Annotated in this window: 56 protein-coding genes and 2 pseudogenes (1 of these 58 cut by a window edge); 21 read left to right on the top strand and 37 right to left on the bottom strand. The window is 67.3% G+C overall.

From position 1 onward, the window contains the following. Positions 1–255, top strand: a pseudogene (locus AC1DDO_RS20625) (gfo/Idh/MocA family oxidoreductase); the annotation flags it as partial. Positions 256–366: 111 nt separating this feature from the next. Here AC1DDO_RS20625 and AC1DDO_RS20630 read toward each other — a convergent pair. The 3 genes from AC1DDO_RS20630 to xylA are packed head-to-tail and all read right to left on the bottom strand — an operon-like array spanning position 367 to position 4190. Then, positions 367–1446, bottom strand: coding sequence for a Gfo/Idh/MocA family protein (locus AC1DDO_RS20630; RefSeq protein ID WP_476972642.1), 1080 nt, complete (start codon positions 1444–1446; stop codon positions 367–369). After that, a complete protein-coding gene (locus tag AC1DDO_RS20635) occupies positions 1430–2980 on the bottom strand; it encodes a xylulokinase (RefSeq protein WP_476972643.1) in 1551 nt (516 codons plus the stop codon). The genes AC1DDO_RS20630 and AC1DDO_RS20635 overlap by 17 nt, the downstream gene beginning before the upstream one ends. Positions 2981–2999: 19 nt before the next feature. After that, the gene (xylA, locus tag AC1DDO_RS20640; RefSeq protein ID WP_476972644.1) at positions 3000–4190 is read right to left on the bottom strand and encodes a xylose isomerase; all 1191 of its coding nucleotides are present in this window, start codon (positions 4188–4190) and stop codon (positions 3000–3002) included. A gap of 327 nt (positions 4191–4517) precedes the next feature. On the opposite strand from xylA, the gene AC1DDO_RS20645 reads away from it, so the two are divergent. Genes AC1DDO_RS20645 through AC1DDO_RS20655 form a run of 3 tightly spaced genes read left to right on the top strand, consistent with a single transcriptional unit; the run spans position 4518 to position 7940 of the window. Next, positions 4518–5726, top strand: coding sequence for an FAD-binding protein (locus tag AC1DDO_RS20645; protein WP_476972708.1), 1209 nt, complete (start codon positions 4518–4520; stop codon positions 5724–5726). A gap of 10 nt (positions 5727–5736) precedes the next feature. After that, the gene (locus tag AC1DDO_RS20650; RefSeq protein ID WP_476972645.1) at positions 5737–6975 is read left to right on the top strand and encodes an ROK family protein; all 1239 of its coding nucleotides are present in this window, start codon (positions 5737–5739) and stop codon (positions 6973–6975) included. A 2-nt stretch (positions 6976–6977) separates the two neighbouring features. Continuing rightward, a complete protein-coding gene (locus AC1DDO_RS20655; protein WP_476972646.1) occupies positions 6978–7940 on the top strand; it encodes an aldose 1-epimerase family protein in 963 nt (320 codons plus the stop codon). Positions 7941–8017: 77 nt separating this feature from the next. On the opposite strand, the gene AC1DDO_RS20660 is transcribed toward AC1DDO_RS20655, so the two are convergent. Then, positions 8018–8776 (bottom strand): DUF4386 family protein, encoded by a 759-nt coding sequence (locus AC1DDO_RS20660; RefSeq protein WP_476972647.1) that lies wholly within the window; start codon positions 8774–8776, stop codon positions 8018–8020. A gap of 241 nt (positions 8777–9017) precedes the next feature. Between AC1DDO_RS20660 and arfB the strand changes: the two genes are divergently transcribed. Beyond that, on the top strand, positions 9018–9440 hold the full coding sequence (arfB, locus tag AC1DDO_RS20665; RefSeq protein WP_476972648.1) for an alternative ribosome rescue aminoacyl-tRNA hydrolase ArfB: 423 nt from the start codon (positions 9018–9020) through the stop codon (positions 9438–9440). A gap of 146 nt (positions 9441–9586) precedes the next feature. Here the strand turns inward: arfB and AC1DDO_RS20670 are convergent, their stop codons facing one another. The 3 genes from AC1DDO_RS20670 to AC1DDO_RS20680 form a co-directional block, all read right to left on the bottom strand. Continuing rightward, positions 9587–10483 carry an SDR family oxidoreductase gene (locus AC1DDO_RS20670; RefSeq protein WP_476972649.1) on the bottom strand — a complete coding sequence of 299 codons (897 nt, stop codon included), beginning with the start codon at positions 10481–10483 and terminating at the stop codon, positions 9587–9589. A 155-nt stretch (positions 10484–10638) separates the two neighbouring features. Continuing rightward, the gene (locus AC1DDO_RS20675) at positions 10639–11634 is read right to left on the bottom strand and encodes a Gfo/Idh/MocA family oxidoreductase (protein WP_476972650.1); all 996 of its coding nucleotides are present in this window, start codon (positions 11632–11634) and stop codon (positions 10639–10641) included. 1 nt (position 11635) lies between these two features. Further along, positions 11636–12829, bottom strand: coding sequence for a Gfo/Idh/MocA family protein (locus tag AC1DDO_RS20680; RefSeq protein ID WP_476972651.1), 1194 nt, complete (start codon positions 12827–12829; stop codon positions 11636–11638). A gap of 130 nt (positions 12830–12959) precedes the next feature. Here AC1DDO_RS20680 and AC1DDO_RS20685 point away from each other — a divergent pair, with 130 nt between their 5' ends. Then, positions 12960–13991: a LacI family DNA-binding transcriptional regulator gene (locus AC1DDO_RS20685; RefSeq protein ID WP_476972652.1), complete on the top strand. Its 1032-nt coding sequence runs from the start codon at positions 12960–12962 to the stop codon at positions 13989–13991. Between the two features lie 11 nt (positions 13992–14002). Here AC1DDO_RS20685 and AC1DDO_RS20690 read toward each other — a convergent pair whose 3' ends face one another. The 6 genes from AC1DDO_RS20690 to AC1DDO_RS20715 all read right to left on the bottom strand — a co-directional run bounded on the left by AC1DDO_RS20690 (position 14003) and on the right by AC1DDO_RS20715 (position 20062). Further along, a complete protein-coding gene (locus AC1DDO_RS20690; protein ID WP_476972653.1) occupies positions 14003–14608 on the bottom strand; it encodes a DnaJ family domain-containing protein in 606 nt (201 codons plus the stop codon). A 141-nt stretch (positions 14609–14749) separates the two neighbouring features. Then, a complete protein-coding gene (locus AC1DDO_RS20695) occupies positions 14750–15982 on the bottom strand; it encodes an ADP-dependent glucokinase/phosphofructokinase (protein ID WP_476972654.1) in 1233 nt (410 codons plus the stop codon). A gap of 8 nt (positions 15983–15990) precedes the next feature. Next, positions 15991–16851: a ketose-bisphosphate aldolase gene (locus AC1DDO_RS20700; protein WP_476972655.1), complete on the bottom strand. Its 861-nt coding sequence runs from the start codon at positions 16849–16851 to the stop codon at positions 15991–15993. Between the two features lie 54 nt (positions 16852–16905). Continuing rightward, positions 16906–17748 (bottom strand): carbohydrate ABC transporter permease, encoded by an 843-nt coding sequence (locus AC1DDO_RS20705; protein ID WP_476972656.1) that lies wholly within the window; start codon positions 17746–17748, stop codon positions 16906–16908. Between the two features lies 1 nt (position 17749). After that, positions 17750–18697, bottom strand: coding sequence for a carbohydrate ABC transporter permease (locus tag AC1DDO_RS20710; RefSeq protein WP_476972657.1), 948 nt, complete (start codon positions 18695–18697; stop codon positions 17750–17752). 72 nt (positions 18698–18769) lie between these two features. Beyond that, entirely contained in the window at positions 18770–20062 is a 1293-nt protein-coding gene (locus tag AC1DDO_RS20715) for an ABC transporter substrate-binding protein (protein ID WP_476972658.1), read from the bottom strand. Positions 20063–20286: 224 nt separating this feature from the next. Here AC1DDO_RS20715 and AC1DDO_RS20720 point away from each other — a divergent pair, with 224 nt between their 5' ends. Both AC1DDO_RS20720 and AC1DDO_RS20725 read left to right on the top strand, forming a co-directional pair. After that, positions 20287–21117, top strand: a complete 831-nt coding sequence (locus AC1DDO_RS20720) for a DeoR/GlpR family DNA-binding transcription regulator (protein ID WP_476972659.1) — start codon at positions 20287–20289, stop codon at positions 21115–21117. A 175-nt stretch (positions 21118–21292) separates the two neighbouring features. Continuing rightward, positions 21293–21526: a hypothetical protein gene (locus tag AC1DDO_RS20725; protein WP_476972660.1), complete on the top strand. Its 234-nt coding sequence runs from the start codon at positions 21293–21295 to the stop codon at positions 21524–21526. Between the two features lie 166 nt (positions 21527–21692). Here AC1DDO_RS20725 and AC1DDO_RS20730 read toward each other — a convergent pair whose 3' ends face one another. The 3 genes and pseudogenes from AC1DDO_RS20730 to AC1DDO_RS20740 all read right to left on the bottom strand — a co-directional run bounded on the left by AC1DDO_RS20730 (position 21693) and on the right by AC1DDO_RS20740 (position 24932). Further along, complete coding sequence (locus AC1DDO_RS20730) at positions 21693–22610, bottom strand: MBL fold metallo-hydrolase (protein WP_476972661.1); 918 nt, start codon at positions 22608–22610, stop codon at positions 21693–21695. A gap of 139 nt (positions 22611–22749) precedes the next feature. Continuing rightward, positions 22750–23632: pseudogene (locus tag AC1DDO_RS20735) on the bottom strand (IS5 family transposase). Positions 23633–23678: 46 nt separating this feature from the next. Further along, positions 23679–24932 (bottom strand): MFS transporter, encoded by a 1254-nt coding sequence (locus AC1DDO_RS20740; RefSeq protein ID WP_476972662.1) that lies wholly within the window; start codon positions 24930–24932, stop codon positions 23679–23681. 361 nt (positions 24933–25293) lie between these two features. On the opposite strand from AC1DDO_RS20740, the gene AC1DDO_RS20745 reads away from it, so the two are divergent. Further along, positions 25294–26163 (top strand): hypothetical protein, encoded by an 870-nt coding sequence (locus AC1DDO_RS20745; RefSeq protein WP_476972663.1) that lies wholly within the window; start codon positions 25294–25296, stop codon positions 26161–26163. A 60-nt stretch (positions 26164–26223) separates the two neighbouring features. On the opposite strand, the gene AC1DDO_RS20750 is transcribed toward AC1DDO_RS20745, so the two are convergent. Beyond that, a complete protein-coding gene (locus AC1DDO_RS20750) occupies positions 26224–26406 on the bottom strand; it encodes a hypothetical protein (protein WP_476972664.1) in 183 nt (60 codons plus the stop codon). Between the two features lie 80 nt (positions 26407–26486). Between AC1DDO_RS20750 and AC1DDO_RS20755 the strand changes: the two genes are divergently transcribed. Beyond that, the gene (locus AC1DDO_RS20755) at positions 26487–28106 is read left to right on the top strand and encodes a PucR family transcriptional regulator (protein WP_476972665.1); all 1620 of its coding nucleotides are present in this window, start codon (positions 26487–26489) and stop codon (positions 28104–28106) included. 227 nt (positions 28107–28333) lie between these two features. After that, on the top strand, positions 28334–30052 hold the full coding sequence (locus tag AC1DDO_RS20760; RefSeq protein WP_476972666.1) for a thiamine pyrophosphate-dependent enzyme: 1719 nt from the start codon (positions 28334–28336) through the stop codon (positions 30050–30052). Between the two features lie 224 nt (positions 30053–30276). Here the strand turns inward: AC1DDO_RS20760 and AC1DDO_RS20765 are convergent, their stop codons facing one another. Together AC1DDO_RS20765 and AC1DDO_RS20770 are read right to left on the bottom strand one after the other, a co-directional pair. After that, positions 30277–30816 carry a DinB family protein gene (locus tag AC1DDO_RS20765; RefSeq protein WP_476972667.1) on the bottom strand — a complete coding sequence of 180 codons (540 nt, stop codon included), beginning with the start codon at positions 30814–30816 and terminating at the stop codon, positions 30277–30279. Between the two features lie 242 nt (positions 30817–31058). Continuing rightward, entirely contained in the window at positions 31059–31775 is a 717-nt protein-coding gene (locus AC1DDO_RS20770; RefSeq protein WP_476972668.1) for a DUF2306 domain-containing protein, read from the bottom strand. Between the two features lie 132 nt (positions 31776–31907). On the opposite strand from AC1DDO_RS20770, the gene AC1DDO_RS20775 reads away from it, so the two are divergent. Then, a complete protein-coding gene (locus AC1DDO_RS20775; RefSeq protein ID WP_476972669.1) occupies positions 31908–32621 on the top strand; it encodes a TetR/AcrR family transcriptional regulator in 714 nt (237 codons plus the stop codon). A 31-nt stretch (positions 32622–32652) separates the two neighbouring features. On the opposite strand, the gene AC1DDO_RS20780 is transcribed toward AC1DDO_RS20775, so the two are convergent. From AC1DDO_RS20780 to AC1DDO_RS20790, 3 genes are all read right to left on the bottom strand, one after another. Beyond that, positions 32653–33441 carry an alpha/beta fold hydrolase gene (locus tag AC1DDO_RS20780; RefSeq protein WP_476972670.1) on the bottom strand — a complete coding sequence of 263 codons (789 nt, stop codon included), beginning with the start codon at positions 33439–33441 and terminating at the stop codon, positions 32653–32655. An 89-nt stretch (positions 33442–33530) separates the two neighbouring features. Next, entirely contained in the window at positions 33531–34028 is a 498-nt protein-coding gene (locus AC1DDO_RS20785) for an SRPBCC family protein (protein ID WP_441411228.1), read from the bottom strand. A gap of 32 nt (positions 34029–34060) precedes the next feature. Next, complete coding sequence (locus AC1DDO_RS20790) at positions 34061–34459, bottom strand: ArsR/SmtB family transcription factor (protein ID WP_476972671.1); 399 nt, start codon at positions 34457–34459, stop codon at positions 34061–34063. 240 nt (positions 34460–34699) lie between these two features. Here AC1DDO_RS20790 and AC1DDO_RS20795 point away from each other — a divergent pair, with 240 nt between their 5' ends. From AC1DDO_RS20795 to AC1DDO_RS20805, 3 genes are all read left to right on the top strand, one after another. Then, complete coding sequence (locus AC1DDO_RS20795; protein WP_476972672.1) at positions 34700–35053, top strand: alcohol dehydrogenase catalytic domain-containing protein; 354 nt, start codon at positions 34700–34702, stop codon at positions 35051–35053. Next, on the top strand, positions 35020–35712 hold the full coding sequence (locus tag AC1DDO_RS20800) for a zinc-binding dehydrogenase (protein WP_476972673.1): 693 nt from the start codon (positions 35020–35022) through the stop codon (positions 35710–35712). The genes AC1DDO_RS20795 and AC1DDO_RS20800 overlap by 34 nt, the downstream gene beginning before the upstream one ends. 146 nt (positions 35713–35858) lie before the next feature. After that, a complete protein-coding gene (locus AC1DDO_RS20805) occupies positions 35859–36431 on the top strand; it encodes an MOSC domain-containing protein (RefSeq protein WP_476972674.1) in 573 nt (190 codons plus the stop codon). Positions 36432–36492: 61 nt separating this feature from the next. On the opposite strand, the gene AC1DDO_RS20810 is transcribed toward AC1DDO_RS20805, so the two are convergent. From AC1DDO_RS20810 to AC1DDO_RS20840, 7 genes are all read right to left on the bottom strand, one after another. Next, positions 36493–36924 (bottom strand): SRPBCC domain-containing protein, encoded by a 432-nt coding sequence (locus AC1DDO_RS20810; protein WP_476972675.1) that lies wholly within the window; start codon positions 36922–36924, stop codon positions 36493–36495. A 163-nt stretch (positions 36925–37087) separates the two neighbouring features. Further along, positions 37088–38137, bottom strand: a complete 1050-nt coding sequence (locus tag AC1DDO_RS20815; RefSeq protein WP_476972676.1) for a sulfate/molybdate ABC transporter ATP-binding protein — start codon at positions 38135–38137, stop codon at positions 37088–37090. Continuing rightward, positions 38134–38955 (bottom strand): ABC transporter permease, encoded by an 822-nt coding sequence (locus AC1DDO_RS20820; protein WP_476972677.1) that lies wholly within the window; start codon positions 38953–38955, stop codon positions 38134–38136. The genes AC1DDO_RS20815 and AC1DDO_RS20820 overlap by 4 nt, the downstream gene beginning before the upstream one ends. An 8-nt stretch (positions 38956–38963) precedes the next feature. Further along, complete coding sequence (gene modA, locus AC1DDO_RS20825) at positions 38964–39779, bottom strand: molybdate ABC transporter substrate-binding protein (RefSeq protein WP_476972678.1); 816 nt, start codon at positions 39777–39779, stop codon at positions 38964–38966. Next, entirely contained in the window at positions 39776–40186 is a 411-nt protein-coding gene (locus AC1DDO_RS20830) for a TOBE domain-containing protein (RefSeq protein ID WP_390203796.1), read from the bottom strand. The genes modA and AC1DDO_RS20830 overlap by 4 nt, the downstream gene beginning before the upstream one ends. A gap of 172 nt (positions 40187–40358) precedes the next feature. Further along, positions 40359–40826, bottom strand: a complete 468-nt coding sequence (locus AC1DDO_RS20835; RefSeq protein WP_476972679.1) for an SRPBCC family protein — start codon at positions 40824–40826, stop codon at positions 40359–40361. Continuing rightward, positions 40801–41172 (bottom strand): ArsR/SmtB family transcription factor, encoded by a 372-nt coding sequence (locus AC1DDO_RS20840; RefSeq protein ID WP_476972680.1) that lies wholly within the window; start codon positions 41170–41172, stop codon positions 40801–40803. Before AC1DDO_RS20840 ends, AC1DDO_RS20835 begins: the two co-directional genes overlap by 26 nt. 183 nt (positions 41173–41355) lie before the next feature. Between AC1DDO_RS20840 and AC1DDO_RS20845 the strand changes: the two genes are divergently transcribed. After that, positions 41356–41949 carry a hypothetical protein gene (locus AC1DDO_RS20845; RefSeq protein ID WP_476972681.1) on the top strand — a complete coding sequence of 198 codons (594 nt, stop codon included), beginning with the start codon at positions 41356–41358 and terminating at the stop codon, positions 41947–41949. Positions 41950–42005: 56 nt separating this feature from the next. Here AC1DDO_RS20845 and AC1DDO_RS20850 read toward each other — a convergent pair whose 3' ends face one another. The 5 genes from AC1DDO_RS20850 to AC1DDO_RS20870 form a co-directional block, all read right to left on the bottom strand. Continuing rightward, entirely contained in the window at positions 42006–42386 is a 381-nt protein-coding gene (locus AC1DDO_RS20850; protein ID WP_476972682.1) for a RidA family protein, read from the bottom strand. An 84-nt stretch (positions 42387–42470) separates the two neighbouring features. Further along, positions 42471–43235, bottom strand: a complete 765-nt coding sequence (locus AC1DDO_RS20855; protein ID WP_476972683.1) for an amino acid ABC transporter ATP-binding protein — start codon at positions 43233–43235, stop codon at positions 42471–42473. Beyond that, complete coding sequence (locus tag AC1DDO_RS20860; RefSeq protein WP_476972684.1) at positions 43232–44179, bottom strand: amino acid ABC transporter permease; 948 nt, start codon at positions 44177–44179, stop codon at positions 43232–43234. Before AC1DDO_RS20860 ends, AC1DDO_RS20855 begins: the two co-directional genes overlap by 4 nt. Before the next feature lie 12 nt (positions 44180–44191). Beyond that, entirely contained in the window at positions 44192–45145 is a 954-nt protein-coding gene (locus tag AC1DDO_RS20865) for an ABC transporter substrate-binding protein (protein ID WP_476972685.1), read from the bottom strand. Continuing rightward, the gene (locus tag AC1DDO_RS20870) at positions 45145–46458 is read right to left on the bottom strand and encodes an alpha-hydroxy acid oxidase (RefSeq protein ID WP_476972686.1); all 1314 of its coding nucleotides are present in this window, start codon (positions 46456–46458) and stop codon (positions 45145–45147) included. Before AC1DDO_RS20870 ends, AC1DDO_RS20865 begins: the two co-directional genes overlap by 1 nt. 141 nt (positions 46459–46599) lie before the next feature. On the opposite strand from AC1DDO_RS20870, the gene AC1DDO_RS20875 reads away from it, so the two are divergent. From AC1DDO_RS20875 to AC1DDO_RS20885, 3 genes are all read left to right on the top strand, one after another. After that, the gene (locus AC1DDO_RS20875) at positions 46600–48276 is read left to right on the top strand and encodes a PucR family transcriptional regulator (protein WP_476972687.1); all 1677 of its coding nucleotides are present in this window, start codon (positions 46600–46602) and stop codon (positions 48274–48276) included. Positions 48277–48487: 211 nt separating this feature from the next. Further along, positions 48488–49768 (top strand): cation:proton antiporter domain-containing protein, encoded by a 1281-nt coding sequence (locus tag AC1DDO_RS20880; protein WP_476972688.1) that lies wholly within the window; start codon positions 48488–48490, stop codon positions 49766–49768. A gap of 289 nt (positions 49769–50057) precedes the next feature. Further along, the gene (locus tag AC1DDO_RS20885; protein WP_476972689.1) at positions 50058–50261 is read left to right on the top strand and encodes a hypothetical protein; all 204 of its coding nucleotides are present in this window, start codon (positions 50058–50060) and stop codon (positions 50259–50261) included. Between the two features lie 75 nt (positions 50262–50336). Here AC1DDO_RS20885 and AC1DDO_RS20890 read toward each other — a convergent pair whose 3' ends face one another. The 3 genes from AC1DDO_RS20890 to AC1DDO_RS20900 form a co-directional block, all read right to left on the bottom strand. Next, the gene (locus AC1DDO_RS20890; protein ID WP_476972690.1) at positions 50337–51308 is read right to left on the bottom strand and encodes a diguanylate cyclase domain-containing protein; all 972 of its coding nucleotides are present in this window, start codon (positions 51306–51308) and stop codon (positions 50337–50339) included. Further along, the gene (locus tag AC1DDO_RS20895; protein WP_476972691.1) at positions 51305–52117 is read right to left on the bottom strand and encodes an alpha/beta fold hydrolase; all 813 of its coding nucleotides are present in this window, start codon (positions 52115–52117) and stop codon (positions 51305–51307) included. The genes AC1DDO_RS20890 and AC1DDO_RS20895 overlap by 4 nt, the downstream gene beginning before the upstream one ends. A 275-nt stretch (positions 52118–52392) precedes the next feature. Continuing rightward, positions 52393–52995, bottom strand: a complete 603-nt coding sequence (locus AC1DDO_RS20900; RefSeq protein WP_476972692.1) for a TetR family transcriptional regulator — start codon at positions 52993–52995, stop codon at positions 52393–52395. A gap of 99 nt (positions 52996–53094) precedes the next feature. On the opposite strand from AC1DDO_RS20900, the gene AC1DDO_RS20905 reads away from it, so the two are divergent. Beyond that, positions 53095–54054, top strand: a complete 960-nt coding sequence (locus AC1DDO_RS20905) for an aldo/keto reductase (protein WP_476972693.1) — start codon at positions 53095–53097, stop codon at positions 54052–54054. A 297-nt stretch (positions 54055–54351) separates the two neighbouring features. Beyond that, positions 54352–54796 carry the 5' portion of a cation:dicarboxylate symporter family transporter gene (locus AC1DDO_RS20910; RefSeq protein WP_476972694.1) on the top strand. It continues 1073 nt past the right edge of the window, so only the first 445 of its 1518 coding nucleotides appear in the window; its start codon is at positions 54352–54354; its stop codon lies off the right edge, out of view.

Below are 54796 nucleotides of genomic sequence, written 5' to 3' on the forward strand. Positions count from 1 at the left end.
GCCGACGGCCCCGACGCCGGGTTCCGCAAGATCCTCGTCACCGAACCCGAACACCCCTACACCGGGAACTGGTGGCCCACCGGCCACGGCCTGGGCTACGAACACCTCTTCACCCACCAGGCCGTCGACCTCATCCACGCCATCGCCGACAACCGGCCGCCCTCACCCTCCTTCGCCGACGCCCTCCAGGTCCAAAAAGTCCTCGCCGCCATCGAAACCAGCGCCGGCAACAACAGCCACTGGCACACCCTCTGAGAACCACGGGTGTCCCTTCCCGACAAGACAACAGCGCATGCGGGCGTGAACCACGCCCGCATGCGCTGTTGTCTTGTGGCGCCGGAGGCGCTGATCTGAACTGGTCCCGGGCTAGTCGGAGGGGTACGTGATTCCGGCCTGCCGGCGGACTTCATCGAGCAGCGACATGGCCATCAGCGAGTCGTCCAGCGGCATGGTGGGGCTCTCCGTCAGTCCGAGTTGAAGGCAGCGGATCACCTCGCGCAGCTGGTAGGTGTACCCGTGTCCCGCGGGCACAAAGGTCTCCAGCCGGGTCTCTCCCGAGCCGAACGTGAGGGCCAGCTCCGTCGGGTTGAACAGCGGCGCGTTGCACCGCAGCATGCCGTTCGTGCCGGACACCGTGGCTGTCTGAGTCGACACGGTGGTCAGCGAGACGAGGAACTGGGCGAAGGCCCCCGAGGAATAGGAGAGGATAACGGCGGTTTCGGCATCCACGCCGTCGCCGTTGACGTGGGCCGCGGCCGTCAGGGACTGAGGCGCCCCCAACGCAATGAGTGCCCAGGTCAGCGGATAGACGCCGACGTCCAGCAGCGCGCCGCCGCCTGCCGCCCGCTGCCACAGCCGGGCCCCCGGAAACCGGGGCGCGGGGAAGCCAAGATCCGCCTGGACCGACCGGACCTCACCCAGTTCACCGGAGGCGATGATTTCCGCCGCACGCTGCATGCTGGGAAGGAATCGGGTCCAGACGGCCTCCATCAGGAACAGCCCCTTGCGTCGGGCCAGCTCGGCCAGGACAGCTGCGTCCCGCGCGTTGAGGGTGATCGGCTTCTCGCACAGSACGTGCTTGCCGGCCTCGAGCGCCGCCTTGGCCACGGCGAAGTGGCTGGCGTGCGGCGTGGCGACGTACACGATGTCGACGTCGGGATCCTGGATCAGCTGGACGTATCCCGGAAGGCCGCCGTCGTCGTCTGAGTAGGCGCGGCGGAAACCGTGCCGGGCGGCGAACTCCTCCGCGCCAGCACGGGACCTGGAACTGACAGCATGCAGGACCGCGTCCGGCAACAGGGCGAGATCGCTGGTGACAATGGACGCGATCCTGCCGGTGGCGACCACGCCCCAGTGGACAGGATTGCCGGAGTCGCGGAGGGGATCCTGATGGCTGGAGGCAAGCAGCGGCGTTCCGGCCAGCAGCGGCTCAGTTGCCGGAGTCAATGTGGCCGCACGCCCTCAGGTAATTCTGCCGAATGAACGGCTGGAAGTCCGGGGCCGGCGCGGCGTCCACCGCGACCGGCCACTCCGGACGGTTGCCGTGGTGGGCCCACGCGGCCTGGACAGCAGCACCCCGCGCCACGTACTCCCCCGGACTGGGGACCACTACGGGCAGGTCGAAGACCTGGGCCGCGATGGCCTGCACCGCCGGGTTCTGCACGGCACCGCCGATCAACAGGAGGCGTGTTGCGGCGCCGCCTTGCGCCCGCAGGGAGTCCAGCCCGCCGGACAGGCCGCACAGCATGCCTTCAATCGCTGCCCGGGCAAGGTTGCTCCGCGTGCTGGAGGCAATGCTGAGCCCGTGGAAGCTGGCCTTGGCGTGGGGCAGGTTGGGCGTGCGCTCACCTTCGAAATACGGCACCAGCACCACGCCCCCGGCGCCGGGTTCGGCGTCCAGGGCAAGGCGCGAAAGTTCGTCGAAGTCCACACCCAGGATGCCTGCCACGGAGCTGAGCACCCGTGCGGCGTTGAGCGTGACGGCGATGGGCAGGTACTCGCCGCTGGCGTCCGCGAATCCCGCCACCGTTCCGCTGGGATCGGCGACGGCGCGGGACGCCACCGAGAACACCGTGCCGCTGGTGCCCACGGACACCACCACGTCCCCCGGCTGCGCTCCCAGTCCCAGAGCGGCGGCCGCGTTGTCCCCGGCACCGGCGCCCAGCAGGATCCGGTGCCCGGACGCTGCCGTGCCGGATCCCGCTGCCGTGCCGGGCAGGTCCGCCGTGCCCGGCAGGTCCGCCGCTTCGCGTCCGAAGCAGCCGGGGTGGATCGATCCGGCGGAGTCGCCGGGGCCAAGAACCCGGGGCAGGACTACGGTTCCCGGTTCCCCGGGCCCGGCGTTCCCGGCTGCTTCCCTGGCGTCCCGGCCGAAGGCCAGCTTGAACAGGTCAAGGTCGTACTCCCCGGCCGAGGGGCTCCAATAGCCCGTTCCGCTAGCATCCGAGCGGTCCGTCGTGAGCTGCTCCAGGTCCGGGCCCAGCGGGCTGGAGGCTGCCGGGCCGTAACCGCGGAGCCGCCAGGTCAGCCAGTCATGGGGCAGCGCGACGGCCGCCACCCGGTCCGCCAGGTCCGGCTCGTGCTCCCGGACCCAGCGGACCTTCGTGATGGTGAAAGAGGCCACCGGGACCAGCCCGGTCCTCCGAGCAAAGTCCTCCGCCCCCACTTCGCTGGTAAGCGCGGCCGCGGCCCCGGCCGATCGGGTGTCGTTCCACAGCAGCGCCGGCCGCACCACCTCGCCGGCGTGATCCAGCAGCACCATGCCGTGCTGCTGGCCCCCCACCGAGAGCGCGCTGACGTCCGCCAGCCTGCCGGCGTCGTCAAACGCTTCTGACAAAGCCCGCCACCAGTGGTCGGGGTGCACTTCGGTGCCGTCCGGGTGGGCGGCACGGCCTTCGCGGACCAGCGTGCCCGTGCCGGCGTCCAGGACCACCACCTTGCAGCTTTGGGTGGAGGAGTCGACGCCGGCAACGAGTGTCATGGGAGCAGCCGTCACGAGATCAGCGGGCGCCGAGCAGGTGCTCGATGAAGAGCTGCTGCAGCTTCACGAAGCCGAAGCCCTTGCCGCCGAAGTAGGCGTCGGCGTCGAAGTCCTCGTAGGAAGCGCGGTCGGCACGCAGCTGCTCGTAGCCCTCGCCCGGGTTCAGCGTGGGTTCGTTGATTTCGGCCACACGCGAGGCCTGCAGGGCCGCCTGGACCTCGGGGTCGGCGCGGAAGGCCTTGGCGCGCTCCTTGAGCAGCAGGTAGGTCTGCATGTTGGCGGCGGCGGAGTCCCACACGCCGTCGATGTCCTCGGTGCGGCTGGGCTTGTAGTCGAAGTGGCGCGGACCGGTGTAAGCCGGACCGCCGTCGAGACCGCCGTTTTCCAGCAGGTCCACCAGGGAGAACGCGTTCTGCAGGTCGCCGTGGCCGAACACCAGGTCCTGGTCGAACTTGATGCTGCGCTGGCCGTTGAGGTCGATGTGGAAGAGCTTGCCCTGGTAGAGGGCCTGGGCGATCCCGTGCGTGAAGTTCAGGCCGGCCATCTGCTCGTGCCCGGTTTCGGGGTTGATGCCCACCAGTTCGGGGCGCTCGAGCGTTTCGATGAAGGCCAGGGCGTGGCCCAGGGTGGGCAGCAGGATGTCGCCGCGGGGTTCGTTGGGCTTGGGCTCGATGGCGAACCGGATGTTGTAGCCCTTGTCCGTGACATAGTCGCCGAGCAGGTTCACGGCCTCGCGGTAGCGTTCCAGGGCGCCGCGGATGTCCTTCGCAGCGTCGTATTCGCTGCCTTCGCGGCCGCCCCACATGACGAAGGTTTCCGCACCGAGCTCGGCCGCGAGATCGATGTTGTCCAGCACCTTGCGCAGGGCGAAGCGCCTGACGCCGCGGTCATTGCTGGTGAAGCCGCCGTCCTTGAAGACCGGGTGGCTGAACAGGTTGGTGGTGACCATCGGCACGATCATTCCGGTGGCCTTCAGCGCGCCCGTCAGCCGGTCGATTTCGCGCTGGCGGTCGGCGGCAGAGCAGCCGAAGGGAAAGAGGTCGTTGTCGTGGAAGGTGATGCCGTAGGCGCCGAGGTCGCTGAGCCGGTTGACGGCCTCGACCGTGTCCAGCGGCGGGCGGGTGGCGGAGCCGAACTGGTCCTGGGCCTCCCAGCCGACCGTCCAGAGGCCGAAGGAAAACTTGTCTTCACGGGTGGGCTGAATCGTCATTGAATGCTCCGAGGGTAGATGTGTTGCCGGGGGTTCAGAATGAATTGTTCTACACACAAACATATTATGGATTTCTGTGGTGTCAACCACACTCCGATGAAGACTTCCGAAAACTGGTCCGCTCCCTTGCGAAGATTCACAGGGGATTTCCGTAGCGTTTTGCGGAAGCGGCTGTTATGTTGTGAACAACAGCAAATAGTGCCGCCGATGAAGCACGAACAGGCATGCACATAGCCAAAGGGGCCCGGAGTGAAGGATTCAACCGTGATCGACCAGCTGGCGATCGAGCGCAACTGGGCGGGAAACTACGGCTACCAGGCGGCGAAAATGTTCCATCCGGCCAGCGTCGCCGAGCTGCAGGAAGTCGTGGCCGGCGCCGGAAAGGTCCGCGCGCTGGGGTCCCGGCACTCGTTCAATGACATCGCGGACACCGCCGGGACCCTGGTGGTGCTGGACAGGCTCGACGCCGGCATCAGCATCGATGCCCAGTCCATGACCGTCAGCGTCAGCGGCGGCACACGCTACGGGACGCTCGCGGCGGAGCTCCAGCGCCACGGCTTCGCCCTGCACAACCTCGCCTCCCTGCCGCACATCTCGGTGGCGGGAGCCGTTGCCACCGCCACGCATGGTTCCGGCGACGCCAACGGCAACCTCGCCACGGCCGTGGCGGCGCTCGAGCTGGTTACTGCCGATGGCACGGTGGTCTCGGCCCGGCGCGGCGATCCCGACTTCGCCGGCATGGTGGTGGGACTGGGCGCCCTGGGCATCGTGAGCCGGCTGACCCTGGACATTGAGCCGAGCTTCGAGATTGCCCAGAGCGTCTTTGAAGGCCTCGACTGGGACCAGGTCCTGGAAAGTTTCGACGCGCTGACCTCTTCGGCCTACAGCGTGAGCCTGTTCACCGACTGGAGCGGGCCGTCGGTGGGCCAGGCGTGGCTCAAGAACCGCACGGACCGGGCCGTGCTGCCCGCCGGGTTGCCGGAATTCTTCTCCGGCACGCCGGCCACCCAGGCCCGTCACCCGCTGCCCGGCGTGTCCGGAAGCAACTGCACCCAGCAACTCGGCATTCCCGGGCCGTGGGCTGACAGGCTCGCGCACTTCCGGATGGAGTTCACCCCCAGCAAGGGCGACGAGCTGCAGAGCGAATACCTGATCCCGCGGGAGCACGCCGTGGAGGCCCTCCGCACGATGCGCAGGCTCTCCGGCGTGGTCACTCCCCTGCTGCTGGTCGGGGAAATCCGGACCATCGCGGCAGACGAGCTGTGGCTCAGCCCCAACTACGGCCGGGACGGGATCGGCCTGCATTTCACCTGGCGGCAGGACGAACCGGCGGTCAGGGCAATCCTGCCGCTCCTCGAAGCGGAACTGGCCCCGTTCGGCGCCAGGCCGCACTGGGGCAAACTGTTCCACGCCAGCGCCGCCGGGCTCGCCCCGCTGTATCCCCGTTTTGCCGACTTCACCGCACTGGCCGGCCGGCTCGATCCGGCCGGAAAATTCCGCAACGCCTTCCTGGACCGCACGGTGTTCGGCCGCTGATAGTGTCACGATGATGCCTCCACGTACCCCTGTTTCCGCCGCGGCCAGCGAGCCGGACCCGTCGCGCCGCAATAATTTGTCGCTGCTGACTTCCCTCGTCCATCACCACGGCGTCCTCAGCCGCGCCCAGCTGACGCGGCAGACGGGGCTGAACCGCTCCACCGTCGGCACGCTGATCGGCCAGCTCGTGGCCCTGGGCGTGGTCTATGAAACGGCGCCGGCCGGTGAGGGGCAGGTGGGCCGGCCCAGTCCGGAGGTCCATCCCAGCCCGTCGGTTGCGGCGCTGGCCGTCAATCCGGAAATCGACGCCGTCACCATCGGCCTGGTCAGCCTCGGCGGGAAGGTGCAAAAGAAGATCCGGTTCGCAACCGAACGGATCCCCAGCGCCCGGGAAGCGGTGAACATCGCCTCGGCTGTGATCGCCGGGATGCGCTCCGAATTGGATGCCTCCTACCGGATCACCGGCATCGGCGTGGCCGTGCCCGGCCTGGTTAACCGCGACGACGGCGTCGTGCGGCATGCACCGCATCTGGGCTGGCGCAATGAACCGGTCGCCCGGATGCTGGGTGAGGCCACGGGTTACCCGTGCCAGGCCGCCAACGACGCCTCCCTGGGCGCCGAGGCCGAGATGATTTTCGGGGCGGGCGCCGGGCAGGGGAACCTGATCTACCTCAACGGCGGCGCCAGCGGCATTGGCGGCGGGATCATCTCCGACGGGCAACTGCTCAGGGGCGCGTCCGGCTACGCCGGGGAACTCGGCCACACCTTTGTCCGCTCCGGAGGCACCACCTGCCACTGCGGCGCCACGGGCTGCCTGGAAACCGAAGTGTCCCAGTCCCGGCTCCGCGAACTGGCCGGCTTGGGCAGCGGCGACGCCGCCGACCTCGAAGAGGCCCTGGCCAGCAGCAACGCCGCCACGGTGAACGACGAGGTGGCGCGCCAGCTTCTGTATCTGGGCATCGCGCTCCGCAATGCCGTGAACATTTTCAACCCGGAGGCCATCGTCCTGGGCGGTTTCCTGGGGACGCTGCATGCGCTCGCCCCGACGTCGTTGAACGAAGCGCTGCTCTCCCAGGCCCTGGACGGCCCCGCGGGCCAGGTGAAGATCTACCGGGCGGCGCTCGGTTCGGATCTGATGATGATCGGAGCCGCGGAGCTGGCCTTCGCACAATTCCTTGCCGATCCCGCGGGCATCGGAACCGCCACCGTGCCATCACCAGGACGCGCACCCGCGTCACAGACAGGCTGACCATGCAGAACCAAGCAGTGCAGAAGCAGGCCATCTCGCCCATGGGCGAGCACTACGAACTGCAGGCAGCGTTGGGCGGCCGCCGCCAACGCGCGGTCGTGACGGAAATCGCCGCGAGCCTGCGCGCCCTGGAGGTCGACGGCGTCGACCTCCTGCAGGACTACCCCGCCGCGTCCGCACCGCCGTCGTGCGCGGGCTGGGTCCTGGTGCCGTGGCCCAACCGCGTGGCGGACGGAAAGTGGACCCATGACGGCGCCCCGCAGCAGTTGGCGATCACGGAACCGGCCAACGGCAACGCCCTGCACGGTCTGCTGTCCGGTGCCGCGTACAGTGTCGCGGGCCGCACGGCCGACAGCATCACGCTGGCCGCCGATGTCACCCCCGCACCGGGCTACCCTTTTGAACTCGCGACAACGGTCCGCTATCAGCTCACGGCGGACGGGCTCCTCGTCATGCACGGCCTGACCAATACGGGCAGCCGGTCCGCCCCGGTCGCCGTCGGGGCCCATCCCTTCCTCAAGCTGGGCACCGTCCCGACCGAAGACCTGAAACTGTTCATCAATGCCGAGACCCACATCGAAGTCGACGAACGGCTGAACCCGACCGGCGCCACCACAGCTGTCGGCGGGACGCGGTATGACTTCCGGGCAGGGCAACGCGTGGGCGCCGTCGACCTCGATGACGCGTGGGGCGACGTCCGCCGGGAACCGGACGGCAGCTCGCGGCACTATCTCGAAGCCCCGGACGGCAGCCAGGTGCAGCTGTTCATGGATGCATCCTTCGGCTATGTGCAGTCCTTCACCACCCGAATCTTCCCCGGCGACGGCGGCGGCCTGGTCACAGCCGTCGCCGTGGAACCGATGACGGCTCCGGCCAATGCCTTCAACAGCGGTGAGGGCCTGCGCTGGCTGGCCCCCGGCGAGACATGGCACCTCAGCTGGGGTATCCGCTACCGGCTGCCCTAGCCCGGTTCGCAGCCCGCCGAAGTCGTCGGAAACCTGCGAGTTCGCCGGAATTTTCCGGCGAACCGGCAACGTTCCGGCTACTTCGGCCGGGCCTTGCCGAACCATGCGCTGGCCAGAAGCCACAGGGTCCACACAAGGATCAGGACAATCCCGGCAAGTGTCGGGATGGTATTCGCCGGGGAGAAGCCTTCGGCGCCGATGATCCAGCCCTGGGCAAGGTACGCAAGTCCGGACAGGGCCATGAGGTAGCCGATCAGCCGGGCGACGCGTCGCGCCCCGACAACCACGGTGCCGGTCAGGAGCAGGGCCGCGCCCAGCACGAAGCTCTGGTAGCTGCGCATGCCCCACTCCAGCCAACGGATGCCCTCAGCGGTCGCGAACCGGGCGGATTTCTCCGGTTCCGCGGCGGCGGCCCAGGCGTCCACTGCGTGCTTGAGGGCAACCCCGTCCACGGCTTGGAGGGCTGCATACAGGGCCAGCGCGACGACGGCCGCCGCCGCGCCGAAGCGGGCCGTCCAGGCCATGGCGCCGTCCGGCGCTTTCAGGACCACCAGCAGGACCAGCAGCCCTGAAATGAGGAGCGTCATGCCGGCGAACTGGCCCAGGTGGACGGCGGTCCAGATGCCGCTGCGGGCGTATTCGGCGAACGTCGCCGCGTGGTCGTTGGCATTGGCCGTGTCGGCATGGAGCAGCCCGGCGACGACGGACACCGCGAAGCCGGCAATCGCCAGCGTGGCCGCGAGGCGCAACGGCCCGCGCGACGGCGGCAGGCGCCCTGGTTCGTCCGACGCCGCCAGCCGGGGGCTCGGACTGTCTGCCGTGCCAAACTCTTCCATGGGAATCGCCTGCTTCGTGCTGGCGTGCAGGGCGCGATGCGTGCGCCTATGCGCAGGCTACGCCGGTCGTGCCCGCGAAGCCACGGTCTGGCACCTCGCACCCCGAGCCTCGAGCCCGGCGCCCCGAGCCCGAGCCCGGCGAGGTCGCCGGAAACCTGCGAACTCGCCGGAGTTTTCCGGCGAACTGGCAGCTTTCCGGCGACTTCGGCCGTGCGCGCCAAAATCGTGCAACGCTTGGTGCATGGACTTGGAGGTATCGCCCGCGCTCACGATTCCCGCGTCGGAACTCGGCTGGCGGTTCTCGCGATCGTCCGGGCCGGGCGGCCAGCACGTCAACACTTCGGACAGCCGGGCCGAGCTCTCGTGGAACGTGGCCGGCTCGGCGGCGCTATCGGAGGGCCAGCGGCTGATGCTGCTCGCCCGCCTCGGACCACGCCTGATCGCAGGGGTGGTCACCGTGACCGCCTCGGAGCGGCGTTCCCAGCTGCGGAACCGCGAAATCGCCCTGGCCAAGCTCGCCGACCTCGTGGCGGAGGGCCTTGCTCCCGGAGCCGCCCCACGCCGGCCTACCAAGCCCACCCGGGGCTCGAACCGCCGGCGCCTCGCCGCCAAGGAACAGCGGGCGGCGACGAAGCGGCAACGGCAGCGGCCTATCGCCGAGTAGCGCCGCCCAGCAATTTTGGGCAGGCCCGCGTCCGGTTACCGGAAGGCGCGTTGGACGACGACGGCGGGACCTCCCTCCGCCGTCGTCCGTGATCCGGGCGTCTCCCGTCCGAGCGCATCGTCACGGCACCACCAGGGCTTCGCTCCTCAGTGGCCCAGCCGGGCAGCGAAGCGGGCGATGGCGTCTTCCGGGGTTGGCACGGGACCGAAAACCTCTGCCTGGCGGCTCGTATTCGCCACGTAGCGTCCGGTATCGAACCAGGCCGCCATGGCTCCCATGTCGCTCATGAGCGGGGCGGACTTTCCCGCAACCTTGCCCACGGTGCGAAGCACTCCGGCGGGCATGGCCAGGACCCTGATCTTCTTGTCCGCCACTTTGGACGCCAGGGCGGCGCCTTCCCGCATGCTGATCGGGCGAGTCCAGCCGATATCGATGCGTTCCCCATCGGCGACGTGCGCGTCGACGGCCGCGGCGAGGTAGGCCGCAAGGTCGCTGGCCAGCACGAACGTCAGCGGGACGCTTTTAGAGCCGAGCCAGATGATGCGGCCCTTCTCGAACGGGTCACCGCCCATCAGGGCGACCTGGTCGAAAAATGCTCCCGGCCGCAGCGCGACGAAGGGGACCCCAAGTTCTTCGAGTTTGTCCTCGGTGAGCTTCTTGTGCCAGAAATGCGGCACGCCGGGTGTCTGGTCACTGGTGAGGATGCTGGTGAGCACGAAGCGTGGCACCCCGGCTTTGCTGGCGGCGAGGGCGAGATTGGTGTTGCCACGCGTGTCGATCTCGTGGGCGTTCTTGTTCTTCCCGGTGTAGCCGGCCGCCGTCGTGATGACCGCGGCGGTTCCGGTCATGGCGGAGACGAGCGAATCGAGGTCGAGCATGTCGCCGCGGGCTATCTCGACGCCCTTGGCCTGGAGTTTTCCTGCGTCCGAGGCCGGGCGGACGAGCGCGCGCACTTTCTTACCGTTGGCGAGAAGCCGGTCGACCACCTGGCCGCCGAGATGTCCCGTTGCGCCGACCACCAGGACAGGTTCCTGTTCAGACATTGGTGCTCCTAGCTGTTCTCTTCGCGGAAAGACCCAGTTAAGAGCAGGGTAGTCCGTTCCGCCTGGGCCGCCACCTTTCGTCGGTGAGCACGGCGGGGCCAGCCCCGCGGCCGGCCCCGCTGTCCTGTCCCGTGCCCCGCCGTGCGAAGACAGTCCTAGTACTCGATCGGCTCGGACCGGCCCGTGTGCAGGGAGCGTGTGGCGGCCTCCGCGATGGCCTGGGCCTTGAGCCCGTCATCGAGCGACGGCGTCGGGGCAGTTCCGCCCGCTACCGCGGCAACGAAGTGGTCCAGGGCCGCCGCGTAGGTGGGCTGGACGCGCTCGAACCACCCGGGGTGCAGTCCGTCGTCCACCACCTGGCCGGCGCTGTAGCGTGACACGGCTCCGGTGCGGCGGCGGCCGGCCTCGACCAGGCCGGCGGAACCCATGACCTCGATCCGCTCGTCGTAGCCGTAGCCCGTACGCCGGGCGCTGTCGATCTGGACCAGCGCCCCGGTGGGCAGCCGCAGCGTGACCGCGGAGGTGTCGACGTCGTCGTACTCGGCCAGGCGGGGATCGGCCAGGGCGGACCCCACCGCGAAGACTTCCACCGGGTCCAGTCCGGTGAGCCAGCGGGCGAGGTCGAAGAAGTGCACGGTCTGGTCCCGCATCTGGCCGCCGGAGGTGGCGATGTAGGACAGCGGCGGGATGGACGGTCCCCGGGTGGTGAGCTGGAGGAGTTCGACGTCGCCGATCCCGCCGGCGTCGATGATCCGCTTGAGTTCGGCATAGTCGCGGTCGAAGCGGCGGTTGAAGTCGACCATGACCGGCACGGCGCGCCCGGCGGCGTGGGCGGCCGCCTCCCGGGCCCGGTCAAGGTCCAGGTCAATCGGCTTTTCGCACAGCACGGCCAGGCCGGCGTCGGCGGCGCGGACCAGGTGCTGGGCGTGGGTGTCCGTTGAGGAGGCGATGAACACCGCGTCAATGTGTTCGGGATCGAACACCTCGTCCAGATCCGCGGCGGCGCGGGCTCCGTGCGTGTAGGCCAGGGCCTTGGCCCGGTTCTGGTCGATGTCATAGACCCGGGAGAAGTCGACGCCGGGATGGGCGGCGAGGTTGGCGGCGTGGACGGAGCCGATGAAACCGGCCCCCAGGAGGGCGAAGCGCAGCATGTCAGTGTCCTGTCTCGTGGAGTTCGTAAAGGGCCGACTTCGGCGTGATCCAGCCGGCGTCGTTGGTGTGCGATGCGGCCACCGCTTCGACGAACTGGACGCCGATCAGGCCGTCGCGGCCGGTGGGGAAGCTCAGTTCGCGGGCCGGGAGTTTTGTGCCGTCGCGGCGGGCGCGGAGCACCTCGGCGAGGTCGACGTAGAAGTTGGCGAAGGCCTCGAGGAAGCCCTCGGGGTGGCCCAGGCCCACCCGGGTGAGGCGGGTGGCGTCCTCGGAGAGCGTGCTGAGCCCCTGGGTGAGGATGGTGGTGGTGCCGTCGAGGTCCTGCAGCGTGAGGTGGTGCGGGTCCTCGTGCTGCCACTCGAGGCTGCCCTTTTCGCCGAAGACCCGGATGCGCAGGCCGTGGTTGTGTCCGGTGGCGGCCATGCTGGCCCACAGCCGTGCCGGCACGCCGCCCGTGAGGTCCATTTCCACCGTGGCGTGGTCGAAGACGCGGCGCTGGGGCACGAGGGTTTTCAGCCGTGCGGAGAGCCGCTCGGCGTCGAGCCCGGTGATGTAGCGCAGCAGGTGATAGGCGTGGGTGCCAAGGTCGCCCACCACGCTGGGGAAGCCGGCGACGTCGGGATCGGTGCGCCAGGACGCCTGCTTGTGCCCCAGCAGTTCCAGCGGCGTCGTGGCCCAGCCGGAGGCGTGTTCGACGTCGACAAACGTGACCGCGCCGAGCCAGCCGTCGCGCACCAGCCGGGCCGCGTGCCGGACCATGGCGTAGGCGGAGTAGCAGTGCGGGACGGCGAGCACGGCGTCGTGCTCAGCGGCGATCCGCACCAGTTCCGCGGCTGTGGCGGAATCTTGCGTCAGGGGTTTTTCGCAGACCACCGAGATCCCGGCTTCCAGGAAGGCGCGGGCGATCTCAAAGTGGCTGTCGTTGGGGGTGGCGACGGCCACGACGTCGACGCCGTCCCCGCGGGCGGCCTCGGCCCGCGCCATCTCGCCGTAGCTGGCGTAGGCACGGTCATCCGGGATGCCTAGTTCCGCGGCGAGGGCGGCCGAGCGGCCGCGGTCCCGGCCGAACACGCCGGCCAGGAGGTCGAACTGCCCGTCCAGCCGCATCGCGTACCGATGCGTCTTGCCGATGTCGGCGCCCGCGCCGCCGCCGACCATCCCGGCGATGAGCCGCCCGGACTGTGGTGCACTCATAACTATTCCTCACTGCTGGACATCTGCTTGGATGACTACTTGGACAAACACTTGGACCGGTCCATAATGGACGGTGTCGGGATCACTCGTCAACCCCTTATGCTGGGACGGCATCCACAGGAGGAGCGTCATGAACCACCCGCCGGCCCCCGGCCCACCGCCCCGCCGGCCCACGATCCGCGACGTCGCCGAGCGCGCCGGAGTGTCCAAGTCCCTCGTTTCCCTGGTGCTTGGCGGGTCCTCCAACGTCGGCGCCGGTCGCCGTCAGGCTGTCCTGGACGCGATGGCCGAACTCGACTACAAGCCCAACCAGCTGGCCCGCGGGTTGTCGAGCCCGCACAGCGGCACCGTCGGCGTGCTGCTGAACGACCTCCGGAATCCCTGGTTTGTCGAACTCCTCGAGGGCCTGAGCGCGACGCTGCACGCGGCCGGCGTCTCCCCCGTCCTCGTCGATTCCTACACCGACCACCGGGTGGGCCGCCGCTCCGTGGACACCCTGCTCGAGCAGCGCATCGACGGCCTCGTCGTCGTCGGCACCACACCGGAAGAGGCGGCCCTGGAGGCCGCCATCGCCAGCGTGCCAGTGGTCCTGGCCGGCACCCGGGAGCCCGCGCTGCCCGGCGCGGACATCGTGGTGGACGACGACGTCTCCGGCGCCCGCCAGGCCGCCGAGCACCTCATTGGACTTGGCCACCGGCGCGTCGCCCACCTTCAGGGTCCCGGCGAGATCGGCCGGCTGCGGCGCGAAGGCTACGAGGATGCGATGCGGAACGCCGGGCTTGCCCCGTGGGTGGTGGCCGGCGGAATGAGTGAGGAAAGCGGGTACGACGCCGCGCGCCGCCTGCTCGCGGGACCGCAGCGGCCCACCGCGATCTTTGCCTTCAACGACCTCGCCTGCATCGGCGCGCTCTCGGCCGCCGCCGACCAGGGCCTGTCCGTGCCGGGCGATCTCTCACTGGTCGGCTACGACAACACGTATCTCGCCCGGATCCGCCACCTGTCCCTGACCTCAGTGGACAACGGCAACTTCGCCGTGGGCCTGCAGGCGGGCAGGTTCATCCTGGAACGGCGAGAACACCGGGATCTTCCGCAGCGCCTGCACCTCGTTCCGACGCAGCTGGTGGTGCGCGGCTCCAGCGGGCACGCCCCGGCCGGTGCCTAACCGGCCGGCGCTTAACCCGTCCCGTTCCAAAGCTGCCGCCACCAGGACTGCTTCGGCGCCGGCTCGGGCGGGGCAGCGGCGGCCGCGGCAGCCCGGCGCCCCCGCCAGCGGTCCAGTTCGACGTCGACGTCGCGCGTCTTGGTGACCACAGGCGGCCCGCCCTGGAGCTGCCGCCGGGCGTCGATGACCCGGGCGTTGAAGTCCGCCACGATTTCGCGCACCTGCTTTTCGCTGAACTGGGCGTCGAGCCGGGCATCCAGCTCGGCGTCCTCGGTGCGGAGCAGGATCGCTTTCGGGCCCAGGCCGGAGATGTTCTCCCGCTGGATCAGGCCCTTGACCCACCAGTCCGGGTCATACGCCTCGCCCAGGCCAGGAATGGGCTTGCCGGCGTACTTGAGGTTGTCGAACTTGCCCTGTGCCATGGCGTCGCGGATCAGGTACTCGGCCTTGGCGGCATCGTCGATCCGGGCGCGCTTTTGCCGGAGTTCCTCCTCGGCGGCGTGGAGCGCGTCATTCTCCTGGGCAGTACTGCCCGAGGCCCGCACCGCCCGGAGTTCCGCGGCACGCTCCACCCGGCGCCGGAACGCACTGCTGGAACCACTCACGCCGCTGCTCATCAGCCACCACCGTCCTCCGCCCGGAATCGCGGATCTGCCTTTCCAGTATGAGGAACGGCCCGGTGGTGGCAAAAGGCCTGCCGGGATTTCGTTCAGGGTTCCCGCACTGGGTGAAGCACGGGGGCCCGGCTCGTCGCCGCGTCAAGCCCCCGAGGAGGCGGGAACGCTTCGAGCCCCAGAGGAGGAAGGCACCGTGCCCAGCGCGGCAATGAATCCGCCAACGAACGAATCACCCAGGCCGATGGTGGTGGGGACGGCCGGAGTGAGCGCCAAGGCCGGAAGGCACCGGACCAGGGGCGCCAGCCGTTCCTCGATCGCCGTGCTGAATTCCGCTCCGGCAGGGTGCGTCGGCATCCGCGCCACGGCGTGGTAGTCGGCGGCGGTGAAGTCGTCGCCGTGGCAGAACCGGGTGCTGGCCATGGTGATGCCTCCGCGGAGGCTGGCCGTGAAGCTGGCAGCCTCCTGGCCTAGGGCCGCAGACCAGTACTTGGTGTGGACAATGAGTGCCCTGGCGGGAACCACGGCCCGGAGCTGGGTGAGTGCGCACTCCATCTCCGCGGCGTCGAGGAGATCGAGCTCGCGGCCAAGATACGCCTGCATTTCATCCTCGTTCAGGCTGTAGACGTCCACCATCGCCGCCATGGCATCCCGGACGCGGTCCCCGAATTCCGGGAGGTGGAAGCCCGCGTCCTCGTAAACCACCCGGGCGCCTGGGCCGAGTCTCCGGATCAGCCCGCGCAGTTCCTGCAGCCGTTCCTCCAGCGCCGAGGGATCATTCATGACGTTGAGCCCGGAGACGAGGAAAACGTCAGCGGTCCCCAGCAGCCCGCCGAGCTGATTACTGAGCAGCATTTCGGTGTTCGGAGGGTCGTTGGTGTAGATGACCCGGTTGGGGTAAGGCGCCGCCAAGACCACATCGCCCACCCGGACGGCGTCGCCCTGGCTGAACTGGACGATCAGGTGCGGGTCGGTCGAGTCCCCCGGCGCGCTGCACACATACTGGCAGCCTGCCGGCAGCAGCCGCCGGACGTCGTCGTCGATGCTGACCAGATGCACAGTGCTGGGGACTCCAATCTTGGACATGGCCAGGGCCGCCCTGACCGGGGTGCCGCCCAGCGTGACACGTTTCTCGAACCGGGCGGCGAATGCCTCGACGACGTCGGAGGAGGCGATGAACCGCTCTCCCCCGACGCCGTCGCGCAGGAATGCGAGCAGGGTGAGCGTCAGATCGCGCTCGGTTTCGACCGGAATCGTCCGGGACAGCTCCTCCGGCCGGATCCCGTAGGACGCCACCAGTTCATCCATGACGGCGGAGTCCCACCTGATTTCATAGTCGACCGTTCCGCCGAGCCCCAGCACCACATTCTGCGTCATGGCCGTGCTCAGTACAGCTTTGCTTTGCCCGCGGCGTCGAACAGCGCAATCTTGTGCGCCGCGACCACCTTCATGGCCGCGATCGACGGCGGCTGGATGGTGTTGGGTTCGCGCACCCCGGCGTCGGCCAAGACCTCACGCATCTTCTGGTGGTAGGCCACCTTGATGTCGCTGGAGATGTTGATCTTGTTGACGCCGAGCTTTACGGATTCGCCGATCTCGCTGTCCGGGTTGTTGGAGCCGCCGTGCAGGACGAGGGGGACGTTGACGGCGTCCTTGATCTCGCGGAGCAGGTCCAGCTTCAGCTCCGGTTTCATGTGCGCCGGGTAGATGCCGTGGCAGGTGCCGATCGCGATGGCCAGGCTGTCGACGCCGGTCTCCTCGACGAAGCGAACGGCGTCCGCAGGTTCGGTGTAGACGATTGTCGCGGTGCCGTCCTCAGCTTCGTCGTCGGTCTTGCCGATGGTGCCGAGTTCGCCTTCCACGGAGAGGCCGACGGCGTGGGCGGTTTCCACGATCTTCTTCGTAATCGCCACGTTGTCCTCGAACGGGAGCGTGGAGCCGTCGATCATGACTGAGGTGAAGCCTGCCTGGATGGCGGTCAGGACCTGCTCGTAGGTGGCGCCGTGGTCGAGGTGGATCGTGACGGGGACGGTGGAACGGTGCGCCCGGGAAATGATGGCCGGCAGCATGTCGACGCCGATGTGGCTAAGTTCGTCCGGGTGGATGGCGATGATCACGGGCGCCTCCAGCTCTTCGCTGATCTCGAACACGCCGTTCATCATGGCGTAGTCGCTGATATTGAAGGCCGGGACTGCGAAGTTATTGGCGTTTGCGACGTCGAGCATTACTTTTCCATTTACCAACATTGTTTGTTCTTCTTTCTTGGTTGACCCACGATGGGCGGCTTGGTTGAGAGCTATCTACTTGACGGCACCGGAGGTCATGCCGCCGATGAAGTAGCGCTGGAAAAACAGGAAGAGGATGAGGATGGGGATGCAGCCGAGGATGCTCATCGCCATCATTTCGTTCCACTCGTAGGAGTTTTGGCCCATGAGGAGCTGGATGCCGATGGGAACGGTCCGCATGTCCGGGGTCTTGGTCAGCGTCAGGGCGAACAGGTACTCGTTCCAGGCGATCATGAACGTGTAGATCCCGACGGAGACGATCCCGGGTACGGAGACGGGAACCAGGACCCGCCACAGCGCCACCATATGGCCGGCGCCATCGATCTTGACGGCCTCGTCCAACTCCCTGGGAAGGGTGTTGAAGTAGCCGGTCAGCATGATGATCGCGTACGGAAGGGTGAATACCATGTAGGTCAGGATCAGGCCCTGGTAGGAGTTGAAGAGCTTCAGGAAGACCATGAGGCCGAAGTACGGCACCAGGAGGGTGATCGGCGGGACCGCCTGGACGCTGATGATGACGATGTTCAGCGTGCTTTTGAAGCGGAACTCGAAACGGCTCAGGGCGTAGGCCGCCATCAGCGCAACGACCAGGGTCAAGGCTGTGACGGTCAGGGACACCACGTAACTGTTGATGAAGAACCGGACCTTCGTGGGGTCTCCGAAGATGGCACCGTAGGCCCCGAAGGAGAAGTTCTCGGTGATGATGCGAGGCGGGAACTCGAAGATCTCGGTATTGGATTTGAAGGAACTTAGCAGCATCCAAAGGACGGGGAACCCGGCGAACACCGCGCCGGCACAGAGCGCCAGGATGATGCCGATTTTGCTGGCCTGTTCGCGGCGTTGTCTCGTGGTCATCATGTCAATCACGCGCCTTTTGGTAGCGGACGTAGAAGAAGGCCAGCACCATGGAGAAGACCAGGATGATCACGGCGCTGGCGGCCGCCATAGAGAAGTTGTAGTCGCTGAACGCCAGCTTGTAGGTGAACGTACTGAGCATTTCCGTGGAGTTGATCGGCCCGCCGCCGGTTGTCATCCAGATGAGCGCGAATTGCTGGCTGGTCCAGATCAGGTCGAGCAGCGCCATGCTGATGATGATGGGGCGCAGCTGCGGAAGGGTGATGTTGACGAACTGCTGCCAGGGGTTGGCCCCGTCCACCCGCGCGGCCTCGTAGAGATCCTTCGGAATGCCCTGCAGCCCGGCCAGGAGACTGACCATGAAGAAGGGGTAGCCCGCCCAGATGTTGATGAACGTGACCGCGAGAAGCGCAGTGTCGCGGGACGCCAGCCACTCGATGGACGTGGTGGAAAGCCCAAGCTCCATGACCAGGAAGTTGATGATCCCGTTGGGGCTCAGCAGGAGCCGCCACAGGATGGCAATAATCGCCACCGTGAACAGCCACGGCATCACGTAAATCACGCGGAAGATCGCCCTGGTGAAGGACGTCAGGAACCGTGTGTTCAGCAGCATGGCGAAGACCAGGCCAAGTACCAGGTGCGCGGCCACGCTGACCGTTGTGAAGAAAACGGTGTTGGTGATTGCGGTGTGGAAGACCTCGCTGCCGAGGACTTCGGCGTAGTTGCTGAAGCCGACGAATTTGGGGTTCTTCTTGGTGATGACGTTGTCCATCACCGAGTACCAGATGACCATCGCGATCGGGATGAGCATCAGGACGACGATCAGGAGCACTGTCGGTGAAAGGAACCCGTACGGAACCAGGTTGATCCTGCGTCTGCGCGCCAACGGGAGTCCAGGACCGGGACCGGTCCCGGTTCCCTGCACCGGTTGTTTTTCGGTTGTGAGAACCATGTCTACAGCTTCCTGGGGTCGGGCCGCGCCAGGTTTTCGAACCTGGCGCAGCCCGGGTCCCGGTAGGTTGGGCTAGAACTTCTGCTTCCAGGCGTCCTGGGTCTTGCTCAGCATGTCGTCGACCGACTGGTCTCCGGAGAGCGTCTTCTGGAACTGCTCGGCGAAGCTGCGCATGAGTTGCTCTGCGACCGGGAGGCCCACAAACTCGTTGGCGGGGTAGCCGCTCTTGTAGACGTCGAACGCGGTCTTGAACAGCTCGTCCTTGCCGGTGAAGTCCGGCGTCGCGTTCTTGTTGCCGGGGAAGGCGTTGGCGGTGGTGGCCAGTTCGCCGTTGATTTTCTCGCTCATGAGGAACTGGATGAGCTTGAAGGCCTCCGCCTTGTGCTGGCTGTTTTCCGCGACGCCGATGCCCCAGGAGGCGTACGGGATGCCGCGCTTGCCGCTAAAGCCGTCGGCCGCGGGAACAGCAGAAATGCTGAACTTGAGGTTGGGGTTCTTTTCCCGGATGGCCGTGATGTGGGCCAGGGAGTCGATCATCATGCCCACGCGGCCGTTGGTGAATTCCTCCACCTTGTCCTGCTCCTTCATGGTGAAGGAACCGGGGGCGATCGCTCCCGCGTCCCACAGGCCCTTGACGTAGTCGACGGTGCCCGTGATCTCGGGTGAGGTCAGGTCCGGCTTGCCGTCCTTGAGCATGCTCTGCCCGGACGCCCAGGCCCACGACATGACATCATTCTGGACGCCGTTCGGAGCTTCCAGGGACAGGGGCATGACCCAGCCCTTGGCGTTGCCGCCCAGTGCGCTCACCGCTTTGGCTGCGGCGGCGAACTCGGTCCGGTTGGCGGGGGCCTTGGTGACGCCCGCCTTGGCCAGCAGGTCATTGTTGCTGAACATGGGGTACACGAAGTTCAGCACGGGGAGCATGTAGGACGCGTCTTCAACCTTGACCTGGCTGGTCAGTTGGTTCTGGTCATAGCCGGCGTCGGTCATCAGCTTGCCGAGGTCCGCGATCGCCCCCTGCTTGGCAAAGTCGCTGATCCACGCGCCGTCGAGGCCGACGACGTCGGACATGGTGCCGGCCGCTGCCCCGGCCACCACCTGTTCCTTCGTGGAGGCGTATGGCCCGCTGAGGAGCTTGACCTTGATGCCGGGATTCTGCTGCTCGAACTGGTCCATGAGCTGCCGAAGCGATCCTGCCGGAAGTTCCGGTTCCCACCATTGCGCGAATTCGAGGGTGACATCGCTGCTTGCCGATGTTCCGCCGCTTCCGGCGTTTGCCCCCGCACACCCGGCGATCAAAGTGACGGCCGCTGCAGCCGCAATTGCGGTTACTACGCCGCGTTTGACTCGAGCATCCTTGCTCATAACTCTCCTATCAAAGAGTGCCTATTTACGCCGGTTGTTGCATTTTCCTGCAAACTTGTGCGCATATCTGCACAGTAATCCACGTCACATCGCGCGTCAACAAGTGCCCGACAACTGCCCAATTGCTACGTTTTTGAGGCTTGGCCGCACACTCTTGCGGAATCACCCCGAAAATGCCGCGCAGATAATGGCAAGAAAACGCACTTCTGTGCTACATCTGGTACATGCAGAAATCAGTGGGGGACCTGGAACAGAGCCGGCCCCGCCTGCCGGCCGGGCGGAAGTCCGATCTCGCCGCGTTTGTCGGCGCAGAAGGGGAAGTGACGGTCGCGGCGCTCGCCGACCGGTTCAAGGTTTCCTCGGACACGATCCGCCGTGACCTGGATCAGCTCGATGCGGACGGCGTCCTGATACGCACCCATGGCGGCGCCGTCAGCCTCACCGCCCACCCGCGTGCAGACACGGGCGTGGACGTGCGGTCGCGCCTGCAGACCACGGCCAAGGAAAAGATCGGGGCGCTCGCGGCCGGGTTGGTCCACGATGAATCAGTGGTCATCTTCAACGCCGGGACCACCGCCCTGTCCGCCGCCCGCCACCTCCACGATCAGCGCGGACTCACAGTCGTGACCAACAATCTGCGGATCCCCGCCGAACTCTCGCCCAACGTATGCCGCGATCTCTGGGTTGTCGGCGGCGCCGTGCGCCTGAGCGCCCAGGCCACCCTGGGTCCGCTCGCCTTCCGCGCCCCCGGGCAGGTCAACGAGATCAACATCCGCTGCGACCTCGCGATCATTGGCGTGGGCGCCGTCTCGGCAGAGGGCGGGTATTCGACCAGCAACCTGGATGAGGCCGTGATGATGGCCGACATGATGCACCGCGCCACCAAGGTTGCCGTCCTCGCCGACTCGTCGAAGTTCGGGCGCAGCCTCTTCGCGCAGATCGCGGACCTGGGCGCGGCCGACTACCTCATCACTGACACCACGCCCCCGGCCGAGTTGGCGGCTGCCCTTGCCGCACACGAGGTCCAGGTCCTCGTGCCGGGCGAAGGAACTTAGCCACCCGCCACTGGCAGCGGGTTCAGCGCTTTTGGCGTGCCCGGCGCCCAGGCTGGGCAGATCCTTACATTCCCGTAACTCGGTGTTAACCCGCCCGTGCGAAGCTGATGGCTTCGGATAAAACTAAGCATCCTTCCCATCCCTTCTGCACAGCAGGTCCCGAGGAGTTGCAGCCGTGAACAGCCAAAACCAGAGTGCGTCCGGAAGCCCCCAACCCACCAGCCGTGAGGAAGCGCCCCAGGATCAGGGCAGCACGCACGTCACCCATGTCCGCGAAGACGTGGCCATGGCGGGATGGTGCGGCAATGTCCACCTGCCCACCGGGCGCACCTGCACGTTGCCCGTGCGCCACCCTGCCTCGTGCAATTTCGTCGGGCCCGAGGACGCGGAAAACGCCGCACTGCGCTAGGCCGCAGCGCACCGCAGCCGCAGGTTTGCGCAAGGATTCCGGCGGACCCCCGGCGTCCGGACGAGATGGCACTTCGCGGCAATGTTCGTGACAAACATTGCCGCGAAGTGCTCACTCGCGAAGTGCCCACTCGCGGGGTGACTGCCCGCCGGGTGGGCTGGCCGGTTCAGTCCCCCTCGATGCAGAGGACGAAGCCGGGGAACGCGTGCCGGCCGGGGCGGCCGCCCACCTCGTCGATAGCCCGGCGGATCTCCCGGAGTTGGTCCACTGTCATCTGCAGTGGTGGTTCCTCGGGCTGGTAAGTGGTGAAGATCGGATAGTCGACGCCGGGCTCCCTCGACATTTCGATGTGGCAGCCCAGGACATGCGTGACTGGGTTCATGCCACAGAACCGGATCAGCCGGTCGATGGAGCGGCTGAACGCGGACCAGTCCTGGATGTACAGCCGGCCGGGATAGACCGTGTCTCCGGTGAGCAGGAACCCGGTGTGGGGATCGTAGAACGTGACAGCCGCGTTGTGGTGCCCCGGGCTGGGCCAGCATTCCAGGACGCGTCCGCCCAGATCCACGTGCGCCGTCTGAACGGCGGCGGCGCCGCCGTCGCCGCTGTCGCCGCCATCTGGGTCGCCGGAAAACCCGAAGTATTCCCATGCTCGCTCCCGGCCAGCGTCCACCAGAACGGTGTCGGGCCGGCCGGCGAACTGGGCGTCACCGGCAACGTGGTCCCCGTGCGGATGCGTATGGAGGACCAGGAGCCGGTATTCGTCGCGGGGATGAGCGGCCAGCCACCTGTCCACCAAGCCGTCGACAACGCGGCGCAGGGGGAAGAAGTCCGCGGACGCGGTGGCGCCGGTGTCGATGAGCACGGCCCGGTCGTTGCCGAACAGCAGGAACATGAACGGCGCCTCGTAGTTGACGGCCATGTTCTGGCGCAGGATGAACGTGTGCTCGCCGCAGGCATGGACCTGGATGTCCGGGTCGGTATTGTGCTTTGCGGACTCTGATCCGTGGATCCACGCCACGTCCAGATCGGCGATACGTGGGCTTCCCGTCGTGAAGTCGATCAGCTCCGGGGGCGTGTCCATGCGTTCTCCTGTGTGCGGCGGCATTAGTGGGGGTGCGGCGGATGTCGGAATCCGCAACGACGCACCAACACTCCATGATGACCGGTCCCGACGTCGGCGGGGCGCGCCACGCGCCGTACCCTGCCTAGGGCGTGTCTCCTTATTGCCGTAGCCATATGACTACGGCATAGAGCACCACGCCGGCCCGGTAGGTCAGCGCCAGCTTGTCGTAGCGGGTGGCTACGGCACGCCATTGTTTGAAGAGGCTGAAGGACCTTTCGACGGTGTTCCTGCCTTTGTAAGCAGTGGAGTCGAAGCTGACCGGGCGCCCGCCGCGGGATCCGCGTCGTTTCCTGTGTCCGATCTGATCCGACGGCTCCGGGATCACGGTCTTGATGCCGCGGCCCCGCAGTAGGGACCGGTTGGCCCGGGACGAATAGGCCTTGTCGCCCATCACGGCATCGGGCCTGGTCCTGGGCCTGCCACCGCCGAGCCGTGGAACGGTCAAAGCCTCCATGAGAACAGGAAGCATCGGCGAGTCACCACCCTGCCCGGGGCCAAGAATCATAGCCAGGGGCCGGCCCTTGCCGTCGCAGGCGTGATGGATCTTGGTTCCCAGTCCGCCGCGTGAACGCCCTATGGCGTGGTCCGGTGGCTCCTCAAACAGTTTCTTGTAATTCGGGAGCTCCCCCTGTGGTGCGGGGAAGGTTCGTCCCGTGCTGGTGTGCCCGGTTGATCGTGGAGTCCACCGACACGGCCCAATCGATCTGACCGGCCGCGTCCGCTTCCGCCAGAAGCCGCGCATGGATCCGGTCCCAGGTCCCGTCGGCCGCGAATCGGCGATGCCGCTTCCAGACTGTCTGCCAGGGCCCGAACTCCGCCGGCAGATCCCGCCAGGCGATACCGCACCGGTAACGGTAAACGATGCCTTCCACGACCTGACGGTGGCCCCGGAACGGACGGCCCCGCCGCCCCTCCGAACTCGGCAGCAGCGGCTCGATCCGGGACCACTGGTCATCACTCAGAACAGCTGTTCGCGACACCCCTCAAGCATTCCAGCCACGAGCACGCACATTTAGGAGACACGCCCTAGGCCGCCATGCTCCGGGCGCGGTCCGGATCCGGAACGGCGGGCTTCAACCTCCGCGTCAGCATTATGGCTGCCAGGGCCACGACGGCGAGCCCGGCGCAGGCCGCGAAGACTCCCTGGTATCCGAGCGTTGTCATCGATCCGAAGGCGATGATGGGGCCGGACACGATCGCTCCGACGCGCCGGGTGTTCACAAACAGGCCCGAGGCCAGCCCCGGCCGGGGAATGATCTGCTGGAACAGGGTCAGGCCTATCCCGGCGACAATCGCAAAGAACCACGCATTGAGGATCTGGAGGGCGATGAGGCCGATGGGGTCCGCGACGAAGGCCATGGCGGCGTAGTACGCAATCCCGGCAACACAGCCTGAGGTGATCAGCGCGTGGCTGGAGAAACGGGCGCTCAGCCTGCCAATCAGGAGCAGTGCCGGGATCTCCAGGGCCGCAGAGACGCCGAGGGCAACGCCGGCCCAGAGGACGTCGAGCCCGAGCCGGCCAGTCACGAAGAGCCCCATGATCGACACCGCGGCGCTGTTGCTTGCCTGCAGGGCGATGAAGGCGAGGACGACGGCGGCGACGCCCGCCCGGGACAGCGCCGGACCGTCGTCGTGGCTGGTCGCGGTTGGCGGGACGCCGTCCGCCGGCGGTCTCCGGCGGTGCATGGCGGCCGTCGTGCCGATGTTGAGCAGGGCCACGGCGGCGAGGGCGAGCAGGATGGCCCGGTTTCCGAGCGTGCCCATGATAAGCGTCGCCAGCGGCGGCCCGGCAACCCAGGCGACCGAGACCACGGCACGGGTCTTCATGACTTCCGATTGGGGTGCACCTGAATGCTTGAGGTGCGCGAAGAGCAGCGACACACCGACTCCCGCCGGGCCTCCTAGGGCGACCAAGCCGACGACGGCGACCGGCAGCGAGGTGGTTCCGGCGAGCACGCCGGCGAGGGCGAGGGTCAGGGCGGCGCAGACCAGGAGGGGCCGCAGATAGTTGTTCACGCGGTCGGCATAGGCCGGCACCAGCAGGGCCGCGACGAATCCGCCGGCGTTGTACACGGCAAGGACCCACCCCACATCTGCCGGGGTTGCGTCATAGAGCGCCACCAGCAGGAGCGCCAGCGCGGGGTTGAGGAGAGCGAATTGCAGCCCCCAGAGCAGGGCCGCCGACGATACCAGCAGGCGCGGCCGCCGCACGGCCGGCGTTGCTTCCCTGGGTTGGCCGGCCGCGCTGGGAGCGCCCGTTCGCCGCTGACGCGTGTGCATGTAGTGGTCTCCTGTCAGGTCGCCGGTGCCGGAGGCGGTGCCCGTGCCGGTCCCGAAGTGCTAAATGCCCGCCCTCGGCGTCGCCGCACCGCAGGCGTGGCGCCGGCGTGGGCGTGGGCGTGGGCGTCGGCCCACCGGCCACGCCCACGTCCTCTAGGCTAAGCGCGACCGCGACGGCCCGGGAGTGACTGTCAGTACCCCTGTTGACCGGCACCGCCAAAACCCCATCGATTGGTCCATAGGTGCCGTTCTGACCGGCCAAAACGGCACCTATGGAGCAATCGATGGATTGGTGCTGGCGACTGTCCCGCCGCGGCGGCATAGGATGCGCTCACATCAGGTCGAGGTTGGGGGTACCACGATGGCACTCGGAAACAAACGTCGCCGCCTGTGGGCGGCGGTGCTCGCGCTGGGCCTGCTCACTGCGTGCGCTCCGTTCTCGCCTGCCGGTGGTCCCTTCGCACGGTCCATGCCGGCGTCGCCCGGGCCGGCCGCCGGTATTGAAGCCAGCCGGGACGCCGCGGCCCCGGACGGCGGCAGCCCACCGTCGGCTCCCGCGAAAGCGGCCCGCCTGTTCTCCCAGGCCGAGGTGGAGTCCCTGGCCGGCGTCGTGGCAGGGCCCGGCGGAGTTACCGGCGAGGTCCTGACCGGCGGCCCGCTCTGGGACGAAAACCAATCCCTGCACTTCGGCGCGGGGTCGGCGCAGGTGAGCCCGGCGAAGTGCTCGGGAGTGCTGGCGTGGGCCATGCTGATGTCCGGGGAATTGCCGGCGGCAGGGACTTTCAGCGGAACCGACGCCGAGCCGGTGTTCGTCGGGGTGACCGCGGACCGTGATGCGGTGCTCGCGCTGGCGTTCTCCTCCGTGAGGAAACTGCCGGACTGTTCCCCCGCCAGACTGACGATGGAGAACGGTACGATCACGGCGACCTACCAGCGGGCCTCGGCGTTTACCGAGGCTGACCAAAGCTACGCCGTGATCGCCACCATCTTCCTCAAGGGTCGACCCCCTGCCCACTTCCTCCGCGTGGCGGCCAAGAACGGGACCTTGCTTGTCCAGGCGACGATGCCCCTGGCCGACCCTGCCAACTACCGCGCCGAGGCGGACTTCCTGACCGTCTACATCAACCAGGTGGTGCGCGGCGAGCAGCAACTCCTGGACGGGGCCAGCCCCAGTCCCGGCCCCGGCCCGGAGCCCTGGCAGGAACCGCCCGGGGATATCGAAAGCTCCTGACCCCGGCAAAGACCCCATCGATTGCTCCGCAGACGCCCTTTTGAGGAGTCATAACGGCGCTTAGGGAGCAATGGATGGAGTTTCGTCCGCCGCCAGGGCCGCGGCAAACACGGTGACGTCGGCGGCCGCGGCGCTGTTGTCGAACTCAAGGCGCCTCTCGCCGCCACGTAGCGCGCACTTGAGGGCCGGCGTGCCTTGGTCCGCAGACCTAAAACGGGCCGCGTAACTTAGGAGCTTTTCCATATTTTTGGCGGTGGGCGCTGGATAGCATGGGGTGTCCGGACAGTGGAGTCCGGGCGGGTGCCGATGTCAGAAGGAAGCCCATGGCCGCAGCTACAGTGGATGACATCCTCGCGGATCTCCCGCTCGGTTTCGCCAGCCTCATTCTCCGGCCGGACCGCACGGACGCGGCGATCGAACGCTTCCTGATCGTTGACGCCGATGACGAGACCTCCGACGGCGGGTCGGCGTTCGTCCTGCTGATTGGCGTCCGCGGACGCTCTGCCTTGCCGGCAGTGCGGCGGCTCCTGAAAAACCCTCCCCTGGTCCTGGCCGTCAAGGGCAGCCAGGAGGAACTGGCCGAGGCCGAAGAGCTGCTGCGCGCCGCCGGGACCGGGCTGCTGCTGGTGGACCCGGCAGCTGACTGGGACCGCCTGTTCTCCATCGCCAAGGACCGAATCCAGCCGCGCAGCTACCAGAGCGAAGTCCTGACCCTGCTCGAAGAAGACCTCTTCGCCATCGCCCAGACCACTGCCCGGCTGACCTCCAGCCACGTGGTGATCGAGGACGCCGCCAACAAGGTCCTGGCGTACTCCACGGTCACCAACGCCATTGACGAGCTCCGCAAGGCCTCGATCCTGGCCCGGCGCGGTCCGCGGAAATACGAACTCCTGCTCAAGGACCTCGGCGCCTACCGCGAGCTGCACCGCACGCGCCTGCCGGTCCGGGTCCCCGCCCGGCCCCAGGACGGACTGCGGGAGCGGGTCGCCATCAGCCTGTTCGCCGGCGAGCGCATCATGGGCTACATCTGGCTCCAGGAAACCGGTGCCGGCTTCGGTGACGACGTCGACTACGTGCTCACCGGCTCAGCCGCACGGGCGTCCGCCGAGCTGATCCGGTACCGGAACCAGCAGTCCGTGCACATGCGCGAGGACCGGATCGTGCGGCTGTTGTCGGGTCCGGCGGAAGCAGCGGCGAGCGCGCACAGCGAGAAGATCCCCGCGGACCGTCCCGCGGCCCTGATCCTGATTGGCTTGTCGGCCGCAGAAGCCCAGATGGACGATGCCGCACTCAAACACGGCGAGCTGGCCAACCTCGCGTCCATCCATGCGGCCGCCTACAAGCCCTCGGCCATCGTGGGACAGTTTCACGGCGACACCGCAGTGATCCTTCCAGGGCTCCAGTCCGCCAACGCAGGGGCCGGGCTGCGGAGCCTGGCCGAGGCAATCGTCAAAGACGCCGGCAAGCACCTCGGCATCAGTCCCTACGCCGCCGTCGGACCTACGGTTCCCGATCTGGTCTCGATCCATTCCGTGACCGGAATATCCGAAGCACTGCTGGGCTGCATGCGCCGCTCCGCCGGGGCCTCGGTGGCCACAGTGGACGACTTCGAAGCCGAGATCCTCTTCCACGACGCCGTGGAGAACTTTACGACGGCGTCCTTCCGGCACCGCAGCCTCTGGGCCCTGCTCCGCGACGACGCGGAACTGGCCGAGACCCTCCGCGCACTCTTCGACGCCTCCCTGGACGTGGCCGAGTGCGCCAAGCGGATGCAGCTGCATAAGAACACCGTCTACTACAGGATCGGTAAGGCCAGCCGGATCACCGGACTGGACTTCGGCAATCCCCGCCACTCACTGGTCGCGCACCTGCATGTGCAGGAGTGGACCGACTCCCTCCGAACCACGAAACCCGCCCCCATCAAGGAACTGGAAGCCCGATGACCCATCGAAACCCACCGAGCACCCTCACCCCGCCGTCGGAAAGCCAGACAGACGGCTGCGAGGACGGCTGCTTCTTCTGCACGGGACCGGAAACCGACTAGGCAGCCCGGCCCAGCCCCGGGGTCCGGGCCCGGTAGCCCCTCTCAAATACCCTCCGCCGCACCGGCGGAACTGCCCCATCCCAACCACCAGAAACAGTAGTGATGACAACGGAGTCCACAGCCACCATGACCGTAACTGACACGCAGCCGTTCGACGGCGACCTTCTCAACCAGGCTCCGGCCACCGTTCCGGGAACCCCTGCCCTCGGCAGGACCCTCAAGTCCGCGGGCCACGTGATTGTCGATTCGCTCGTGGCGCACGGGGTTGAGCGCACCTTCGTTGTGCCGGGGGAAAGTTTCCTGGACGTCCTCGACGGGCTGCACGGCTCTGAGATCGAGACCGTGGTCTGCCGGCACGAGGGCGGCGCCGCCTACATGGCCGAGGCCGACGGCAAGCTGAACCAGCGCCCCGGCGTCGCCATGGTCACCCGCGGCCCCGGTGCGGCGAACGCGCACGTGGGCCTGCACACCGCATGGCAGGATTCCACGCCCATGCTGCTCTTTGTCGGGCTGATTCCGTTCGCGCACCGTGACCGCGAGGCGTTCCAGGAGTTCGACATCAAGGCGTGGTTCGATACCGGAGCCAAGCGCGTGATGGTCCTGGACCATCCCGAGCGGGCCTCCGAAATCGTGGCGGAGGCAATGTTCGCGGCCATGAGCGGCCGTCCCGGCCCGGTGGTGGTGGGCCTGCCGGAGGACATCATCCGGGTCCAGATGGATCCGGCCCTGCACCCGGCCATCCCGGTGGCGGCGGGCGGCATGAGCAGCACCGATGCCGGCGCCCTGGCCGAAGCCCTGGCGCAGTCCAAGAAGCCGCTCTTTGTCACCGGCGGGAACGACTGGACCCAGGAGGCGGCCTCGGAGCTCACTGGGTGGCTCGAAAAGCACCACATCCCGGCCGCGGCGGAATGGCGCACGCAGGGAACGGTCTCCTTCGACTCCCCCAGCTACGTGGGGCCGATCGGCTACGGCCGGCCCCGCCCCACCTATGACCTCCTGGAGGAAACCGACCTGCTCGTCTTCGTCGGGACGGTCCCGGGGGACGTGATCACGGACGGCTTTCTCTGCCGGCAGGACTGGAACAAGAAGAACTTCCTGGTCACCATCGATCCTTCGCTGCGCGGCCGCTCCGGCCCGGTCTCCCGCCAGATCCTGGCCAAGCCGGAGGCCTTCGTCCGGGATCTGGTCAACATCGACCTCCCGGTCAAGGAGGAATGGAAGGCGTGGACGGCCCGGATGCGCGCCGAGCAGCAGTCCTTCGCCAGCCTGCCGCCGTCGGCCCCCGGCAACGGGCCCGCGAAGATGGACACCCTGATGGCGAACCTGGTTCCGCTGCTGCCGGAGGACGCGCTGGTGACCTTCGGGGCCGGTGAACACACCAACTGGGCGCACCGGTACTTCCCCACCCGGCGCTACGCCTCGATGATCAGTGCCCGGAACGGCTCCATGGGTTACTCGGTGCCCTCGGCCATTGCCGCCTCGCTGGCCAGCCCGGAGCGTCGGGTGGTCACCATCGCCGGCGACGGGGAATTCCTGATGAACGGCCAGGAGCTCGCCACGGCTGCGCAGTACGGGGCGACGCCGCTGATCATCGTGATGGACAACCAGGAATACGGCACCATCCGCACCCACCAGGAGCGGCACTACCCGGACCGGGTATCGGGCACGCAGCTGAAGAACCCCGACTTCGGCCTGATGGCACAGGCCTTCGGCGGCTTCGGCATCACCGTCACCCAGGACCAGGACGTGCCGGCCGCCCTCGAGGCAGCGTTGGCCGCCATTGACCGGGACCGGGTGTTCGCCCTGATCCACCTCGTCGTCGAACAGCGGGTCAAGGCCTACTAGGGGCGTCCCACCCCGAAGTCACCGGAAACCTGCGGGGTCGCCGGAACATGACGGCGAACCGGAGCGCTTCCGGCGACTTCGACGACGGCGGGAGCCGCCCGCCGTCGTCGTCCGCCGTCCTCAGCTTTGCTTCGCCAGCGGCGCGCGGGCGGCCGTCCTCAGGCGGCGGCGCGCGGGCTGCCGTCCTCAAGCGGCGGCGCTCCCCGGCAAGATCCGGGCGGAACCTACTCGCCCGTCTGGCCGTCCACTGCTTCGCGGAGGAGGTCGGCGTGGCCGTTGTGCCGGGCGTACTCCTCGATCATGTGGCACACGATCCAGCGCAGGCTCGGCGCCGAGCCATCTGGCCACGGGCGCTTGGCCAGCTGGTCCAGGCCGCCCTCCGCCAGTGCCTCCGCGACACTGGCCCGGGACCGGTCCACGGCGTCCTGCCACAGGGTGCGCAGCTGGTCCGGGGTGTCCTCCGCCGCGGAGTCCCACTCCCAGTCCGGGGTGGCCTTCCAGTCCACGGTGTCGAACGGCGCCTCGCGATCCCGTGCGTGCAGGGAACGGGAAAACCACTCGCTCTCCACATAGGCCATGTGCTTCAGCAGTCCGCCCAGCGTCATCGATGAGGCAGCCGTGGTCGCTCCGAGGCCGGCCGCGTCCAGCCCGGCGCTCTTCCACGCCAGCGTTGCCCGCTGAAAGTCCAGGAAACCCAGGAGGGTCGCGGCTTCGTCGGCTGCAAGGGGAGGCTCGGGGCGGCCCTGATCGTCCACAATTGTCATGCGCGTGAGTCTAGCGGCGCGGCCTCCGTCGGCCTCGTGGCGCGCCGAGGTAGTCCACTCGTCGGCCCGTCCCCTGCCCGCCCCGCCCGCCTCGGCCTCGAACTCGCCGGAAACTCTCCGCGTCGCCGGAAAAGTACGGCGAACCCGCACGCTTCCGGCGACTTCGACGGCGGCGGCCGGCGACTTCGACGACGGCGGCGGGCCACGGCGGCGGCCGGGGGCGTGATTTCCGTGCAGGGAGGCTAGCCTGGCGTGACGGCACCCGCCACAGCCGTCCGCCCGGAAGGCCGCGGCACCCGCACGGACCGACGGGCGCGCCGGCGGATGACGTACTCGGCCACCGCAAGGTTGATCACCCAGGCCGCGCCCAGAAGCACTGCCCGGGTCGGCTCGTCGGGCGGGCCCACCAGCAGTATCCACGGCAGGTCCGTCAGCGCCTGCGTCCCGGCGGCGACGCCGATCGCGTAGCCTCGGGTCATCCACGCGCCGTGCCGGACGAAGTCCCGGCGCACAATCGCGGCGATTCCCAGGACTATGCTCGCCGCCATGGCCGAGCCGAAGACCAGCCGCAGGACGAAAAGCGCGGGCCCGTCGCCGGGCGGCAGCGGATAAAAGATGGTCATCCACAACCCGGACAGGGCGGCCAGCAGTCCCGCCGGCGCCAGGACGCGGCCGGCGACGCGGTGCCAGCCGCGGCGGCCCCGCAGCGCGGGGAGGAACTGGAACGCCCCGAGCAGGCTGTAGGTGGTGACGCTGAGAATGTGCGTCACCACGGGCACGGGCGAGGCGAAGAACCGGGCGTTCTGGGCCGTGACTGCGGCGCCGCCGGTCAGTTCCGTCAGCCGCGCCGCGCCAGCGATCACCGGGATGAGGCTGAGCAGGATCAATCCGGCCGGCACGGGCCACTGGGGGCGGCGGCGGACGCGGGGCACAGGGGCGCTGCTGGATTGTGTTGTCACGGCGTGGTCCTTGGCTGGAATGGCTGTCGGCGGTAGTGCACGGGCCGAGGTGTACGGCGTACACCCGATGCGGCCACGTTAGGTGTACGGCGTACACTTGTCAATAGGGAACCGTTAGGGAAGGGTGGCCGGATGACCCAGCAAGCGGAGCGCACGCGCCGGATCCCGTTGAGCCGTGACCGCGTCCTGACTGCCGCCGTCGCGCTGGCCGATGAGATGGGGATCGAGGCGCTGAGCATGCGCCGGCTGGCGCAGGAACTCGGCGTCGTGCCGATGGCGCTTTACAAGCACGTGGCCAACAAAGAGGAACTCCTCGACGGCATGGTGGACTCCCTTGTCAGTGAGATCGATCCTCCTGTCCGCGACGCCGGTTGGAAGAACGCCGTGCGCCTGCGGGTGCTCTCGGCACGGCGGGCGCTCCTGGCACACCCGTGGGGCCGGCAGGTCCTGGAATCGCGCACCAACAAGACGCCAGCGGTCCTTGGCTACATGGACTCGTTCATCGGAATGTTCCTGGCCGGAGGCTTCTCCGTGGACCTGACCCATCACGTCATGCATGCCCTCGGCAGCCGCATGTGGGGGTTCACTCAGGAGCTGTTCGACGGCTCCGCCGGGCAGAGCGCGGACGGGCCGGCGGCACTGGTGCCCGAAGCGCAGGCCGCCATATTCCAGGAGATGGCCGAGCGGTATCCGAACATCCTGAAGGTCGCCACCGCCTCCGCGCACAAGGACTCCGTGGTGGGACAGGGGTGCGATGACCAGTTCGAATTCGAGTTCGCGCTCGACCTGCTCCTGGACGGCTTTGAGCGGCTTCACCGGCAGCACTGGACCTCCGCTCCGGAATAGACGTCGACGCCGGCACCGGCCTAAGTGCCGACTACTCTTCCAGGAAGCGCAGCAGGTACGGGATGGCGGTCCGCATGGCCCGCAGGTCGCCGCCACTCGCGGCCAGTTCGCCGAGGTAGTCTCCGTGGCTGCCGGGCACGATCATCAGACGCGCCCCCGGAATGACGCGGGACATGCGCACGGCGTGTTCGGCACCCATGACGTCGCGGTCGGCGCTCAGCACCAGCGTGCGGGCCGTGATGCGGCGCAGGTCATCATCCGTCCAGCCGGGGAAGGTCAGGATCCGTTGGCGGTCGAGCTCGAACATCCGCTCGAGGTGTCCGGGCTCCGGATTCAGCCGGCGGTCCGCGTCCTTGTACACCTCCGGCATCTGATCGAGGGTGGCCGTGGCCATGCCCTCCCAGAACTCGTCGGCGACAGCGTCGCGGCTGACGAAGGTGGACGCGGCGATGAGGCACCGCACGGAATCCGGATACTTCATGGCCAGCGCCAGCGCGGTGTGGCCCCCGGCGCTGAAGCCGAGCACATCCACGGACTCCACGTTGAGCTCATCCAGCACGGCCTTGACGTCCTCGGCCGAGTTTTCGGCGGTCAGCGGGCGGCCGGTGGCGGCGGTGCGTCCGTGGCCTTCCTCGTCGACGGCGATCACTTGGCGGCTCTCGGCCAGCAGCGCGGGGATGAGGCCGGCGAAGCTGGTCTCAATAGTCGAGCCTCCGCCGGGGATCAGCAGCAGCGGGGGCCGGTCGGCCAGCGCGGGGCCATGGACCTCGTAGTACATGCGGAGGTCGCCGTTCGCCGCGTATCCGTGCGTGAATGCCACAGGGCATGTTACCGCCGCACGGACCGGGCTGAACAGGGCTTCGCGGACGACGGCGGGAGATTCCCGCCGTCGTCCGCTTGCGTCGCAGCTCAGGCGTTGACGGACTCGGCGAGGATCGCGTCCACCTGGCCCAGCGCTTCCCTCATGCCTTCTTCCATGCCCATGGCGAGGATCTTCTCCATCTGTTCCTCGGACTCGAACGTGGACAGGATGGTCATTCGGGTACGGTCGCCGATTGGCTCCAGCGTGACGACGGCGTGACCGGCGCCCATGTCGGCCACGGGATCGCCGTTGTCATCCGCGAAGCCGTCGTCGAACTCCAGGCGGTGCGGCGCGTCAATGGCGGTGAACCGCCACCAGCCGCGGGGTTTCTCCCCCTCTGGCCCCGTCATGAAGTAGCTGGCCGCGCCGCCGGGGACAAACTCGTGCGTCTCGAAAGTGGCCGGCCACGTGGGCGGTCCCCACCAGCGTTCGAGCAGTCGCGGGTCTTCCCAGACCTGCCAGACGCGCTCCACGCCGGCGTCGAACTCGGCGACCACGGTGAGGCTCAGCGCCTCAAGATTCTTGACTGAATTGGTAACCGTCATGACGAACCCTTCCCATCCTTCATCTGTGCTGGTTATGCCTTGCTGGTTTGCTTGTGGACTGTTTTCGTATTGACTGGTGCTGTTGTGGCCGTCTCGGCGAGGAGGGCGGCGATCCGATCGGCGCGCTGCCGCCAGATGACTTCGTACTCGTCGAGCAGCCGGCGGGCCCTTTGCAGTCCGTCGTGGTTGGCCCGCACAATCTGCTCCCTCCCCCGCTTCTCCTTGGAGACAAGGGAAGCGCGTTCCAGGACCGCCACGTGCTTCTGGACGGCCGCGAAGCTCATGGCGTAGAGGGCAGCCAGTCCGGAGACCGAGTACTCGCCCACTGTCACCCGCCGCACGATGTCCCGGCGGGTGGTGTCGGCGAAGGCTTGGAACAGGCGGTCAAGTTCTTCGTCGCTGAGCTGGTCTCGGAGCTGATCTACAACCATTTGGTTGTAGGATAGTCCGACCGCTTCCGGGGCGTCAAGGGGTCGCGTTGCCTCAGGCCGCCGATTTCGCGGGAAACCCGCCGGCTCGCCGGAGGCGTACGGCGAGCCCGCAGGTGTCCGGCGACTTCCCGCAACGCGGCCGCCGCACACCCCCTGAGACCGTCGGGGTGCCCGAAGGGCCCTGACATTGCGTGGCCTGGAGCCCATGTGCCAACAATGCCGCGAGCGTAGAGTGAGCCCATGAAGCGCGTGGTTATCGACCGCTTCGGCGGCCCCGAGGTCCTGACAGTGGTGGAGGTCGACGATCCACGGCCCGGTCCGGGCGACGTCCGCGTCAAGGTCCTGGCGTCGGGTGTCTCGTTCACCGACTCCCAGCTTCGCGCCGGCACGTATCTTGGCGGACCGAAGCCGCCTTTCACGCCCGGCTACGAGCTCGTGGGCATCGTTGATGAGGTCGGGCCCGGTTGCTCGCGCGTACGGGTGGGAGACCGCATCGGCGCGCTGACCGTGTGGGGCGCCAACGCCGAGCGCGTCTGCGTGCCGGAGGCATACGCGGTGAGGTGCCTGAGGACCTCGACCCGGCCGAGGTCGTGAGCCTCGTGTTCCCCTACATGACCGCTTACCAGCTGCTTCACCGGACGGCCAAGTCGAAGCCCGGGGAGAGCGTTCTGGTTCACGGCGCGGCCGGCCGGGTAGGCACCGCGATCCTCGAGTTGGGGGCGCTGGCCGGCCTCCGCCTCTACGGGACCGCCGCGGGCCGGGATCGCGCCGCGGTGGAGGAGCTGGGTGCCGTGGCGATCGATTACCAGAAAGAGGACTTCCTGGCCCGTGTCCGCGCGCTCACCGTCGACGGCGTGGACATCGCCCTGGACGGAATCGGTGGCCCGCTGTCGCTGCGCTCCTTCCGCGCACTCCGGCCCGGCGGACGGCTCGTCGTGTTCGGCCGCTACGCCACCATCGCGCAGGGGCGCAAGAACTGGCCCGGAGTCATCGCCTGGTACGCCGCGACCGGGACCGTCGCACTCTGGGGCTGGCTGTCGCCCCGCAGAAAGGTGCTGTCCTACCGGATTCAAAAATTGCGCATCCAGCACCAGGACTGGTTCCAGGCCGACTTCCTCGCGCTGCTCGAGATGCTCCGCCGCGGCGAGATTCACCCCGTGGTGGCCGAGCGTCTGCCGCTTTCCGAGGTTCGTCGCGCCCACGAGCTCCTGGGGAGCACCGCGACAAAGGGGAAGATCGTGCTCGTACCCTGAGCCCGGCATGGTCCCCCGCCGCAGCATTACGAAGCGCAGCCCACCGCCGAGTTCGCCGGAAACCTGCGAATTCGCCGGAAGCTTACGGCGACCTCGCGGGTTTCCGGCGGCTTCGCGCGCGGCAGCGATCGGGATAGTTTTAGGGGATGACGGCAAGCTACAGGTACGACGTCGAGGTCCTGCACCTCCTCGTGTCGCCGGCGCACGCCTACTTCGGCCGGGCACGCGATGGCGCCGCACAAGTACCCACCGCCGACGCGGACCGGGTGGAACTGGTGGCCGGCAAGGGCATCGTCGGAGACCGGTTCTACGGCAAGGCCGCACACATGGACGCCGCCGTCACCCTTCTCTCAATCGAAGCCCTCGAGGCGATGGCCGAGGAACTGGGAGCCGGGCCCTTTGACCCGCTCCTGACGCGGCGCAACGTTGTCCTCAGGGGCGCGCACCTCGCTCCCCTGCTGGGCCATGACTTCGCGCTCGAATCGAGGGGGAACGTGGTCCGGCTGCGGGCCGGACGGCCGGCCCATCCCTGCGCCTGGATGGACCGGATGCTGGCCCCGGGCGCGCACGCCGCGATGCGGGGCCGGGGAGGCGTCCGCTGCCAGCCGCTCTCGGACGGCCTTCTCAGTCGCGGACCGGCCGTGCTGGTCAGCCCCGTTCCCCTGGACCCCACGCAGGCCGGAATTCCCACGCTGCTGCGCCCGTCGCGGCTGCCATAGCGGACACCCGCTGCCGTAGCAGTCGGCCGTATGCCCTATTCCTGTCCTGCTTACCCTCGCCCTATTGCCGCTCAGCGATTGCTTTTACGCTCTTTACCAGGCTGTCCCACATGCCCTTCGAGTGCTCGGCCTCCTCGGCACTGGCGTTGTTGTCCTGCGAGAGCGTGAATTCTGTCGTACCGGACCGTTCCTCAAGCGTCCAGGTAAGCGTGTGGTAGTTCTCGGGCGCTTCCTCCTGGCCGCTCAGCGGGCTGAAGTGCGTGACAACGAGCCGCCGTCGGGGTTCAAACTCCAGGACGCTGCCTCGGTCCTCGTACGCCTTGCCGTCCCAAACGCCGCGCCACGCGATGGGCCCGCCGACCGTCCAGTCGGTCACCACGTCGGCGCCGAACATGAACTCCTTGATGGCGGCAGGGTCCGTAAGCACGGACCATACCCGGCTCGCGGGCGCCTCGATGGTGGTGGTCGACGTCGCCACATACTTATCAGTCATAGCTTTCCCTTTTCACTCGGAATCGGCTTCACCCGGAATCGGCTTCACCCGGAATCGGTCAGCGCCGGCAGCGCCCGGCACCGAGACTACTCCGCCGGCCGGAGCGTCCGTAAGCCTGTCCCCACCACGGCGCATCCGCTGATCCCCACCGGACGCACGGTGGCTAGGCCGGGTAGATGGCGATGGCCGTGGCCTTGATGACGAAGTAGACGGTCATTCCCGGGGTGAGGCCGAGGTCCGCTGATGCGGCCGGGGTGATGTCCGCGGAGAGGCCGCCGGCATGGACCCGGATCTGGTCGCCGTGCGGCTCAAGGTCCGTGATTGCCACCGCGAATGAGTTCCGCGGGCTGCCGTGCTCTTCGGTGAGGAAGACGGATACTGCCGAGGGCGGAAAGACCGCGACGCCGTCCTGCCCGGGGTCGATGCTTCCGTCCTGGTGGCCCGCGACCACCATCCCCGCCGCGGTGGTGACGCCCGCGGTGCTGACGGTGCCGGCCACAAGGTTCAGCCCGGCCAGGCCGGCGGCGAACCGGCTGCGAGGTCTTTCGAGGACGTCGCGGGTGGGTCCCGCCTCGCTGATCCGGCCGTCTTCCAGGACGATCACCCTGTCGGCCAGCATGAGGGCGTCAAGGATGTCGTGGGTGATGATGATCGCCCGGCGGCCGGCGAGGACCCGCTTGAGCAGCCGGCGGAGCAACGGGGCCGCGTGAATGTCGAGGGCTGCCATCGGTTCATCGAGCAGCAGCAGGTCCGGGTCGGCGGCGAGGGCGCGCGCCACGGCAACGCGCTGGGCCTGTCCGCCGGAGAGCTGTCCAGGACGCCGTGCGGCGAGGTCCCCGGCGTCGACTTCGGCGAGCCAGTGCATGGCCGTCTCCCGGGCCGCGGCGTTGGACGCGCCGGCGCTGCGGGGCCCGAACGCGACGTTGTCCAGGGCGCTGAGGTGCGGGAAGAGGAGGGCCTCCTGGGCCAGGAGCGCCGTGCCCCGGGTGTGGGGTGCCCGCCAAATGTTCTTCTCCGCCGCCAGGTCGAAGAGGACCGTGTCCCCGAGCACGGCCCGGCCGGCGTCGGGGCGCAGCAGCCCGGAGATGATCGAGAGCAGTGTCGACTTGCCGGCACCGTTCGGGCCGAGGATGGCGATGGTTTCGGCCGGTCCGAGGCTGAGCGAGACCTCGAAGCCCCGTGCCGCGAGGGTTGCGTCGAGCTGAAAGGTCACTGGAATGCCCCTTCCGGTCCTGCGCCGACGCGCGGGCGCCGGTAGGAGAGTCCGACGACGGCCACCGCCACGGCGACCAGCAGGAGGGACAGCGCGACGGCGGCGTCGGCGTCGGTTTCGCGTTGCAAATAGATCTCCAGCGGAAGCGTGCGAGTGACGCCTTGCAGGCTTCCGGCAAAGGTCAGGGTGGCGCCGAATTCGCCCAGGCTGCGGGCGAAGGACAGGACAGCGCCGGAGGCGAGGCCGGGCAGGACGAGCGGGATGGTGACGCGGCGCAGCACGGTGCTGGGGCGTGCCCCGAGGGTTGCGGCGACGGCCTCGTATTTGTTGCCGGCGGTTCGCAGGGCGCCTTCGAGGCTGACGACAAGGAACGGCATGGCCACGAAAGTCTGGGCGAGGATGACGGCGGTGGTGGAGAACGCGATCTGGATGCCGGCCAGTTCGAGGCTCCGGCCCAGGAGACCTTGCCGTCCGAAGGTGTACAGCAGGGCGATGCCTCCCACCACTGGCGGCAGCACCAGGGGCAGCAGGACGAAGGCCCGGAGCAGCCGCTGGCCCGGGAACGGGCTCCGGGCCAGGACGAGTGCCAGGGGCACGCCGAGGACGACGCAGAGGGCGGTGCTGGCCGTGGAGGTGCGCAGGCTCAGGCCCAGGGCAGTGAGCGAGGATTCGGACGTGATCAGCGGGATGAACTGCGGCCAGTTGACCTTGGCCACCATGGCCACCAGCGGCAGCAGGACGAAGAGTGCTCCTGCCGCCGCGATGGCGTAGATCCAAGGCGGGATCCCGGTGTAGCCGGTGCCGCTGCGTGGGTTCATGCCGTCCTTTAGGGGGCGCCGAAGCCGGCGTCGCTCAGGACTTTCTGGCCTTCGCTGCCGGTGACCGTGGCGATGAAGGCTGCGGCCAGTTCCTTGTTCTTGCTCGTGCCGACGGTGGCGATCGGGTAGGTGTTCACGGCCTGGTCCGACTCGGGGAAGGGAATACCCTTGACCTTGTCGCCGGCGGTCTTGACGTCCGTGACGTAGACCAGGCCAGCGTCGGCCTCACCGGAGGTGACCTTTCCCAGGACATCGGTTACGGAGGATTCCTCGCTGACCGGCGCCAGGGTGGTACCGGTGGCTTTTTCGACGGTAGCGGTCGCGGCGCCGCAGGGAACCTGGGGTGCGCAGACAACCACCTTAATGCCCGGCGTGGCGAGGTCGGCGAAGGAGCTGATCGACGCCGGGTTGGACGGCGGGACTGCGATCTCCAGGACATTCGTGGCGAACTTGACCGGGGCGCCGTCGATCAGCTTTGCGTCGGTCAGCTTGGTCATGTTCTTGGTGTCGGCAGAGGCGAAGACGTCCGCCGGGGCACCCTGGGAGATCTGCGTGACCAGGTCCGAGGAACCGGCGAAGTTCAACGTGATCTTGGTGCCCGGGTTCTTCGCCTCGAAGTCGCTGGCCAGCTTGGTGAAGGTTGACTTCAGGGAGGCCGCGGCGAACACGGTCACAGTGCCGGACAGTGACGGCGACGCGGAGGCGCTCGCGGCGGCGGGGCTGCTTCCCGTGGCTGCCGGGGTCCCGGAGGCGCAGCCGGCCAGGGCTGCAGTCAGGGCGCCGGCAGCGAACAATGCGGTGACGTGCTTGCGGGCGATGATCATATGATGCTCTTTCCGTGGGGCGTTTCGATGATGACGGTGGTGGCTTTGACCACGGCTGTCGCGACGGATCCGAGCTCCAGGCCCAGTTCGCGAACCGCTTCGCTGCTCATCAGGGACACGACGCGGAAGGGCCCGCACTGCAGCTCAACCTGGGCCATGACTTTATCGGCGGTGATTCCCGTGACCAGGCCGACGAACCGGTTGCGGGCGGAGCGGCCTACCTTGGTGGGGTCCTCGGGAAGCTGGGCCTGGTCGCGGGCGAGGTGAGCAAGTTCCAGGCCATCCACGGCCAGACGGCCGGAGTCATCCTTGACCGGGGTCAGGATCCCGCTCTCGGTCCAGCGCCGGACGGTGTCGTCGCTGACCCCGAGAAAACGTGCTGCTTCTGATACGCGAATTTTCGGCATGACACCATAATCTCCTATTTGCGGAAGATATGGGCATTCTGATCCGCAAATCAGTAAGAAATCATCGCGTTGTGGATTGTTAGCGTCGCGAAGAGCGCCACCCGGCCTCCAGCGAAGCACCCAGCGGGGCGCCGCATTGCGGCGTCCCGCTGGGACGCTGGAGGCGCTTCGCCTAGGCCAGGACCTTGTCGAGCTTGGTGAACGAGGTGCCCCAGCCCTCGCGCGTCATGTCCAAGAATTCGGCGCTGTCGAATGGTCCTTGCGTGAGATGCAGCCGGGTCCGTCCGCCCAGGTCCTCGAACTCCAGCCGCATCTCGAGATGGACAACGGTGCCGGCGCCGGGCTCCGCGCGTTGGGTGGCCACCAGGAGCGACGGCGGGTCGAAGACGGAGATCACGGCGTCGATCGGTCCTTCCTTGGCGGCGCCGCCCTCCTCCCAGACCATGACCAGCTGCCACGCGCCTCCGACGCGGGGCTCAACGACAATCCGGTCCCGGGGCGAGTCCACTCCCACGGGGCCGAACCAGGCGGCGAGCTGGTCCGGATCCGTGAAGGCCTTGAAGACCAGCTCGCGGGGAGCATCGAACTCCCTGGTCATCGAGAGAATGTGGGACTCACGGGTGTTCTGTTGGGTGTTCATTGCCTGGCTCCTGATTCTTGGGAACTTGCTGGATTCTTCGCAGATGCGCGTCGAGGCGGCTGAAGCTGGCATCCCAGAAGCGCCGGTACTCTTCCATGTATTCGGCAACCTCGCGCAGCGGCGCGGCCTCCAGCTTGGAGGAGCGCCACTGCGCATTGCGGCTCCGGGTGATCAGGCCCGCGGCCTCCAGGACCTTAAGATGGCGCGAGATCGCGGGGAGGCTGATCTCGAAGGGCTCGGCCAGCTCATTGACGGTGGCTTCGCCCTCCGCCAGCCGGGCCAGGATGGCCCTGCGGGTGGGGTCGGCGAGCGCCGAGAAGATGAGGCTGAGCCGATCGGTTGACACCGGGATGCTTCCTTCGCATTTAACACTTCTGCTAATTAACTGATGTGTTAAATATGCGCCTGCGTGCGGGCCCGCGTCAAGGGTTTTGTGATTTCTGTTCCTATGCCGGCTCCCTCGATTTCGGCGCCCGTCCGGACCATAATCGGAGCTATCCAGACAACGCTTTGCCGAGAGGAGCCGGCCGTGGCAACCACGATCTTTCGGGCAGGGATGAGATATGCGGCCGCCGCCCTCACGCTGGGCGTGGTCCTGCTGACCACCGGATGCTCCTACGACAATCCGGCGGAAACCGCGAAGATCACACCGGCGACCAACGGGATCAACACCGTGGTCGGTTCGATAAAGCTGGCGGACATGCTCATCCTCTCCCACGCAGCGGACCAGCCCGGGCGGATCATCGGAACGGTGTTCAACGCCTCCTCAAAGGACGCTACTGTCACCATTTCGGGCGCCTCAGGGGCTCCGGTATCGATTCCGGTCAAGGCCAACGGCCATACCTCCCTGGCCCAACCACCGGCCATGACGCTGGACCCCTCGGGCGGAGCCCCCGGCTCCATGGTCACGGTGCGTGTGAGCGAAGACGCCACGGGCACGTCGGCCGATGTACAACTTCCGGTCCTGAACGCGACGCTGCCCGAATACGAGTCCTACATGCCCGCGGCGCCCGCATCCGGCACCTCCTCCCCCACGCAATCCGGGAGCACGGCTTCGGCGGGCACGGCTGGCCCCAGCCCCAGCCCAACCACCGCCAGCCCCTCCCCCAGCCCCACTCCGTAGTCCCGGCGTGCGCCGGGACCGCTAGGGAAGGGCGGTTCCGGCGTGCGCCGGGACCGCTAGGGAAGAGCGGCGACGACGTCGATCTCGACCAGGAAGTCACCCAGGAACGATCCCACGGTGGTTCGCGCCGGGTAGGGGGTTTCGACGAACCCTGCGTAGATGGCGTTGAACCCGGCGAAGTCCCGGCCCGGGTGGTTCAGGTGCACGGTGGCCTTGACCACGTGGGAGAAGTCCAGGCCGTGCGCGCCGAGGACGGCGGCCAGATTCTTCATGGTCTGTTCGGTCTGTTCTTCAATGGTGGTGCCGACGGTTTCGCCGGTGGCCGGAACATGCGGGGTTTGGCCGGCAGTGTAGAGGAAGCCGTTGGCGGCGATGGCCTGGGAATAGGGCCCTGCCGGGCTGGGCGCGAGGTCGGTGCTGATCTGCTGTCGCGACATTGGATGGTGTCCTTTCATGCGGGCGGCCTGCTGGCCGGCCCGAGTGGGTGATGGCAAGTTGGTGATGCTCGGTTGCCGGTGGTTCTAGAGAACCTTTGACAGGAAGGCCTGGGTGCGTTCGTGCTGCGGGTTATCCAGGACCTCGGACGGGTGCCCGCTTTCGACTACGACTCCCTGGTCCATGAAGACCACCTGGTCGCTGACCTGGCGGGCGAACGCGAGTTCGTGGGTGACCACCACCATGGTCATTCCCGCCTCGGCCAGGGACTTCATGACGTCCAGCACCTCTCCGACGAGCTCCGGGTCCAACGCCGACGTGGGCTCATCGAAGAGCATGAGCTTGGGTTTCATGGCCAGCGCCCGGGCAATGGCAATCCGCTGTTGCTGCCCGCCGGAGAGCTCCTGGGGGTAGGAGTGCCCCCGGTTGCCGAGTCCGACGCGCTCCAGCAGGGTCTGTGCCTCGATTGTGACTTCGTTTCGGGGACGTCCGAGGACATGCACGGGCGCTTCGACGATGTTCTCCAGCACCGTCATGTGCGGGAACAGGTTGAAGCGTTGGAAGACCATGCCTGCGGTCAGCCGTGACCGCGCCGTCTGCCGTTCTTTCATTTCGTAGAGGCGTCCGTTGCGCTCGGCGTAGCCGACCATCTGTTCATCCACGTACAGGCGTCCGGCATCGACCTTTTCCAGGTGGTTGATGCACCGCAGGAACGTCGTCTTTCCGGAACCGGACGGGCCGATCAGGCAGGTCACCGAGCCGCGTTCGATCCTCAAATCGATGCCCTTGAGGATTTCGGTCGAGCCGAAGCTCTTACGGACTCCCTGGGCTTCCACCATGGCGGTGTTCATGATGCTGTCCTTGTCGTTGAACTTGTCTTTGAACGGGTCTTTGACCGGCGTGCCCGCCGCGGCGCTGCGTCGAAGCCGCGCCCGTAGCGCCGTTCAAGTTTGGTTTGGAAGAAGCTCAGGACGGTGGTCATGAGCAGGTACCAGAGGCTGGCGACGATCAGCAGCGGAATGGTTTGGTAGTTGTTGGAGTAGATGATCTGGGCCGAGTACAGCAGGTCCGAGATCGCCAGCACGCTGACCAGGGCCGTGCCCTTGAGCATGGAGATGACCTGGTTGCCGGTGGGCGGAAGGACCACGCGCATCGCCTGGGGAAGGATGACCCGGCGCATGAGCTGGCTGCCGTTCATGCCCAGGGCCCGGGCGGCGTCGTACTGGCCTTTGTCCACGGATCCGATGCCGCCGCGGATAATTTCGGCCATGTAGGCGGCCTCGTTCAGGGACAGCCCCAGCAGCGCGGCGCCCAGCGGGGTGATGAGCGCATTGGCCGATCCCAGGACCAGGGAGGGGCCCCCGAGCGGAAGGCCGAAGGCGATCACCGGATACAAGGCGGCAATGTTGTACCAAAAGATCAGCTGCACCAGCAGGGGCGTGCCCCGGAAGAACCAGATGTAGCCCCGGCTGATGGTGTTCACGATCGGGTTGGCCGAGAGCCGCATGACCGCCAGGACCGTGCCCAGGGCGACGCCGACACTCATGGAGACCACGGTCAGGAGGATGGTCAGCCCGGCCCCGGCGATGACCTGCGGGGCGAAGAGATAGGAGACGACGACGTCCCAGTGGTACCGCTGGTTCACCGCCACGTCCCACACGGCGCTGAGTGCGACCAGGATGAGAACGACGGCGGTCGCCAGCCGGAGCGGGTGCCTGAGCGGCACCACGGGGATGGAGTCCGGCGACGCCGGCGTGTCCTGGCGGGTGGCGTTGAGGGCGTGTTGTTGCTGCATGGACGTCACCTCCTATTGGGCGAAATTGACGCGGGCGTCGGTGATGGCGCTGGACTCAAGACCGTACTTGCCGAGCACCTTGAGGTAGGAGTCACTCTTGATGACTTCGGAGAGTGCGGCGGAGACGGATTTCACCAGGCCGGAGTCCTTGGGAATGCCCACACCGACCGGTGTGAAGTCATATTTTGAGGCGATCTCGATCTGGGGATTCTGTGTGGCAGCGAAGTTCAGAATCGGCGAATCCGCCAGCACGGCGTCCAGCCGTCCGCTGGACAGGGCGGAGATGGCCTGCCGTGTGTCCTGGAATTCGCTTCTCTGGATGGTGTCCTTGCCGGCCGCGGTGCAGGCCTTGTCGTACTCGGGGACGTTGACCGTGAGCTGGTAGGACCCGGTCAGGAGCCCGACCTTGCGTCCGCACAGGGCGTGTTGGTCGGTGATCCCCTGCGGGTTCCCCTTTGCCACGGCAATGGAGTTGCCCATCTGCATGTAGTCCACGAAGTCCAGGACCTCCATGCGCTTTTCCGTGGGGGTCATCGAGGACACGGTCATGTCATACCGGCCTGCGGCCATCCCGGGGATGATGGAGTCGAAATTGGCCACCTGGATCTCCACTTTCACACCCAGGGCCTGGCCGAGGAGGCGTGCGATGTCCGGGTTGGTCCCCGTCATTTCCTGGGTCCCTTCGCGGTAGAACTGAGTCGGCGGCTCGTTGGTGGGGATGGCCACGCGCAGGACCTTTGTTGACTTGATCGAGTCCGGGAGCAGCTGCGCAGCGGCGTCGTTGACCGCGAGGGCCGGGACTCCGGTGCCGGTGCCGGCGGAGTCTCCCGACGGCGTCGGCGTCTGTGAGGTGGCGGTGCTTGGCGCGCAGGCGGTGGCCGCCAGCAGGAGTGCCGCCACGGCCAGGACGGCGGGGACGCCGCGTGGAATGAGCTTCAGGGAAGCCGGTGCTGTGGGGGTTTTCATCAGGGGGTCCTCGTATCGGAGTAGGCCAGCTGGGCCGCGGAAGATGGGTTCGGGGAGATTTCGGTGGGAAGGGCGCGCGTGAAGGCCTCGTTGCGGTACCGGATCAGGTCACGGCCCTCCTCGCGCAGCTCCTGGATCGTGGATACGCCGAGCAGCATCATGGTGCGCGTCATTTCGGCGGCCATCAGCTTCAGGACGTGGGCAACGCCGGCTTGGCTGGCGGCGGCGAGACCGTAGAGGTACGGGCGGCCGATTGCGCAGGCGTCGGCACCGAGCGCGAGGGCCTTGACGACGTCGGAGCCGCGGCGGATGCCGCCGTCGACGATGATTTCTAGCCGGCCGGCCGTCGCCTCGACGATGTCGGGCAGTACGTCCAGGGCCGAGGCCATGTGGTCCAGTTGCCTGCCGCCGTGGTTGCTGACCTGGATGGCGTCGATGCCGATCCCGGCAGCCAGGACGGCGTCCCTGGGGTTGACGACGCCCTTGAGGATGATGGGACCGTTCCACCGCTCCCTGAGGTCACGGATGTCGTCCCAGTCGGTGGGTTCGTAGGATCCCGCCAGCAGCGTCCGCCACATGTCCGGGGTGCTGGAGAGCGGGCCTTCCGGAATTTCGGCGTCCAGGTTCGGGAAGGCAATCGCATCGTTGGCCAGGAATCCCAGGGCCCACCGGGGGTGCAGCGCCCCTTCAATGACGGTCTTGGGCTTGATGGACGGCGGAGCGGTGAATCCGTTGCGGTAGTCGCGTTCCCTGTGCCCAATGGCCCGGCAGTCGACATTGACCACCAGTGCCTCGTAGCCCGCGTTCGAGACCCGGTCCAGGACAGCCTGCAGGAGGCCTTTGTCCGCCGTGGGCTCGAGGTTGAACCAGCGCCGCAGGCCGGGGGCGGCGGCGCTGACGTGCTCCATGGTGGTGGTGCTCAGGTGTGCCAGCCCGTAGGGAACGCCGGCGTCCAGGGCTGCGCGGGCGACGGCGGTCTCGCCGTCGGGGTGGAACAACCGGGTTCCGCCGGTTGGGGACAGGGTCAGCGGCATCGCAACCCGGCCGCCCAGGAGGGTTGAGCTGAGGTCCAGGTGCTCCACCGAACCCCACTTCGGGAGGAAGGCCCAGTCATCGAAGGACGCCTGGTTGCGCCGCAGGGAGACCTCGTCCTCGCCGCCGCCCTCGATGTAGTCGAACACGCTCCCGGGCAGGCGCTTGGCGGCCAGTTTCCGCATGTCCTCAACGCTGTAGCAACGCCGCTGCAGCCGTTCCGCCACTGACCGGGCGGGCCCCTGGACCGCCGCCAGTGACTTGATGTCCTTGATTCTCATTTCGCGTCCTTTATGTCTTGCGTGGATCTCCTGCGTGGAAACCTCGATCAACTTCGTCCCTCAATGGTGACGAAGATCTCACCTCGCCTATATGTAGATTCCTCCAAAAGAATTGATTTTTGCCTGTGATATCTTCCATATATGGACCCGCGAGAACAGCCTGTTGTTGAGCTAGACCAGAACGCCGCGCTGGTCAGGTTGTCGGACTGCATCCAGCTCATGCAGGCCGGCCTGGTGCATGCCAATCCCGCCCCGGACAACCTCGCGCATCCCGTCTCGGACGTCCTGATGTATGACCCCATGGACGAATGGACGAGCATCGAGGACCGGATCATCCTCGCTGTCGGGCTAAGCTGCGGTTCGCCCGATTTTGACCAGCTGCTGCACCGGGCGTCGAACAGCAACGCGGCCGCCGTGATCGTCAAGGCCCACGGGGCGTCCCTGGAGCAGCTGCGTTCCGCCGCGGTCCGCCACAGCCTCGCGGTCCTCGTCGCACCTGACACCGCGGATTGGACGCGGCTCGTGGCACTGGCCAGGGCATCGGTCATGGGGGCCGCCGTGGACTCCGTCTCGGGGGTCCGGCTCGGGGATCTCTACGCGTTCGCCAACGCCGCCGCATCCATCACCAGCGGCGCCGCCAGCATCGTTGACCCGCTGGGACGGGTGCTGGGCTATTCGACCCTGCCGGGCCAGCCCATCGACGAATTGCGCCGCGTCACCACACTCTCCCTGCAGGAAATCAAGCCGCCGGCCTTCGATGCCGATTTCAAGATCGTCTACGCGTCCCCGGGCGCGGTGCTGATCCCGGAGGCAGACGGCGAGATGGCCAGGTTGGCACTTGCCGTGCGGGCCGGCGGTGAACTGCTTGGTTCGATCTGGATCCTCGACCCCGGCGAGAGCAAACGGGCGGCTTCCCTGGAGGCGCTCACCAGGATGGCGCCACTGGCAGGGCTGCACATGCTCCATGCCCGTTCGGCATCCGATTTTGGCGAACGCCGCAATGGGGATCTGATCCGCACGCTTTTGGACGACACCGTCCACGCGTCCTTTGCCGCCGCCCAGCTGGGGCTCGATGCGGGACCGGGACTGGCGGTCGCGGCTTTTTCCATCAACCGCCCCGAATCCGGCGGCCTCGAATCGGTGCGCGAAATTCATCGGCTGCTGCACCTGGTCACGACGGTGTGCAACATTCAGTTCAGCGCGAGCCACAGTGCCCTCATCGGCTCGGTTGTCTATGCCCTCCTGCCCTGCGGGGGAACCAGCCCTAGGATGGCGCACCGGCGCGTGGCCCAGGAGATCGCGGCATACGCACACACGATCAGCTCCTACCCGATCATCGCCGCGGTTGGAGGCATTGCGCCCAAGCTCGAGGACCTGCCTCGATCCAGGTCTGAAGCACTGCAAACGCAGCAATATCTGGTCCATCGGCATCCTGCGACGCCGGGCGACAGCGGCGCAGGAGCCTCCGCTGCCGGCCTGTTCGAGGACCACCGGATTCCGCTGAGCCTTTTGAAAGTCGGCGCTTTCATCGCCGACAACGGGCTTGCGGACCTCGACGAGATCACGAAAATCCAGGCCCACGACGCAGACCAGCAAACGGACTATCTGGAGACCCTCCGCGCCTACCTGACCTCGAACGGAAACATCTCCGCCATGGCGGCACGCCTGCACGTGCACAACAACACCGTCCGCTACCGCGTGGGACGCCTGGCCAAGGACTTCGACTTGGACCTGGACGACCCGCAGCAACGGCTCTGGCTCTGGCTGCGCCTGACAACCATGGATCTGGCTCCTACGGCTGCACCGGCGGCGCCGTAGCCGGCCCGGGCCACAGGACAGGGCCTAACAGGACAGGGCCGCAGGACAGGGCTTAGTTCTCTGGCGCGGAGCCGTGTCGAAGGCTTGAGTGGACCGTAGGTCTAGCGCAAACATGCGGCGGAGGGAGCGTGGTCCCTGTGGGCGGACTGGTCCGGCTGCCGGAATCGGACAACCCTCGCCCGGGTCCGGCGGAAGCGGGCATAGATCCGTCATGGAGCTGACCGTCGTCGTCCTCATCACTGCCGCCCTGTTCGCGTGGGCGCTGGTCTCGGTGCGGCTGCAGCAGGCGGATCTGACCGCACCAATCGTTTTCACCGCCCTCGGCGCGGCCATGGCCTGGTTCGGGCTGATCGACGGGTCCTCGCCCCCGGCGGGTATCACCCCGGTTGTCGAGATCACCCTGGTGTGGGTGCTCTTCTCCGATGCCGCCCGCCTGCCGCTGCAGCAATTGCGCCGCGACGTGGGCCGCTACATGCGGCTGCTGGGAATCGGCCTGCCCCTGACGATTGTGTTCGGCTGGGCCCTGGCCGCCTGGTTCTTTCCCCACTTCGGGTTCTGGCTGGCCCTCCTGGTCGGCGCCGCGCTGGCCCCAACGGACGCCGCACTCGGAATCCCCGTGGTGACGAATCCGGCGGTGCCCTCGCGGATCCGGCAGCTGATCACGGTCGAGAGCGGCCTCAACGACGGCATCGCCACCCCGGTGGTCATGCTCGCGATCGCCGGTGCGGCTGCCGCGGCGGGCCTGGAGAGCGCCGCCGGCCCCGGCAGTGCGCTCGTCGAACTGCTGCTCGGCGCCGGCGTCGGCGCACTGATCGGCGCCGGGGGCGGGTTGCTGCTGCAGCTAGCCCGGAGGCGCGGGACCGGCGCGGAGGACTTCGCCGGCATCGGGGTCCTTGCCCTGAGCCTGCTCGCCTACAGCGCCGCCCTCGCCGCGGGCGGCAACGGATTTGTCGCCGCGTTCTGCGGCGGACTGGCGTTCGGCACGTGCGCCGGCCAACGGGCCCCGGCCGAGCTGGTCTTCGTCGAGCAGATGGGCGGCCTGGTGTCGCTGCTGGTGTGGCTGGCCTTCGGAGCCATCACCATTCCGATCATGGTGGCGCACTCCGTCCCCCTGACCATTGCGTATGCCGTGCTCAGCCTCACGGTGGTGCGCATGGCGCCGGTGGCCCTGGCCCTGATTGGCGCCGGCCTCGGCCGGTCCACCGTCCTGTTCGTCGGGTGGTTCGGTCCGCGCGGCCTGGCGTCGCTCGTGTTCGCGCTGCTGGCACTGGAAGCCCTTGGATCCATTGCCGATGAGGCCGTCGCCGTCATCGCGGCCACTGTGCTGCTCAGCGTCCTGGCCCATGGCATCAGCGCCGCGCCGCTGGCCGCACGCTATGGACGGGCCGCCGCCGCGGCCGGACCGGAGCCCGGCGGGCCAGTGCCGGTCGCTCCCGCTCCCGCCCGGGGCCTGAGCCGCAAGCACACACCCGCTCCGCCCCAGGGCCTGTGATGAGTCTCACGCACAATTTTCGCCATCTGGCTTGAGCCGCCCGCTCGGCGCTGTGCACTATGGAAAGGCAACGCGGGGAATGTGATTTCCCGCCGACGCAGCCCCGACGTTCCTCCGACGCCCCGCGTCCGCAGTGAACCCGGGGCACCCATCCTGGTGGACGCAATGAGGCCAAACCGGTGAGCTCGCAGAGCTGCCCAAGGTCTCAGGCGTTCCTGGTTTGGCCCCACGGCGGCTCCGCATCGGTGCGGAGCCGGACATCCGGATTCATGAATGGAAGCACTGAACAATGACGTTTGAAACTGCCACCTCTGTAACCCACAAGCTCTGGGACCGCTCCACCATGCACCACGAGCTCGACGCCCTGGTGCACGAGCTCTCCGAGCGCCACAACACCTCCAAGAACAACATCGCGGTGCACGCCAGCGGACCCGGCACCTTCACGTTGAGCCTGAACCACGGTGGAGCGAACCTCGAGGCAGTTTCCTCCTAGCAACCACAACGACGACGGCGGGAGCCTCCTCCCGCCGTCGTCGTTGCCTCCGGTCCCACTATCAGCCGGCGGAGATCAGCCGGCAGTTGAGATGCCGCTCATTTCGGTCTTGACCCGGTACATGTCCAGATCGGCGGCCAAAAGCAGGGCCTTGGCCAGTTCCTTGTGCTCTGCCGGACCGGCGGCCGCCCGGACTGCGGTATCAGCCTGGCCAACGGACATGCCCAGCCGGAGTTCACTCCCCGCGATGGTGACTTCGCCCGCCAGGCAGCCCCGGACACGGCCGGCAACCGCCTGGAGCTCTCCGGGGTGTTCCAGCCGAGGGATCAGGACAACGAACTCGTCTCCGCTGTAGCGCGTAACGGTGTCTGCCCCGCGCACGGCCCCGGAAAGCATACGGGCCACGTGTTCCAGGACCTGGTCTCCGGTCGCGTGGCCCAGGGTATCGTTCACCTGCTTGAACTTGTTGACATCGCAAAACAGCACGCCCACGCGGTGCCGTTCTTCGCCGGCGCGGGCCAGCGCCCTGAGCAGGTCTTCCTCCAAGTGCCGCCGGTTCGGCAGCCCCGTCAGCGGGTCATGGAGCGCCCGATGGCGAGCCTCCTGCAAGAGCTTTGCGCGGTCCGCCTCGGCGTCCTGAAGTTTCCGGTGCGCGCTGGCCAGCTCGCGCTCGTATCGCCGCCGCTCGGGAGCAGCGAAAAAGACCATCAGGTCTTTCGGTTCCGTCCCGTCCACGGTCCGGGTGATCGACAGCAGGACCGGCCGGCGCTCCCCGTCCGGTCCTATCAGCTCGATCGACAGTTCGCCGAGATGGCCGTCGCGTTCCAGCTTCGGCCCGGCATGCGTCCGGTACATCAGCCTGTCCCCGGCCGGCATCAGGTCCAACAGCCGGGTTCCGTCCAGACCGCCCGCAGGGACCCCGATCCAGGCGCACATGATCGCGTTCGCGGCCAGGATGGTGCCATCGGCGCTGGCCACGATGTAGCCGGCGGGTGCCTGGTGGAAGAGCTGGCCGTAATCGATAGCCGCGGTGGCCATCTGGGTCATGCCGGCTTCAGGTATTCGAGGATGGCGGCGGACGTTTCCTCCGGCGCGCTGCTTTGCGGGAAGTGGCCGGTGGCGGCAAGCCGCACTAGGGTGCTGTTGGCGAGCGCATTGTGCAGGTAGGTGCCGACGTGGTCCGGCGTGACGACGTCGTCCGTGCTTTGCAGGACCAGCACGGGGATGGTGACCTCGCCGAGCAGGTGCCGGACATCGGACAGGAACGCAACGCGGGCAAAGTCGCGGGCCACCCTGGGGCTGATCCGTCCGAAGCTGCCCTGGATTTCGTGGTCCAGTTCAGGCGCGTGCGGAGTATTCATGTAGACCGGGGCCATCGACTCGGCCCAGACAACGTAGTTGGCGTCCAGGGATTCGAAGACGTCCTCAATGTCCCGCCGGGTGAACCCTCCCGCGTAGCCGTCCTCGGGGTGGTCGAGATAGCTTGGCGACGCCGTGACCAGGACCAGGCGGGCGAACCGGCGCCCTTCGTCCCGGGCGGCCGCACTGACGGCCATCATGGATCCGACGCTGTGGCCGACGAGGGTCACGTCCTCCAGGTCGATCTCGGCGCAGACCTCCATCAGGTCATCAACGTAGGCGTCAAGGCCTGAATACCTGGCCGAATCGTAGGCGGACTGGTCGGAGCCGCCGGAGCCGACGTGGTCCAGCAGGACCACCCGGTAGCGATCGGTGAACCAGGGCAGAATCTTGTGCCACATGCTCTGGTCGGTGCCAAAACCGTGGGCGAACAACAGGACCGGGCCATCTTCCAGCCCGTACATCTGCACGTTGTTTCTCACTGCTGCGCCAGTCATAAACGGGCAACCCGCCTTCCATTCAGACACATAGACCCGCCGATCGAGACCGACGGTGGAACTACAAATCCGAGCCTCGGGCCCAGGTAAATCCGTCAGGCGCTTCCTGCTGGCGCCGTCCCGCGAAAGGCCCCCCTTGCAAGGGAGTGTTTCAACAATTTGCATCCATCCTAGTCCGGGCGACTCACCGGCCGGGATATGCGTCGTCGCAGGTCAGTCGCGTTTTCCGCCGAGAAGGGCGTCGGTCCTGGTTGGCGGCAGTACATCCTTGAACGTCAGCAGTTGAGCGTGGCGAACGCCTCGTCCAGCAGGTCCTGGACTGGGGTGGCGGCTTCCCGGCGGGTCCATTCAGCCAGGGCGACGTCCAAGCAGGACAGCGCGGAATGGATCAGTGTCTGGGCGCGGAACCGCCGGGTGTCCTCGGGCCCGTCGAGCCGTTCGAAGATGACGGGTTCCAGCAGGGCGGCCCACGCAATGTGCTTTTCCAGGTTGCGGGCGCGGAGCGAGGCTGTGCTCATCATGACGCGCATGGTTCGCAGGCCCCGGGTGACCTCCTCCGGAGTCGCAATCTCGATGGGGTCGAACGCCCGGCGCAGGACGGTCCAAATCGGCTCGCCTGCCGGCCGTGCCATTGCGGCGTCCCGGACGCGTATGCCGATGGGTGCCGGGTCGCCAATGACCACGTCTTCCTTCGCGGGGAAATAACGGAAAAAGCTTCGGGCGGATATGCCGAGCGCCCCCGCTATGTCGTCAACCGTGGTTGCGTCGAATCCGTTTTCGTCGAACATTCGCAGCGCCTGCTCGGCCACGTGGGCCCGCACTGATGCGCGGGTCAGGTCGCGGAGCCCGGATTTCGCCTCACTCTTCACATTTGTCACCCTTTCACCTTAGTGCAAATCCGACAGCGTCGGCATAACTTGTCAGTTACTGACAGGTAGGGCGTATGCTGACTAAACATCGATGGAAGGAATGCAGACATGCAGAAGCGAACCTTGGGCCAGCAGGGCCTTGAGACGTCGGCGCTCGGCTATGGCGCCATGGGCATCTCCCTCGCCTACGGGCCGGGTGATGAACAGGAGGGGATTGCGGCCATCCAGACGGCGCGCGACCTGGGTGTGACGTTCTTCGACACTGCCGAGCTCTACGGCTGGGGCGAGAACGAGAAGATCGTGGGACGGGCCGTGAAGGGTTTCCGCGATGACATCGTGATCGCGACGAAGTTCGGATTCACCCGGGACTACGGCCTGGACAGCCGCCCCGCACATATCCGCGAGGTTGTCGAGAACAGCCTGCGCTACCTGGGCGTGGACCACATCGACGTGCTCTACCAGCACCGCGTCGACCCGAACGTGCCGATCGAGGACGTCGCCGGCACCGTCAAGGAGTTCATTGACGCCGGCGTGGTGAAGTACTTCGGCCTCAGCGAAGCTGGCCCGGACACGATCCGCCGCGCCCATGCCGTCCAGCCGGTCTCGGTACTGCAGACGGAGTACTCGCTGTTCGAACGCGACGTCGAGACAATCTTCCCCACCCTGGCCGAGCTGGGCATCGGTTTCGTGCCGTACTCGCCGCTCGGCCGCGGCTTCCTCACCGGCACAGCCAAGCCCGCCGGCGAGTATGACCAGACCGACATGCGCCGCACGGATCCTCGCTGGCAACCGGGCAACTTCGAGAAGAACGTCGAAGCGACACGGCTGCTGATCGAACTGGCCGAGTCCAAGGGCGGCACCGTCGCCCAACTGGCCCTCGCATGGCTGCTCGCGCAGGGGAAGGACATCGTCCCCATCCCCGGAACCCGGAGCCCGCAGCGAGTCGCAGAGAACGTCGGTGCCGCCGACTTCGCGCTGACCGCGGCGGACCTGGCCCGCATTGCCGAGATCCTGCCCACCGGCGGGTTCGGCGCCCGCTATGCCAGAAACACCCCCGTCTGGGAATAGACCCACGTTCGGCAGGAATGCGACAAGGGAGGGCAGGCCGGGGAGTCACAAAGCGCCCGCTCGCGGGATTTCTGCCCGAAAGAGCGGCCGGGCGGACACCCGCGGGCGCAGGGCAGCCCTCCTTTTGGCGCGGAAACCCTTGAATTTGCAGCCGCAGGGCGGGCGGCAGTCGGTAATCCGCTCTTACAATTCCACATTGTGAAATTGCATTTTCCTCTTGTGGAAATATGTGAGCGACGTTACTTTGGAAACAGACTCCGATTTCCGGAGCTGTTCCCGATTGATAGGTACAGATCAATGAAGATCCCAGACTCTGCGGCGCTGAAGGCGAGTTCGGCGCCGTCGAAGAAGAAGCCCTTGTATAGGTCGCTCTTCTTCCAAATTCTGATCGCCGTCGTGGCAGGAGTGCTCATTGGCCATTTCTGGCCGGACCTCGGTTCCCAGCTGAGGCCACTCGGTGACGGATTCATCCAGCTCATCAAAATGATCATCGCGCCGCTGATTTTCCTGGTGATTGTCACCGGAATTTCGGCCGTAGGCGACGTCAAAGCGGTCGGAAGGGTAGGAGTCAAGGCCCTTCTGTACTTCACGGCGGCCACGCTGTTTGCCTTGGTTTTCGGCCTCATCGTGGGCAACATCGTCCAGCCCGGTGCTGGCCTGAACATCGATCCGAGCACGCTGTCCCAGGAAGCCCTCAACGCCAAGACCGGCACCACGCCGCCGAAGGACGCGGCGGCGTTCA

The sequence above is a fragment of the Arthrobacter sp. 10N43 genome (genome assembly GCF_056394525.1).

Bases quoted from the DNA above. Each gene is read 5' to 3' on its own strand.
- AC1DDO_RS20885 (WP_476972689.1), top strand. From the start codon at position 50,058: ATGACGTTTGAAACTGCCACCTCTGTAACCCACAAGCTCTGGGACCGC.
- AC1DDO_RS20865 (WP_476972685.1), bottom strand. From the start codon at position 45,145: ATGAAAACCCCCACAGCACCGGCTTCCCTGAAGCTCATTCCACGCGGC.
- AC1DDO_RS20645 (WP_476972708.1), top strand. From the start codon at position 4,518: ATGTTCCATCCGGCCAGCGTCGCCGAGCTGCAGGAAGTCGTGGCCGGC.
- AC1DDO_RS20820 (WP_476972677.1), bottom strand. From the start codon at position 38,955: ATGAACCCACGCAGCGGCACCGGCTACACCGGGATCCCGCCTTGGATC.
- AC1DDO_RS20680 (WP_476972651.1), bottom strand. From the start codon at position 12,829: ATGAGTGCACCACAGTCCGGGCGGCTCATCGCCGGGATGGTCGGCGGC.
- AC1DDO_RS20670 (WP_476972649.1), bottom strand. From the start codon at position 10,483: ATGTCTGAACAGGAACCTGTCCTGGTGGTCGGCGCAACGGGACATCTC.
- modA (WP_476972678.1), bottom strand. From the start codon at position 39,779: ATGATCATCGCCCGCAAGCACGTCACCGCATTGTTCGCTGCCGGCGCC.
- AC1DDO_RS20890 (WP_476972690.1), bottom strand. From the start codon at position 51,308: ATGACCCAGATGGCCACCGCGGCTATCGATTACGGCCAGCTCTTCCAC.
- AC1DDO_RS20710 (WP_476972657.1), bottom strand. From the start codon at position 18,697: ATGGTTCTCACAACCGAAAAACAACCGGTGCAGGGAACCGGGACCGGT.
- AC1DDO_RS20695 (WP_476972654.1), bottom strand. From the start codon at position 15,982: ATGACGCAGAATGTGGTGCTGGGGCTCGGCGGAACGGTCGACTATGAA.
- AC1DDO_RS20750 (WP_476972664.1), bottom strand. From the start codon at position 26,406: ATGGAAAAGCTCCTAAGTTACGCGGCCCGTTTTAGGTCTGCGGACCAA.
- AC1DDO_RS20830 (WP_390203796.1), bottom strand. From the start codon at position 40,186: ATGCCGAAAATTCGCGTATCAGAAGCAGCACGTTTTCTCGGGGTCAGC.
- AC1DDO_RS20875 (WP_476972687.1), top strand. From the start codon at position 46,600: ATGGACCCGCGAGAACAGCCTGTTGTTGAGCTAGACCAGAACGCCGCG.
- AC1DDO_RS20785 (WP_441411228.1), bottom strand. From the start codon at position 34,028: ATGACGGTTACCAATTCAGTCAAGAATCTTGAGGCGCTGAGCCTCACC.
- AC1DDO_RS20745 (WP_476972663.1), top strand. From the start codon at position 25,294: ATGGCACTCGGAAACAAACGTCGCCGCCTGTGGGCGGCGGTGCTCGCG.
- AC1DDO_RS20805 (WP_476972674.1), top strand. From the start codon at position 35,859: ATGACGGCAAGCTACAGGTACGACGTCGAGGTCCTGCACCTCCTCGTG.
- AC1DDO_RS20690 (WP_476972653.1), bottom strand. From the start codon at position 14,608: ATGAGCAGCGGCGTGAGTGGTTCCAGCAGTGCGTTCCGGCGCCGGGTG.
- AC1DDO_RS20810 (WP_476972675.1), bottom strand. From the start codon at position 36,924: ATGACTGATAAGTATGTGGCGACGTCGACCACCACCATCGAGGCGCCC.
- AC1DDO_RS20775 (WP_476972669.1), top strand. From the start codon at position 31,908: ATGACCCAGCAAGCGGAGCGCACGCGCCGGATCCCGTTGAGCCGTGAC.
- AC1DDO_RS20835 (WP_476972679.1), bottom strand. From the start codon at position 40,826: ATGAACACCCAACAGAACACCCGTGAGTCCCACATTCTCTCGATGACC.
- arfB (WP_476972648.1), top strand. From the start codon at position 9,018: ATGGACTTGGAGGTATCGCCCGCGCTCACGATTCCCGCGTCGGAACTC.
- AC1DDO_RS20860 (WP_476972684.1), bottom strand. From the start codon at position 44,179: ATGCAGCAACAACACGCCCTCAACGCCACCCGCCAGGACACGCCGGCG.
- AC1DDO_RS20650 (WP_476972645.1), top strand. From the start codon at position 5,737: ATGATGCCTCCACGTACCCCTGTTTCCGCCGCGGCCAGCGAGCCGGAC.
- AC1DDO_RS20880 (WP_476972688.1), top strand. From the start codon at position 48,488: ATGGAGCTGACCGTCGTCGTCCTCATCACTGCCGCCCTGTTCGCGTGG.
- AC1DDO_RS20700 (WP_476972655.1), bottom strand. From the start codon at position 16,851: ATGTTGGTAAATGGAAAAGTAATGCTCGACGTCGCAAACGCCAATAAC.
- AC1DDO_RS20675 (WP_476972650.1), bottom strand. From the start codon at position 11,634: ATGCTGCGCTTCGCCCTCCTGGGGGCCGGTTTCATCGGCTCCGTCCAC.
- AC1DDO_RS20660 (WP_476972647.1), bottom strand. From the start codon at position 8,776: ATGGAAGAGTTTGGCACGGCAGACAGTCCGAGCCCCCGGCTGGCGGCG.
- AC1DDO_RS20720 (WP_476972659.1), top strand. From the start codon at position 20,287: ATGCAGAAATCAGTGGGGGACCTGGAACAGAGCCGGCCCCGCCTGCCG.
- AC1DDO_RS20635 (WP_476972643.1), bottom strand. From the start codon at position 2,980: ATGACACTCGTTGCCGGCGTCGACTCCTCCACCCAAAGCTGCAAGGTG.
- AC1DDO_RS20855 (WP_476972683.1), bottom strand. From the start codon at position 43,235: ATGAACACCGCCATGGTGGAAGCCCAGGGAGTCCGTAAGAGCTTCGGC.
- AC1DDO_RS20795 (WP_476972672.1), top strand. From the start codon at position 34,700: ATGAAGCGCGTGGTTATCGACCGCTTCGGCGGCCCCGAGGTCCTGACA.
- AC1DDO_RS20715 (WP_476972658.1), bottom strand. From the start codon at position 20,062: ATGAGCAAGGATGCTCGAGTCAAACGCGGCGTAGTAACCGCAATTGCG.
- AC1DDO_RS20765 (WP_476972667.1), bottom strand. From the start codon at position 30,816: ATGACAATTGTGGACGATCAGGGCCGCCCCGAGCCTCCCCTTGCAGCC.
- AC1DDO_RS20790 (WP_476972671.1), bottom strand. From the start codon at position 34,459: ATGGTTGTAGATCAGCTCCGAGACCAGCTCAGCGACGAAGAACTTGAC.
- AC1DDO_RS20740 (WP_476972662.1), bottom strand. From the start codon at position 24,932: ATGCACACGCGTCAGCGGCGAACGGGCGCTCCCAGCGCGGCCGGCCAA.
- AC1DDO_RS20730 (WP_476972661.1), bottom strand. From the start codon at position 22,610: ATGGACACGCCCCCGGAGCTGATCGACTTCACGACGGGAAGCCCACGT.
- AC1DDO_RS20655 (WP_476972646.1), top strand. From the start codon at position 6,978: ATGCAGAACCAAGCAGTGCAGAAGCAGGCCATCTCGCCCATGGGCGAG.
- xylA (WP_476972644.1), bottom strand. From the start codon at position 4,190: ATGACGATTCAGCCCACCCGTGAAGACAAGTTTTCCTTCGGCCTCTGG.
- AC1DDO_RS20895 (WP_476972691.1), bottom strand. From the start codon at position 52,117: ATGACTGGCGCAGCAGTGAGAAACAACGTGCAGATGTACGGGCTGGAA.
- AC1DDO_RS20685 (WP_476972652.1), top strand. From the start codon at position 12,960: ATGAACCACCCGCCGGCCCCCGGCCCACCGCCCCGCCGGCCCACGATC.
- AC1DDO_RS20870 (WP_476972686.1), bottom strand. From the start codon at position 46,458: ATGAGAATCAAGGACATCAAGTCACTGGCGGCGGTCCAGGGGCCCGCC.
- AC1DDO_RS20705 (WP_476972656.1), bottom strand. From the start codon at position 17,748: ATGATGACCACGAGACAACGCCGCGAACAGGCCAGCAAAATCGGCATC.
- AC1DDO_RS20850 (WP_476972682.1), bottom strand. From the start codon at position 42,386: ATGTCGCGACAGCAGATCAGCACCGACCTCGCGCCCAGCCCGGCAGGG.
- AC1DDO_RS20905 (WP_476972693.1), top strand. From the start codon at position 53,095: ATGCAGAAGCGAACCTTGGGCCAGCAGGGCCTTGAGACGTCGGCGCTC.
- AC1DDO_RS20760 (WP_476972666.1), top strand. From the start codon at position 28,334: ATGACCGTAACTGACACGCAGCCGTTCGACGGCGACCTTCTCAACCAG.
- AC1DDO_RS20755 (WP_476972665.1), top strand. From the start codon at position 26,487: ATGGCCGCAGCTACAGTGGATGACATCCTCGCGGATCTCCCGCTCGGT.